Here is a 57671-nt window from a genome sequence, read left to right as displayed (position 1 = left end):
TTTTCCGCAGTTTCTAGACTCAATTCTTTCTCAGGAGTTCCCGCCGCAAAAACGTGATAAAAATTCGGACTAACGCTAACTTTTGCGCCAATACTAGCATTACCTGTAGGTTGAGCATTTAACCGTTTAGCAGTTCCCGCACTATGCAAAAAGCTAGTTAAAATGCCCTTTTCTATTAACTTAATTTGCCGGGTAGGAGTACCCTCACCATCAAAACTTTCTGCACCAATATTAGCAGGGTGTAAAGCATCATCATAAACTGAAAGTAAAGGTGAAGCTAGTTCTTTACCAATATCATCAGTTTTCGATAAACTTTGATTATCCAGAATACTTTGGGCGTTAAATAAATTAGAAAAAGCACCTAACAAACTTAAAAAAGCTTCAGGAGAAAAAACTACTTGATACTTACCAGTTTTGATTTTTTCATAATGCAAATGACTGATAGTTTTCTGAGCAGTTTCCTTGATACAACCAGCAATATCTAAATCAGCGACACTTTCCTTAACTCGATAAGCACTACCACTGCGGGGTTTCTTACCTTCTTCTTCAGTTTTGCTGTACAAATAAATAGAAGCTAAGGAATGAGATTCAGTTCTCACAGCACCATCACTATTGAGATAAAATCTGTCAATATCCCTTTGTGCTAACCCATTATAAGGCACACTTGTAATAGCAGGATGGGTTGCTAGTAATTCTTTTTCTGCCACTAATAGCTTTTCTATCAGTTCAGAAACAGGTGCTTGCAGTGCCTTTTCTTGGTGTTTATTAGGGATAGGAATAGTGGCTTCTGGACTAAAATCAGGAACATTTTCTTTCACACCAAAAAAACTCGCTTCATAAGCAGTTTTCAAAGCTAATTCTAATCCTTTAGTATCTACATCTGTAGTGCTGGTAACACCCATTGTATTTTCTTCATTCCAAACCCGAACTGTTACCCCAGAACGATTGGAAGCTTTAACTTGTTTAGGTTCACCTTGGTCAACTTGAACACTGGTATCATCTACAGTTGAGCCGTAAATATCAAACTTTTTAATACCGAGTTTAGCAGCATTTTCTTGAGCGGAGGTGGCGATTTCTTGTATTTTTGTCATGATGAATTAATTTCTGAATTTTGAACGCAGACGAACGCAGATAAACGCAGATAATATAGCTTATCTGTTTTTATCTCAATACAGTTTAGTTAAAAATTTTTTCTTCTCTCTGTGTCCTCTGTGCCTCTGTGGTTCGTTTAAAAAATGACTTTCACAAAGAGTTCTAGATTTAACTAAACCGTATTGGTTTTTATCTGCCGCCGACAGTGATGGAATCAACCTTAATATGGGGTTGTCCAACAGTTGTATAAATACTGCCACTAACAGAACCACAAAAGCCGGGAGCTAATTCTAAATCTTGAGAACATAGGGAGATTTTATTCATGATTTCCTTAGCTTCACCGATGAGAGTAGCGCCTTTTAATGGTTTGGTAATTTTGCCATTTTCTATTAAGTAAGCTTCGTCAACGCTAAAGTTAAATTGACCTGTTGCGCCGACACTTCCGCCACCCATTTTCTTACAGTAAATGCCTTTATCAACGGAGGCAAATAGGTCTTCTGTTGTGTGTTCACCACAATCAATATATGTATTTCGCATCCGACTAGCGGCAGCAAATGTATAATTTTGACGGCGGCCACTACCTGTTCTGGGGTGTCCAGTCCGCACTGAACCGGTTCTATCAGCTAGGAAGTTTTTGAGAATGCCTTTTTCAATTAATAATGTTCTTTGAGCGGGCATTCCTTCATCGTCCATATCAATAGTCCCAAAGGCGTTATCAGTGCGTCCTTCATCCCAAGCAGTCAGGCTTTCATGGGCGATTTTCTCACCTTTTTTATCGGCAAATGGTGTGGTTTTGTGTTCAATTTGAGTGGTTTCTAAAAGGTGTCCACAGGCTTCATGGAAAATTACACCGCCAAAGTGATTGGCCATGATAATCGGGTAAGTTCCTGATTCTACGTAATCTGCGTAAAGCATTTTACCAGCAGATTCGGCGATTTGTTCGGAGGCTTGTTGATAATCCCAGGTTCTCAGGAAGTTAGCGTCACTGGTGTTACCTGCCCGTTCACCAATGGAGGAGCGGTTAGCACCGTCAGCACAAAGCAGGTTGAATCCGACAGACTGAGTGAGGCGGATATCACGGGCAAATGTTCCGTCACTACCAGCAACTAATACTTCTTGCCAATCACGGAAGTAGGAAGCGCGGCGGGATTGGACGTGGGTAGCTTTTTTATTAAGTTGGGCTGTACCATCAAGGAGGACTTCTCCCATTTCGCTGATAGAACTACATAAGGGTAGCCAACCATCTTTACCGCGTTTGCTGGCGTAGTCTCTGAGTAGTTCTAGGTTGATTTCGGGAATGAAGGCACTCGGTCCTGGTAGTTGTAAGCCTAAGATGGAAAGAGCTTTTTCTAAAGCAGCTTTTAAACCGGCAAATGTGAGGTTATTGGTGCTAACGTAGCAGTCAGCTTTGCCACGAAATACTCGCACTCCTGCACCGGTAGCTAAACTGGGGGAAATGCTGGTAATGGTATCTTCTTCGGCTAAACAACTGATGTAGTTGCGACGTTCTAAGAAGTATTCCACAAAATCAGCACCGGCAGCGCGTCCTAGTCCCAAAAGGGTTGCCAGGGGGGCTTCCCAAGTGTCATCGAAGCGTTCTGTGGTGGATGAATATTGTAAACTGGGAAGTTGATTTGAGAGAAGTAGGGTGTTTGTAAGCATGAAGTGCCTCGTCTGCTGGCGTTATCTACAGATGTGACTGAAAAAAAATCCTGGTGTGTTCAGTCTAACAAATCTATGAAAGTCGTTGTTGGCAGTTAGGCTGTAGGGTTTTCCGCCATATTGTCTTTTAAGATGTGATCAGTGGACATTCTAAGCCAGATAATGATGTGATCTAATTCCGATTTTATGTTAACGTTGGGTTGGAGTATTACTATAAAACTATAGTTAATTCTCACTTTCTGTGACTTTTTATTTAAAATAATTGCGTAGTCACTAGACTGACTAATATACTGGAGATATTTATGACTCTTAAACTCATATCCGCAAAAATTAAAAATTTTAAAAGCTTAGGAGATGTGGATTTAAATTTCAGGGATCTAACAATTTTGGTAGGAGCTAATGCTAGTGGTAAATCCAATTCTTTAGAAGCATTACGCTTTCTCAGTAAACTTTTAAAAGACCAGGAACTTCCTTCTCTAAAATATATGGATAGTATCTTAAGGGTGGGGGAAAAACAAACATTTTATCAAATTATTATAGAAGATGATGAAGATAATAAAGCTAAAGTAGAATATAGTTTGGTACTTAGTATCAGTGAAAATAATACTTTAATTGATAGAGAGTATCTCTTAGTTAATGAAATTGAAGTAATTAATATTATTGATGGTAAAGGAACAGTGAATGATGAAAATGGCGAAAATTCTCAACCATACGAATTTTCTGAGGGTGATGGACTCACATTAGCGGATGTAGGTAAATATGGTCATAAACCAATTACAAAAAAGTTGGCAAGCTATATAAAAGATTGGAAATTCTATGATGTAGATCCTGATAGCGTCAGAATACATTCTAGAATTACTAAATTAAATATGATCTATAAATCTTTACAACATGATGAAAGAATACCTAGCCTTGATACTGACGCTAGTGAAGTTGAAGAAGTTTTACAATACTGGGGTAGACATGATAAAAATAAGTTTGATGAAGTGAGCCAAGAACTGTATGACTGTCTGAAAATTAAGTTACAGTTAGATGATGTTGCAGAACCACTTATTAAAGTTATTGAAGAAGATGGTAAAAAAATAGCTTTATCTAATATGTCAGATGGGACTCTGAGGTTGATAGCTTATTTTATCATGCTTTATGAATCTGATGTTCCAACTCTCATTAGTATTGAAGAACCTGAGAGAAATTTTCATCCTGGTATTTTACAAGATATTGCTGATATGATCAAAAGGTTATCCAAGAGAACACAGGTGATTTTTACAACCCATAGTTCTCAATTATTAGATTGTTTTTCTACTGAAGAAATATCATCTGACATTTCGGTAATCCTTTTAAATCAGAAAGGAGAAATAGGAACTAAAGCTTGTCTACTTGATAAATTAGCAGAAAACCGAGATGATTTTTCCGATTGGATGAATGATTTTGGAATAGGTAGCGCGATTTATCATAGTCACTTACTAGAAGGAATTTTTGCTGATTAATATGCCTAGTGTTCGTCTTTGGGTGCCGGAATCTGATCATGATAGTAAAGCAGTTGGCTGTATTGCTAACAAAATAGTCGCGCTTTATGGTGGTAATATAACTATCCAACTTGCCACTAAACAGGGTTTTAATACAGCTATACATCCAAAAATCCAAGATGGTTTAAAGAAGGCAGTTGATACTTATTTAAAAAATGATGATTTAGTTATCTTTCTGCTAGATTCTGATGGGACACAATCGCAAAACCAAAGACGGAGGGAAAAAAATTCTCTGGTTAATCGAATTGAAGAAGTTGTTAAATTGTTTGAAGGTGAAGGAAGAGTAAAATATTTTCCGATGATTCAAGAATTGGAGGCTTGGTTATTAGTTGATTATTTGGGTATATGCTGCTTTTTTACAAAAAATGCTGATCATCGAAATCATCCAGAATGGATCAAATTTGCCAATAGTAAACAACGTGGACAAACAGATTTAATAGCAGAAGCTGAGTCAGGAGGAAGGGGTGTCAAGGAATGTTTAGTAAAGTTATCACGCGAAATCCTAATTAAGCATAATCCGAATCTCCAAGATAAACCCAAAAATTTGAAAGAACGGGAATATGAAGAAAGTCAATCATCTAATATAGCAGCATATATTGAAATTAATAACCAAACTCTCAGAAAAAATAATTCATTGGTAGAGTTTGCGAAATGTTTGCAAAAATTAGTAGATGAAAATAAACAAGTATTTCTAGATGATATTAATTAGTAGGATTTAGATAAAGAATAAATGTTTTTAGTTCTAACTGAATTATCTAGTTTCAGCTATTCTATCTTTTATCCAACTATCAACACCCTCCTTCCCCTCAATGATTATTTTATCGAGGGTGGATAATTGCCGACTTGACTGTATTTTATTTCTAAATATTGCGAAAATTGATTTAAAACCAATTTTTATTCAGCAGTTTGTTACTGACAATGACCACAAACATCAACATACCAAACTGAATTTGCCAAGGTGATAACACTAAACTTACAATAAAAATGACGGCTGTGAAGACACCTGCAATATTGGTGATTTCATCATCATTTCTTTGGAAGAGATAGCCAGTCATTACACCTGTAACTAATGTTATTAAGAAAAATAAAGGCATTTTCACTAATCTCCAAACTACGAGCTACTGTTTAATACCAGTAGATTTTAACCTTCTTCAAGAACGTTATTAACATTATACTTAAGTAAGACAAAATGGCAACAAATTTATTCTCAAGTGATGAAATTAGCTATTCTCAAATGATGCCATTATTTGCTAAATTAAGTTAACACTATCTATTCGTGCTGGAATCAACTTAACACTTTCAATTTAAATATCCAATGTTGAACATTTCCCAACTCCTCGCAACTGAACTAAAACTTAAACCCCACCAAGTACAAAATGCGCTAGAACTCTTAGCAGAAGGGGCAACAATTCCCTTTATTGCGCGTTACCGTAAAGAACGCACTGATGAAATGGATGAAGTGCAATTACGGGATTTACAAGATAGGCATAATTACTTAACGGAGTTAGAAGAAAGAAAAAAAGTAATTGTGAGTGCGATCGCTCAACAAGATAAACTTACCCCAGAACTACAAGCAAAAATAGCATCCTGTTTACAAAAAACTGAACTGGAAGATTTATATTTACCCTATCGTCCTAAACGTCGGACTCGTGCTACCATTGCTAGGGAAAAAGGGTTAGAAGCACTGGCTACATTTATTAAATCCCTAAATGTTAAAAATGGTATTTCCGCATCTTTAGAGGCAGAATCAGCAAAGTATATTTCGGAAACCTTGGGAGTAAAAAGCGCAGATGAAGCTTTAAAAGGTGCGTCTGATATTTTAGCTGAAGAAGTAGCAGAAAAATCAGAATCACGCGCTTATATCCGCGATTATCTGTTAGAAAATGGGGTATTTATTTCTCGGATTAAAGACGAACATCCTGAAGGGACAACTAAATTTGAAATGTACCGCAATTATCAGATTAGAGTCAAAAATATCGCCCCTCATAATCTGTTGGCATTATGTCGAGGAGAAGATGAAAAAATTCTCAGTTTTGAAGTTGCGTTTGATGAAGATTTTGTGCTGGGTTATTTAGAATCTCAAGAAATAAAAACTCAAGTTCGCAATATTCGAGATTTTTATCAAGTCATGTTAAAAGATAGTTTTAACCGCTTGATGAAAACTTCCTTAATTAGCGAAGTAACAAACGAGAAAAAAACCTACGCTGACATAGAATCAATCAAAACTTTTGAAACCAATTTACGAGAATTGCTATTATCCGCACCAGCAGGAATGAAACCGACAATGGCTATAGATCCAGGTTTTAGAACCGGGTGTAAAGTCGCTATATTAGATGAAACTGGGCAATTTTTAGAATATCAAGCTGTCTTTCCCCACCAAGCAGCAGAACAACGACAAAAAGCCGCCCAAACTATTAAAAAATTACTTGAAAAATACCAAATTCAATTAATCGCTATTGGTAACGGTACAGCGTCACGAGAAACAGAAGAATTTGTGGCCGAAATATTACCAAATATAGCCCATAAACCAGTTAAAGTTGTGGTAAATGAATCTGGTGCATCTATATATTCTGCCAGCGACGTAGCTAGAGAAGAATTTCCCGATTTAGATATTACCGTGCGGGGTGCAATCAGTATTGGGAGAAGATTACAAGATCCTTTAGCAGAACTAGTTAAAATAGATCCTAAATCAATTGGTGTCGGACAATATCAACATGACGTTGATCAAAAATTACTGAAAAAGAAATTAGATGAAACCGTCGAAAGTTGCGTTAACTATGTGGGTGTAGACTTAAATACTGCTTCCAAAGAACTTCTCACCTTTGTTTCGGGAATTACCCCCACCATAGCTAATAATATTATTGCCTATCGTAACCAAAATGGCGCATTTAAAAACCGTCGTCAACTTTTGAAAGTAGCGAAATTAGGACCTAAAGCCTTTGAACAAGCAGCAGGGTTTTTAAGAATTCGTGGTGGTGAAAACCCCTTAGATAATACCGCAGTTCATCCAGAAAGTTACTCTTTGGTACAATCTATCGCGGCTGATTTAGGAGTATCCTTAAATCAAGTGACACAAGTTGCAGAAAACCTCAAAAAAGCCAACATCAAAAAATACGTTACCGAAACCATTGGAGAACCAACCCTGCGCGACATTCTCAGCGAATTAGAAAAACCAGGCAGAGATCCTCGTGCGGAATTTAAATATGCTACCTTTAAAGAAGGAATCAAAGAAATTAAAGATCTAACCGTAGGAATGCAACTAGAAGGAATTATTACCAACGTTGCTAACTTCGGTGCTTTCGTTGATATTGGAGTCCATCAAGATGGTTTAGTGCATATTTCCCAACTTGCTGATAGATTTGTAGATGATCCGAAAAAAATTGTAAAAGTTGGACAAGTCGTTAAAGTGCAAGTTTTAGAAATCAACGAAAAACTCAAACGCATAGGTTTATCAATGAAAGGAATCAAACAATAATTACCTCTCCCTGACTTGTTATACTCAAAACGGCTAGAAGCTGGACTTTTTTATCATACAAAGAACAAGGTTTAAAGCCTCTCCCCGCACCTCTCCCTATAGGAGAGGGAAAAGGAATAACATTTAATACTGGAGAGGTTTACCAGAGGGGTTTCATATTTGGTTAAACTATGAACCGTTTGCAGTATAGTTAGGTAAATTGTCAGAAGTGGCTAACACCTCCCGTAAGAGGGTGTTTGAAAAGTTATGGTTGATGTATCAAATATTTTTTACCCCTCCCTAACCCTCCCCTTGTAAAGGGCAGGGAACTGGATTTTTATTGTTTCCCCCCTTTCCCCTTGTAAAGGGGGGTAGCAATATGATGAAAATTACGGAATACCACTTTTAAAACATCCTCTAAGGGATACAGGATATGCAGGATTAAAGGATGAAAATCAGAGATTTGATCACAAATCACCAAATGTTTACCTGTCCTTTGTATTCTGTTGTTGAATAATCTCGCTAATTTCTGCCAAACTTAAGTTTAAAACTTGTGCGATTTGTTCTCCAGTTAAACCCAATCCTATCAATCCAGGAACTGCGTCTAATTTGGCTTTGCGTTCACCTACTTCTATTCCTTCTTCCTTTCCCTCTTCTTTTGCTTCTTGATAAAATCGGGTTTGTTTTAACTCACTTAATCCAAACATAGCTTCTATTTCCTCCCTATTCATTCTTGGAAACTTGTAAATTAAAATTGTCTCGATGATTTGTAATACTTGTTGCTGTTGCTTTGATGAAAACTTATCGCCTAAATTATCCACCCGTTTAAGCGATATTTTTCCAGACTCCCTTCATGTATGGCTTACGCCACGCTTCGCTATCGGGATGTAGGGATGAAAGCAACAATAGACCCGATAGTTTGGAATTATGCAAAAGATAATGATTTGATGATTGTCTCGAAAGATGCTGATATGCACGATCTGAGTTTAGTGTTGGGGAATCCTCCAAAAGTCATCTGGCTTAGACTGGGAAACTGTTCTACCTTACAAGTTGAAAATTTACTGCGTCGGGAGTTCAGCACAATCAAATTATTTTATGAAGATGAAAATTCATCATTGCTTGCTCTATCATAATCGCACTGAAAATTTAGAACTGCATTCAAACCAGTAATAAGGTGCGTTAATGAAATGTAACGCACCCTACAGGATTGGCTGTATTTTGGTTAGGTAAGAAAACTCCATCTATTCTCAAGGCTGTTTGTTTGACTTCAACTGATGAAAATTGATAAAGTTCTGCTAATTGGGGAGAGTTACCAATAAGTTCAAAAAATATGCTGGGTATTTCTTGAAACAATCGGTAAAATATGCTGTCTGTTTTCATTTTAAAAAGTTGTTCAAAGGATTTTAAACCCACTTGTGTGGGTTTTGTTTGTAGCGAGAATTATCGGTTAATAGGTGATGGTTTCCAATTATCAAGCACTTCTTGAATCAATATCAATTCATTGAGATATTCACTTACTTCTGATTTTTGGCTTTTAAGAGTAGAAACAATCTCATTCACTTCTGATTCTCTCTTTACCCTTTGTGTCAGCAAATTATCGAAAATATCCAGAAATCTATTGATATAATCATTGATTTGCTGTTCACCTTTCTGAAAATTCTCTTCTACTTGTTCGTCAATAATACCCTTGAGTAAACCTATGTTTCTCTTTACTTGCTCATCTATCTTGTCTTTAATTCCTTGAGCAGTCAGCCGTAAATCAATTTCATAGTAGGATACTTCTGTTTTCATAACAACATCTTGTTCATAGACATGAGGACTTGCACAACAACGTTCCTCTTGCATAGTTATTTTCTTAGTTCTTTCAAAAACTTCTCGTTGTTCTTGAATTTTAGTATCAATGCCAGAAAATTCAAACTTAGGAAACTGAATTGCATTAGTACCAATCTCTATTTGCAAAGTCTCACCAATATACTGAGATAATTCATCAGAAATAGCTTGTATTTCTTGTTGAATTTGCTTAACTAAGTCCTCGTGAATCTTTGCACCTTCTCTCACAAGTCTGTCTTGTGTATCCAGCCAAAAGTTATGAACTATAGGAGCGCAGTAATCATTAATAATTTTACCTATTTCTTTAGCATCTTTTTTGTCTTTTACCTTGATTTTATATGGTTCTGAAGTTGAATCCTCTTTTAACAATGAAGTAACTTTATTCCAAATAAACGAGACAAGATTTTGGTTTTCTTTACTAGATACAGAACCCGAATTTTTAGCTTGTTCTTCTACTACTTTATCAATTTCCAAATCTATACGATTTTTAGCAGTTTCAGCAAACTTATAAATTTCTTGCCTAAAAGTTTTGAATAATCTTTTCTTTTGTGACTGTACAGACTTTTTTACACTTGCTAACTTATTTTCAATCAACTCAAAACGTTGTTTATATTCCTCTATTTTTTGTTGTAGTTCCTCAAATTCTAACTCCCAACCGCGAATTTCCGTAGTAAGTGTATCAGCTACAGATTGAGCAGCTTTATTCAAAACAGCCAAGACATCACTCAATAAATTCCATCCTGAAGTTTGCACAATATTTTTAATTACTGTCTCTTCAATTTTGAGAATACCGCTATCTTCTAAAGATTGAGATGCAATTTCTTCTGGTAAGGGAATAAGCATCCTACCTTTTTCATCTCTTTCTGCATATTTAATGATATAAAACTTTTCAAAATCCTTAATATGACTATCAGTTGCTTTTCCTTCTTGAATCAGCTTAGACAATAAAGCCTGTCTAGCAATGACTGGAGAAATATTTGGTTCAGGAATACCAAAGCTAACCAAACTCATTCTTAAAGATTCTATCACATCTTCAATCTTTCTATCACTTTCTCCTTTCATGTCTACCTTGTTAAGTACAAAGTACATTTTTCCTGTATTTTGTGCCAAAAAGTCCTGGCGGTTTTCAATTAAATCTTGCAGCAATTCTAAATTAATATTGTCTTTAAAAGATAGGTAATCCAGAATAAATAAGATAGCATCACAAGTGCGAAGTGCTTGTAGACTCGTCTGTTTTAAAGCTACTGTATTAAAACTCTCTGAGTTCCACTCATTTGGTCCAGGAGTATCAACTAAGGTAAATCCAGCTAGAGAAGGCAATTTACTAATAGCTTCAATAGGATGTTCTAATTCAAAACTTATAGTATGATCTAAATTTTTATTATCTCTTATTTGATATGTCCGTTCTGAAAACTTCCGCTTAATTTCTTCTGCATCACCAGTTGCTATAATTTCAGGAAATTCTTGATTTTCTCGATGTTCTAAAAGTCTGGGTGTTTGTTCTGCGTTAATTGGACGAATATCTGTACGAAAAACTGTACAAGCCTCTACATTAGTAGCTAAAACATCTGCACCAATCAAAGCATTGAGGAATGTACTTTTACCTGCATTCATAGCTGCAATTACAGCTACTTGATATTTTTGTTTAACTAAGGCTTGTAAAGCTTGTACAATACTATTTTCAACATTTTCTAATCCTTGGGTATTATCTCCTTCTTGGAGTCGTCCTGCGCGAAGTTCTTTTAGATAAGTTAAGAGTCTATTTCCTATATCATTAACTCTGTTATAGGTATCTTGAAATTCTTGTGAATAGGATTTCATTATTTTTATTCCTGGGGTAGTTGTGTTATTTGTAGGTGGTTCTGAAACTATATTGGCAGTGGTATCTCCACTATGAAAAGCTGTAAATTCTTCTGTTTGTGTTAAAAGATTATTTTTCACAGCTTGAGTGAAATTACGTTCATAGTAATCACTAGGAACATTAACTAACTCTTCATTAATTCGGCAGAGAACATTATTTGTAAGATCCACTGCTTTTACAAATTGCTTTAAGACATCTATTGTCGGTTCTTTATCAATAGACCACATTATAGAAATCAAACTCTGTTGCAATCTCACAGCTAAACGCAAACAATCTTTCTCTATTTCACTTAATGCAATCTGTCGAGTTAAGTCGTCAATTTGCTTTTTACTTTCATCAGCAAGTTCATAGTATTGTTTTTGTAGATTCGTATATTTCTCAACTAATTCATTGGCAACTTTCCTGTGATGTTTAGCGGCTTGTCTATCATTTTCTCCAGCAGCATGAGAAGTAAAAGCACCTGCAACAGCACCAACGGCCAAGCCTACAGCACCGATTACAAAAGGCAATATAAAAATCATATAATTTTTTATCAATCCTCTATTGATTAGTGTTGTTAATACCTGCAAAAATTAATTACTTGAGTTAATTTTAGTCTTAGTTTTAGCTGGATAATGATTTTTTTGATATTGAAATATTTTAGCTTTCAATTGTTCAAATTCTAGATCCCATCCTCTAAGGTCTACATTACATAAATAAGCTGTATCTTGAGCAGATTTGTTAATTTTATCCAAAATATCTGTTAATCTCGAAATTAAGCCCGCCTGATTTTTGCATTGCGATAAGTCATACAAAGCTTTTGTGATATTATCCTCAAAAAATTGAAGCTTTTTAATAATATCACCTTCTTTAATACGTCTATTACGAATCTCATTTAGATACTGTAAGAGTCTATTACCACTATTGTAAATTCTATTATATAGATCCTCCAATTCTGGATTATTAATAAAACTAAATCTTTGTGGTAATCTTCGTTCTGGTTTTTGAACAACTGACGAAATACTACGTTGATAGTAATCACTAGGAACAATAATTAATTCCTCATTTAATTGATAGAGAATATAATTAGTTTGTTCTACTGCTAGTTTAAACTGATTTAAAATTTCTGCTGTTGGTTCTTTATCAATTTCCCACATCAAATAAATCAAACTCTGTTGCAATCTCAGTGCTAAACGCAAACAGTCTTTTTCTATTTCACCTAATGCAATCTGTCGAGTTAAATCGTGAATTTGTTTCTGACTTTCATCAGCAAGTTCATAGTATTGTTTTTGTAGATTCGTGTATTTCTCAACTAATTCATTTGCAACTTTCCTGTGATATTTTGCAGCTTGTCTATCATTTTCTCCAGCAGCATGAGAAGTAAAAGCACCTGCAACAGCACCAACAGCTAGACCTACAGCACCAAATACAAAAGGTAGTATGAAAATCATAGAATTCTTGATTTATTATTTAATGACTAGAAGGAAGGTAAACAGGTTGAGAATTAGGCAATAATTTACTATCTGCTGATGTAAGTCCTAAAGATTGAGCAATAGCCACTGATTCACGTAACCGTTGCATAGCCCCTTCTATTCCTGGTGCAATTGGACGATTTGTAATTTCTTGATTAATTGCTTTTGCTTCTGCCAAAAATTCTAGATTTTTCTGATGTTCATAAATCAGATCATTTTCAATTTCTTGTAATCTTCTTAATTCTTGCTGAGTTAAAGATTCATAATAGGTTTTTACAGCCTGTTTATGATCATCTAAGATTCTGAAAAACTCAACAGCCATACCTCCAGTACCAACAACAGCTAATAAAGGTGCTACTGTAGTTAATGCGATCGCTATTGGTGGACAAGCTGCTGCTAATGTTGCTGTTGTAAATGCTGTTACACCCCCAACTGCACCACCCATAGCAGTATCTTTTAATGTTTCTGTAGCCGCTTCCTGTGCAGAAATTTCACCTCGAACTACACGCAGCCCATGAGTTAGAAGTGAAAAAGGTACAGTTGTAACTGCACCCACAGCCGCCCCTATTGGTGCAGCTTGCAAACCTGCTTTTACAGCACCAGTTAAGTTATCAAAGTGGTATTTAGCATTTAATCTCATTTGCTCCCGACTAGTCATGGTTTTATCACCACGAGCCATATTATCCTTACCATTCTCCCATCTGATATTACTCGGATCATTAGAACCTCCCTTACTGTGGGGTTTAACGTGACTAGCGTGCTTATCAGATAGGTACTGTTCTACATTCTTGGCCGCAGTTTGACTATCTATACTCGCACGTTGAGATGGGGGAATCTTATCTAGCATTTCTTGGGCTTTTATTGTCGTTCGGATAGGTTCGCCAGAACGAACACCGCCTTTACTTAATCTATCTACCATGCTTTTAGATAGATCCTGTAAATTGACGTGGTGAATGTTGGTTGTCGCAGCCGCATTGACAGCAGAATTACGCTGGGAATCGTCAGACATGGATAATTACCTTTTTATATTTGACAGAAGCGTTTAATAAAATAAATTATACTCAATACAGCAATAATTGACTACTGATAAGAATAAATATACAGTTGGTGTAAATAAAATGACTGCACTAGAGAAATACACGATGCAATTTAGTCAATGCGAGATCATGTAGAAACACAGTCATCGCATTGAGACAACTTTACATATCGTTAGATACCTTTAAATTTTTCTGTTCACCTACTTACTTAATACTGTACAATTACTTAATACTGTAATTTTAGGTTTTTTGGTTATACAATAATTTCTTAGAGGGTGTTTGAAAACTATTAGATGAAACCGATAATCTCCAGAAATCTAACCCCCTTTCCCCTTGTAAAGGGGGGAAACAATAAAAATCCAGTTCCCTCCCCTTTACAAGGGGAGGGTTAGGGAGGGGTAAAAAATATTTGATACATCAACCATAACTTTTCAAACACCCTCTTAGAGAAGTCGGGTATCTTACTGAAAATTTATTATTTAATCTAACCTAAGATAGATCAAGATTATATCTAAGAAAAGATGTGAAATATTAGTCTATCTTTGAAAATAGTAATTAGCACAGATAATGCTGTTACTGAGGTAAAAAATGTTGTCATATTTTTTCATTGCACTCGCTACAGCTTTAAGTTTGCTGATTGTTGATTTAGTTGTTCCCGGTGTAGATATTGCTAATTTTCCGGCAGCTTTAATTGCCGCTGTTGTGATTGGTTTAATTAATAGTGGAGTTAAACCAACCATTAATATCTTGTCTTTACCTTTGACATATCTCACATTAGGTGGATTTTCCCTAATTGTTAACGGAATTTGCTTTTGGTTAGCATCAGTTTTAGTTCCAGGTTTTCAAGTTCAAGGATTAATTGCTTTTATTCTCGGTCCTGTAGTTCTTTCTTTAGCTAATACCTTTCTCAGTAAATACTTCGCAGAAAAAGGTTTTGAATTACAAGATAGTCAATAGGTAAACCCAACTTTAAAACTAGGAAATATCCATGAACTTACTGCGTATACTTATCGGTTTATTTCTACCTCCCTTGGGGGTTTTTCTCACCGTTGGCTTTGGTCCAACTTTGTTAATTAACATTTTGCTGACCCTGCTTGGTTGGCTTCCTGGTAGCATTCATGCAGTTTGGGTAATTGTCAAGCATGAAGAAAATATTAATAGAGAGGAAGGTACTTATTAAGTATAACAAGCAACAAGAATTTAGATCCCCGACTTCTCTAAGAAGTCGGGGATCTAAAGGATAGTTAGTCTTTAAGCACGAATATCTTTATCTTTGAATAAATCAGCCGTTGCTAAAAGTAACTCGCGTAAAGTTTGTTTTAATTGACGTTCTTTCTTTGCTATAACTGCACCTGCATCTGTCAATTTTTTTTCCAGAACTGAGTAACTTTCTTTTACTTGTGCTGTGATAGATTCGGCTTTGGGATGGGATTTATCACACCATTGTTTGGCTTCATTTAAATAATCCTGTACTTCTTGATCACTTCCGCTATAACGTGCCGATAAATTGGCTCGAATAATTGCTGACTGTGCTTGTAATTGTGCATAGCGTTTCTTTAATAATCCAATTTCTTCACTATCTTTTATAGAATCAATGGCTGAATCAATCGCAATTTTTGTGTCTGCTGATTTATCTTGACTTGTTTCGATTATCTTCGTTAAAATTCCTTCAATTTCTGCTTGTAGTTCTTCTTCTTCTCTATCTAATTGAGCTTGTAATTGCTTAATTTCAGCTTGAGTTTTGACAATATCTGAGTGTTTTTTCAGATTTATTGCTTCCATCGCTCCTTCAATTGAAGCTACCACTCCTTCTTTAACTTCACTACCTTTTTCTTGTAAATTATCAATGACAGTAGACACAGCATCATTAACTAAATTACGCAGTTCATGAGAACCTTCTTGAAACTCAGAACCTACTTGAGAAACAGCAGATTTGACAATTTCCCGAATGCGTTCAGCTTTTAATTGTCCTGTTTCTTTAGCTTGGTATAAATCTATTTGAATTTGTTCTTTAATGTTCTTATTTGTGGTCATACTAAATACAAATCTCATTACAACACTTACACTCATTATGGCGAAATCTTTTAGCTATGAACACCCTCTAAAGAGATAAAATCATATCTATCTTTAGGTACTTCAAAGTATTTGGCGATTAGAAAGATGCTTCCACCACGCTACACAAGCAAAGTCTACCTTCGTAGATTCAGCAATTAGAAGTTTTTAACCCACGCAGGTGGGTTTTGTCTGTATAGCCGCGACTTCTAGTCGCCAGGAATTTTTTAGTTAAATGTTGCCAATTTATGAAATAATCAATATTGGTCAATAACTAAATTTTAATTATGTGGCAGGTAAATATCACTTGCGATGGTGAAGCGTGGAAAGTGTACGGTGCTGAATTTAAGAAAATGGTAGAAAATTACCAAGCTGAATTGATTGGTTCTAAAAAAATGCCAGATGGAAAACGGATCATGTCCTATAAAATTGAAGATGTCAGTGAAGCAGAAGCTTTTCAGGAACAATGTACAAACTTTATCGGCTTCATATCTGATTTTGAAGCCTTATGAAAAAACTAATAGTATTGATATTATGCACATTTTGCTTGTGGACTATCAATTTCACCTCACCCGCTAACGCTTTAGATACAGCCAAAGGGGCAGAAATTTTTAGTTTTCATTGTGCTGGTTGTCATATTAATGGGGAAAATATCATTAGACGCGGTAAAAACTTAAAAAAGAATGCACTTAAAAAATATGGCATGGATTCTTTAGAAGCGATTACAGCCATTGTCACTAATGGTAAGAATAATATGTCAGCTTATAAAAAAAGATTGACAACTGAGGAAATTCAACAAGTTGCAGCTTATGTTTTGGAACAAGCAGAAAAAGACTGGAAATAACAAGATAAAAAATATGATGTTACCTCAAGAAAGCTATTTACAATTTACTCCCGACTTGAAAATTTGCCGAATTTTAAATGGAATGTGGCAAGTTTCCGGTGGACATGGACGCATTAACCCCAAAACTGCCATTGAGTCTATGTTTCAATATGTTGATGCTGGTTTTACAACATGGGATTTAGCAGACCATTATGGACCAGCAGAAGATTTTATTGGTGAGTTTCGTCGTCAACTGATAGCGACTCGTGGAGAAGAAGCTGTAAATAATATTCAAGCTTTTACCAAGTGGGTTCCTCGTGCGGGGAAGATGACAAAAAAACTGGTTGAGGAAAATATTGATATTTCTTTGAGAAGAATGGACGTTAAATCATTGGATTTAATGCAGTTTCACTGGTGGGAATATCGAGATGCTAATTATTTAGATGCTCTCAAATATATGGTAGAATTGCAAACAGAAGGTAAAATCAAACATTTAGCTTTAACTAATTTTGATACCGAACATTTGCAAATTATCACCGAAGCAGGAATCAAGATTGTTTCTAATCAAGTGCAGTTTTCTTTAGTTGACAGAAGACCACAGGTAAACATGGTTAAATTTTGTCAAGAACATGATATTAAGTTGTTTACCTATGGTAGTATTTGCGGTGGTTTGTTATCAGAAAAGTATTTGAATAAACCAGAACTTAAAGGCTTAGAAATAAATACCACCAGTTTGAGAAAATACAAACAAATGATTGATAATTGGGGTGGTTGGGGACTATTTCAACAGTTACTAAATACCTTAAAAACCATTGCTAATAAACATCAAGTAAGTATTGCTAATGTGGCTGTAAATTACGTTTTAAATCAGCCAGCAGTTGGGGGTGTAATTGTGGGTGCAAGGTTAGGAATTGCAGAACATTTGTCAGATAATGCTAGGGTGTTTAGTTTCAATTTAGATGCTGAGGATATCGGGAAAATAGATGCAGTTTCTGAACAGTCAAAAGATTTATATAAGTTAATTGGTGATTGTGGAGATGAATATAGACGTTAATTGAACATTTTACTCCCCATTTTCCTTGACCGACCAGCATTGTATTAGATCATTGGGGTCAATTTTAGCGATCGCCTAGCCTGAATTTTCCTAGCCTAGCCTAAATTTTTCTGAATTTTCATGAATTTTATCTGATAATAAAACTAGCCTCTTTAAGCAAAACCTATGGAAACCCTCACCTTAAACATACCTCCCGCAGTAAATTTAACAGATGAGCAGTTTTATCAACTTTGCATTGCCAACGAACCTTGGCAATTAGAACTTACCCAAACGGGAGAATTAATTATTATGCCTCCCACAGGTGGAGAAAGCGGAATTAGAAACTCAGATATAACTACAGATTTAAGTATTTGGAATCGTCAAACTAAATTAGGTAAAGTATTTGATTCTTCTACAGAGTTTAAATTACCCAGTGGTGCTTATCGCTGTCCTGATGCAGCTTGGGTAAAACTAGCACGTTGGGAGGCTTTAAGTAAAGAAGAAAAAAAACGGTTTCCCCCCCTTTGTCCTGATTTTGTGATTGAATTGCGATCAGAAACGGATAGTTTAGAAAAATTACGCGCTAAAATGCGAGAATATCAAAATAATGGGGCGCTTTTAGGTTGGTTAATTGATCCACAAACACCCTTAGTAGAAATTTATCGTTACGGAAAAGATGTAGAAGTTTTAAACTTTGATGTTGACAACCCACCAAAACTTTCTGGTGAAGATATTTTACCGGGCTTTATTCTCGATTTGCAGATAATTTTAAATCCATAGATTCTAAATTTCGGGATGATGATTTCTCAAAAAAATATTCCCACTGGCTACCTCCGCAAGGTTCATCATATCGCTTTTAACGTCCAAAATATGGCAGCATCTCGCCATTTTTATGGTCATATTTTAGGCTTACACGAACTTACAGGGGATGAAATACCAGAAACATTAATAGAACTTGTCAACACCGGAAAAGTCGCCAACTTTGCCACTCCTGACGGTACAATTATTGACTTATTTGGAGAACCAGAATTATTACCACCAGATCCAGATCCCAGTAAGTCTTTCACTAGAGCGTATCATTTAGCCTTTGATATTGATCCAGAACTATTTGACCAAGCATTAGCAGTAATTCAAGAAAATAATTTGGTCATTGCTTATGGACCAGTTTCCCGTCCTACTGGTAGAGGAGTGTATTTTTATGATCCCGATGGGTTTATGATTGAAATTCGTTGTGATCCTGATTAAATGAGACAGTGGGAAAATTTCGATAATTAAAGGCAATATAAAAGCAATATACAGCACTTCCCGGTGTTATGAGGTACAAGAACCCCACCCCCAACCCCCTCCCCAACCCCCTCCCCGCAAGCGATGAGGGGGCTAAGATGTAACTCATATCATTGGAAACTACTGTAAGTAGGTGAACACAATAAGAGAATAAGAGAACTCCACAAAAAAGATGATCCAATCTTGTGGGATGGGCATCTTGCCCGTCCTTTTATTATTAGCGGGCAAGATGCCCGCACCACAAGAAATTTTGGGATATTTTTTTAATTGGAAGTCTATAAAACCAAGGTGTGTAAAGAAAAAAGAAAAGTAAAATCGTCCAAAGCTTCTTCACTCTTGCCTTTTGCCTCTTGCCTCTTGCCTCTTGCCCTCCCATAAAGACAATTTTCAATGCTAACCTACTGTAATTGAGGGTGGGGAAACCCTACGGATTTTGGGATATTTGAAATAAGGCTAGAAATGTACATTCCCAAACCAAACGAGGTTGGGCGTAACAAAGTAAATGTTTCCGGGTTTTTTCTAATTGTTGAATAATTTTTGGTTCATGTATTTGTTGCCAATAGTATTGTTGTAAATAGTCAATTAACCATAATTGGGCTTCTGTATCTAATTCTTTATCAATTTTTTTACCTAATTCTAAAGCATGACGGTAAGATGTTGGCGTTTTTTTCACCTGGGCGATAAATTCGCTAGGAATGGTTTGCAATTGTTGGTAGGAGGAAATGGCATTTCCTGGACTACCTGCGGCTATGTTTAAAACTTCTGGATGTTGCAAAATTTCGGCATTTCCTGTTTGTGTCAATACCTCAGTCATAGCCGCAGTATTTAACCGATAAAAAGGGACTTTTTGACAACGGGATACTAAAGTTGGTAGCACAGATTCGGGGGAGGGGGCAATTAAAATTAATGTTGCTTTTCCTGGTTCTTCTAAAGTTTTTAACAACGCATTTGCCGCAGATTCCGCCATTGTTTCTGCTTGTTCTAATACTATGATATTCCGCGCTGCTTCCAATGGTGAACGAGAAAGAAATTGCGTAATTTCTCGAATTTGTTCTAAACGAATAATCGGTGGTGCTTTGCGTTTAACTCCCTTTTCGGCTGCTTCTGCTGGGGTGAGTCTTTGTCCTTGATATTGATAAGTTGGTTCTACCCACAATAAAGCTGGATGATTTCTTTGCTGAATGCGATTGTGTAAAATGGGAATTTGATCGGGTTTTATAGAACTAGAAAAAAGTAATTCAATAAAACATTTTGCTGCTAAACTTCTGCCTACACCATCAGCACCCACAAACATATAAGCTGGTGCAACTCGATGTTGTTTAACGGATTGAGTTAATAATTCTACCGCTTGCTGTTGTCCGATTAATGACGAGAACATAGTTATGAAAACAGGCGTTGCTGTAAAATTTCCTGGATACTTTTTTGAACGATATCTTGACTGTCATTGCCATCTATTCGCACAATCCGGGATGGATTGGATGCAGCTAATTCTGTATATCCTTGCTGTACCCGGCGATGAAAAGTAATAGTTTCCTGTTCAATTCTATCTAGTTTAGCTTGTCCCCGTTTGCGGGATAGTCCTACCTCGACATCTACATCTAACCAAATAGTTAAATCACTTTCTAAGCCACCAGTAGCAATCTGATTAAGTTGATGAATGAGATTCATATTTAAACCTCTACCATAACCTTGATAGGCGATAGTAGAATCAGTATAGCGATCGCACAAAATAAATTTCCCTATGGCTAAATTAGGTTTTAACTCTTCTTCAATATGTTGTGACCTGTCCGCTGCATATAATAATAGTTCCGTGACTTCCCCCACCGGCTTACTTGGTGACTTTTCCAATAATAACGCCCGTAAATCCTTTCCTAACTCCGTTCCCCCTGGTTCACGAGTCAGTATTACTGATATATTTAAGCTTTCTAACCACTGAAAACACCGTTGCATCTGAGTAGTTTTACCACAACCCTCCACACCTTCAAATACAATGAACTTACCACTCATGTTGTTAAATTTTGTAAATACTGATTTTTTAGACATCCCTATTTATATAAACTCTACACCAAAAGCAAACCTTATAAACCTTATATGATTGCCCCAAATATCGCAGTAGACACGAAGACGTGGTGGTACATTAACTCCAAGAGTCAGATCCCCGACTTCTCTAAGAAGTCGGGGATCTGGGTATGAGTGCAAAATAAATTGAACATTATAAAAATCCCTAAACTAATCAATTTTGTAGGGGTCAAATTTTCACACAATATGATGAAAAATAATTTTCAGTAAATCCCCTTGAGAAAAAGGCTTTTCTAAATAGCCATTAGCCCTCACAAATTTGGCTTTAGCTTTATCTCTTAATCCGATTCTTTCGGTCATCAAAATCACAGGAGTATTTTTATAATGCGAGTGTTTCCGCAATAAAGAACAGATTTCATAGCCATCTAAATTAGGCATTTCTACATTTAATAAAATCATATCGGGCTGTACTCGCAAAATTTCCATTAAAGCTTGGGAAGAATCCATGAATTTCAGCACAGAAAATATTTGCTCATCTAAAAAATTTTCCACAGTATTTAATATGCTATAATCATTGTCCACACCCAAAATACTATATTTCTTCCTCTCCCTAACTGGGGAGTTTATCGGCTGATGTATATGTAGTTGAGAATCAACTTGCTCAGAATTGCTTTTAGGTAACTGTTCGTGATATGTAGTATGTGACGGGGATTGATGATGATTTTCAAAATTCAAATTTTCCTGAACATCAACCTTAACCCCTGATTGACATTGTTCTACTAAAGTTCTTAAATTTAAATGACAAAATTTAGGAAGATTATCTAAAAAAGTATGTCGAACAAATTCATAACTGCCATATTCTAAATCTAGTAATGATTCTAAAACCTCCAATGCTAATTGTTCAATCAACAAAGCAGTCTGAAAGTGACTAATATATTTTTGATTAACTAACCAACAAATTGCTAAATAATCTGGATTTGGTATTGACTGATTTTCAAGATCCTTTTCAAAAATCATCCGTACCTGTTCATTAATACCCATAGGAAGAGTCGAAATTTGCTGACTCAATCTCTGTAAATTACGATAAAGAGGTTCAAACATTTCCTCAGAATAACCAGCGTAAATTAGTTTACCCTGATCCATATATATTGACCAAGCACCCGACTCACTAAATACCTGCAAACAACCAGTAAAAGAATTATTAGTAATCTTTTTTAATAAGCTAATTGGTTGGATATTTTGAAAAAATCTATATCTACTAATCGGAATTGTGTTAATATGCTGGGATTGATCATTAAAATTTTCTCTCATGATCATTTAATTAGTGAATTTTACAAGGGTTTTGAATTATAAGTATTCAAGTATTACTTTTAGGTTACTATAGATTTTTTAGAGAAATAAAAAACTATCTTAAACATAAGATGAAAAAATGAAGTACAGCGGTTCTCCCAGAACATTTTGAACCTCAATGTTTCTTAAAACACCCCATACCTAATCGTGTCTGCAATTAATAGCATCCAAGTTACCGAAAATAGCGATCGCCTAGATCGCTACTTATCTCAAGAGTTATCAGATTTATCCCGTTCTCGCATCCAGCAGTTAATAGAACAGGGTCATGTTCAAATTAATGACAAGATTTGCACATCTAAAAAGATTAACCTGAAAACAGGCGATCGCATTACCCTGGAACTTCCCACCATTCAACCTTTAGAAGTAATCGCAGAAGATATTCCCCTAGACATCCTCTACGAAGACGACGAACTCATCATTCTCAATAAACCCGCAGGTTTAGTAGTCCACCCCGCACCCGGACATCCTGACGGGACTCTAGTTAATGCCATATTGGCACACTGTCCCAACTTACCAGGAATCGGTGGCGTGCAACGTCCGGGAATTGTCCATCGTTTAGATAAAGATACAACAGGAGCAATTGCGATCGCCAAAACAGACCTAGCTTACCAACACCTACAAGCGCAACTACAAGCAAAAACCGCCAGAAGAGAATATTTAGGACTAATTTACGGTGTTCCCAAAACAGAAACCGGAATTATAGATTTACCCATTGGACGCAATCCCCAAGACCGTAAAAAAATGGCTATTGTTTCTATAGAAGATGGTGGACGCAACGCCATTACTCATTGGCGTGTAAAAGAACGGTTTGGCAACTACACCTTAATTCACTTCCAACTAGAAACAGGACGCACCCATCAAATTCGCGTTCACAGCGCCAAAATGGGTCATCCCATCGTCGGCGACCCCATTTATAGTTCAGGTCATTCCCTGGGTGTAAATTTGCCGGGACAAGCATTACACGCTTGGAAACTTCAGTTACAACATCCCATTTCTGGCGATTTAGTCGCAGTCACAGCACCCCTTCCCCGCAGCTTGACAACTTTACTGGAAGTCCTGCGCCGTCGTAGTGGTATTTATTAAGAATTCCTGAAAAAATAGCCATTTAGTCTCATTTTGTGAGTTTTACCTTTGGAAAAATTTATATCCCCCCAGGGGGGAAAAAAAAGAAAATTTCCCAAATATTTAGAAATGTAAATTTAACATTCCTTAACAAAAATTATAAAACTCACATAGAAGCTAAAAAAAGCTTTGGTGTAGTTATATCAAGAGTTTACAGCAAAATTAAAACAGTCTTTAACCGCCGAGTATTGCGATTTTTTGCAAAAAATATAAAGTTATGTAACGTAAATATAAGAATTTTCTCAGCTATACCCCTTATATAGGAAGGATTTGAGCCTTATCTTAGGCTATGATCTCATTTATTCATAATTTGTAACGAATAAAGACTCTATAGCATTGTATAAACATAAACTGTAGGGGTTAAACAACAGAGGAAAGTTGAAAAAAGCAGGCAATTCATCAAGTTTGCCACTTTCTCATAAAATTTTCCTTGACTCTCATAATTTTTGGTTTGTAAACTGTAAACTAGTAAATGAGAGAGCGAATTGAGAAACGCTTTGATTTGACTCCGTTGCGAACAAATCCAAATTAGTTTTAATTTAGACATCTCTCAACTAAGTAATTTAGGAGATTAGAGTCCATGACATTAGATGTATTTTCCAAGGTTGTTTCCCAAGCCGACGCTAGAGGCGAATTCCTCAGCACCGAACAACTAGATGCTTTAAGTGCAGTTGTAGCTTCCGGCAACAAGCGTTTAGACGCTGTTAACCGCATTACAAGCAACGCTTCCGCTATCGTTACCAACGCAGCTCGTTCTTTATTTGAAGAACAGCCTCAATTGATCGCTCCCGGTGGTAATGCTTACACCAACCGTCGGAACGCTGCTTGTCTACGCGACATGGAAATCATTTTACGCTATGTTACCTACGCCGCTATCGCTGGTGACGCTAGTGTTCTTGATGACCGTTGCTTGAACGGCTTGCGCGAAACATACCAAGCTTTGGGTACTCCTGGTAGCTCTGTAGCAGTTGGTGTTGGTAAAATGAAAGAAGCAGCGATCGCTATCGTTAACGATCCTAACGGTATCACCAAAGGTGATTGCAGTTCTTTGGTTTCTGAATTGGCAAGCTACTTCGACCGCGCTGCGGCTGCTGTTGCTTAATAATTCACTACAAATTGGCTCGAACCTGAATTGAGCTTTTCCCATAGTCTGCATGGCCTAGCCATACAAAAAAAGCAAGAAACTATCTAGGAGATTTTCACCAATGAAAACACCAATTACCGAAGCAATCGCATCTGCTGATACCCAAGGACGCTTTTTAAGCAACACCGAATTACAAGCAGTTAACGGTCGTCTAGTTCGTGCCGCTGCCAGCATGGAAGCTGCTCGTGGTTTAACAGCTAACGCTCAAAAATTGATTGACGGTGCTACCAGCGCTGTATACAGCAAATTCCCTTACACCACCTCTACACAAGGCAATCAATTTGCATCTGATGCTCGTGGTAAATCCAAGTGCGCTCGTGACGTTGGTCACTACCTCCGCATCATCACTTATAGCTTAGTTGCTGGTGGTACAGGTCCTTTGGATGAGTTCTTAATTGCCGGTTTAGCTGAAGTTAACGCCGCATTTGACTTGTCTCCTAGCTGGTATGTAGAAGCATTGAAATCCATCAAAGCTAGTCATGGTCTAAGTGGTCAAGCTGCTAACGAAGCTAATACCTACATTGACTACGCAATCAACGCTCTTAGCTAGATAGCGTCATGCCCGGAGAGGGATACAATTGTTAGATGGATTTACCCCTAAAGGGGTTCACCAGTCGTTCATGGGGAGTCACTGCGTAAGTTAGAAAACATTCTGACTGGGAATTGAGTGGCGTTAAGACCATACATGATCACTCTGGTTCACCTAGCAATTGGATCTAGCTCCGGGCATAGTTTTATGTACAGATAAAACAGGTCAAGAGGCAAAAGGCAAGAGGCAAGAGGCAAGAGGCAAAAGGCAAGAGGCAAAAGGCAAGAGGCAAGAGGCAAGAGGCAAGAGGCAAGAGGCAAGAGGTAAGAGGTAAATCCTACTGACCACTGACCACTGACAACTGACAACTGACCAAGCTTTATTCAGCCAAAATTCGGCACAATAAAGGGGAAAAATATGGCAATTACAACAGCAGCATCCAGACTGGGGACAGAGCCTTTTAGCGACGCACGCAGAGTTGAACTGCGCCCCAACGCCAGCCGTGAAGAAGTCGAATTAGTAATTCGTGCCGTTTATCGGCAAGTCTTAGGAAATGACTATATATTGGCATCAGATCGCTTAATCAGCGCAGAATCACTGCTACGCGATGGCAACTTGAGCGTCCGTGAGTTTGTTCGCAGCATCGCTAAATCAGAACTCTACAAAGCTAAATTCTTCTACAACAGTTTTCAAACCCGGTTAATTGAACTCAACTATAAACATTTGTTGGGTCGCGCACCATACAATGAGTCCGAAGTAACTTACCACTTAGACTTATATATTAACCAAGGTTACGACGCAGAAATTGACTCCTACATTGATTCTGAAGAATATCAAAATAGCTTTGGGGAAAGTGTTGTTCCCTACTATCGCGGTTTTGATTTTCAAATAGGACAAAGTGCAGCCGGATTTACTCGGATGTTCCGTTTATACCGGGGTTATGCAAACAGCGATACTGCTCAAGTCGAAGGTTCTAAATCTCGTTTAGCGCGGGAATTAGCTAGTAATCAGACCTCATCAGTTGTTGGACCATCTGGCAGTAATGAAAACTGGGGTTTCCGTGTATCTGCGGGTAACGCTCCTAAGCAAAACTTGGGTAATGCTGTAGGAGAATCAAATCGTACCTACCGAGTTGAAGTTACAGGCATCCGCAATCCAGGATACCCCAGCGTGCGCCGCAGCAGCACAGTATTTATTGTACCTTACGAGCGCCTTTTAGACAAAATGCAGCAAATTCATCGAGTTGGCGGCAAAATTGTCAGCGTAATTTCAACCTAAGATCCGGTGCTGTTCACCGACAAAACTCATCATAGGAGATATAGAAGTAATGTTCGGTCAAACCACACTTGGCGCTAGTAGCGTTTCCTCATCTGCAAGCCGCGTATTTCGTTACGAAGTTGTCGGCTTAAAGCAAAACGAAGAAAGCGACAAAAATAAATTTGACATTCGCCGCAGTGGTAGCGTGTTTATTACCGTACCCTACAGCCGGATGAATGAGGAAATGCAACGAATTAGCCGTTTAGGTGGCAGAATAGTCAAAATTGAAACTTTGACAGTAGCAGAATAAACATAACGCCCTGGCAATGATAGAAACCAGTGGAGAAGCATATTCTGTAGAGAATGCCCCAAATCTCACACCAGAGATAGCGATCGCTAACCTGCAATCATCAGATTTAAGTCTCCGCTATTATGCTGCTTGGTGGTTGGGTAAGTTCCGGGTCAGTCAGCCAGAAGCCATAGACGCACTGATCAAGGCGTTAGAGGATGAATCTGACAGAACCGAACTGGGTGGTTATCCCTTACGGCGTAATGCCGCGAGGGCGCTTGGTAAATTGGGCAACCTAAAAGCCGTACCAGGTTTGATTAAGTGTTTAGAATGTAGTGATTTTTATGTCCGCGAAGCAGCAGCCCAATCTTTAGCTATGCTTCAGGATAAAACCGCATTACCAGCACTGATCAAACTGCTCGATGGGGGAGTTGACCAAGCTGTACAAGTACCTGGTTTTCCCCACCTTGCCCAACCCTATACAGCAGTATTAGAAGCCTTAGGAGCTATGGGTGCAACTGAGGCTATTTCCCTTGTGCAGCCTTTTCTCAAGCATTCTGTTCCTCGATTACAATGCTCCGCCGCGAGAGCCATGTACCAACTGACACAAGACTCTATTTATGGTGAGTTATTAGTGAAAACTTTGGCAACAGGTGATTTGAAAATGCGTCGCGTTGTGTTGGGGGATTTAGGGGCGATTGGGTATTTGGCAGCAGCAGAGGCGATCGCCCAAGCGCAAGTGGAAAGTAGCTTTAAACTTATTGCTTTAAAAGGACTATTAGAGTATCAACTGCCAGAACAGTCTGATACTTTTGATATATCCGAACCAGCTATCCGAATCATGAATCTCATAGATTCACTCTTATAGTCAGTAGTCAGTTGTTAATTGTCAGTTGCAAAACTACTGACCGTTCGGCTGACGCTCACGGCGAAGCCACTGACCACTGACCACTGACCACTGACGACTAATCAAATGGATGAACTAATTCGGGCTGTCACCGTAGCAGAAACACCTGAGCAAATGGTGACAGCAGTTAAAAATTTGGCAGCAGCCAAAGATCCATTGGCAATTCCTACCTTAATTGCCGTCTTTGGTTATAACAATCCAGCAGCGGCCATAGTGGCGGCAGCCGGGTTGACGGAGTTGGGAGAAATAGCAGTGCCACAATTGCTAGACCAAATTGATGATTATAACTATGGCGCACGGGCTTATTCGATTCGTACAATAGCTGCGATCGCAGATCCCCGTGCTTTGGATATTCTCATCTCCACTGCATTGACTGACTTTGCCCCTAGTGTCCGCCGTGCTGCTGCGAAGGGATTAGGAAACATACATTGGCAGAAATTAGCACCTACTGAAGCTGAAATAGCCATTAACCGCGCCCTAGAGACACTTCTGTTGATTTGCGAAGATCCAGATTGGTCAATTCGTTATGCTGCTATTGTTGGGTTACAAGCTCTAGCAAAAGTAGATAGAGTGCAATTACTTATTTCGGCTAAATTTCAATTAATGCTGACTAAGGATATTGAAAAAGCCGTCCGCGCTCGCGTTCAGTTAGCCTTGGCTCAGTAAACTCATTAAAGTACCATATAACAAGGTAAAAGTAAAGATGTCAATACCACTACTAGAATATGCGCCCAAGTCGCAAAACCAGCGAGTAGAAGGTTATGAAGTTGCCAACGAAGACACCCCAACTACTTATCGCTTAGATAGAGCTACCTCAGACCAAGATATTGATAGCATCATCTGGGCTGCATATCGCCAAATTTTCAGCGAACATTTGATTTTAGCCAGCTACAAGCAAACCGCTTTAGAATCACAACTGCGAAATCGGGCGATTACCCTCCGTGATTTTATTCGAGGTTTAGGTAAATCAGACGTTTACCATACCCAAGTAGCGGATACAAATTCTAACTATCGCTTAGTTGACATCACCTTAAAACGTTTCTTAGGTCGGGCTGCTTACAACAAAGACGAAGAAATTGCTTGGTCAATTGTGATTGCTACCAAAGGTTTACACGGTTTTATAGATGCTCTATTAGAATCAGACGAGTATTTAGACAACTTTGGTGATGATGTTGTCCCCTACCAACGTCGTCGCTTTGGCTCACGCCCCTTTAACCTAGCTAACCCCCGTTATGGTGCTGACTGGCGCGATACTCAAAACCTGCGTGGTTTGGCTGGTCGTTCCTACTACAGTATCCGCACATCAGGACAACTGACCACAGCAGATATCCGTCGGGCGATTCCCGCCAACTTCTTCATTATGGCGGGAACAATTATTACCAACGAATGCAACTACCAACGCAGTTTGGCGACAGCCCAATCTTTCGTTAGTAACACCGCAATACCTGACACTAGCAGAGATAACCAAGAACAACCCAGCATTAAACCTGTGGCAGTTTCCTTACCCTATCGTTACATCCCTGCTAATGCTAAAAATTAGTCATTGGTAATTGGTAATTGGTAATTGGTAATTGGAAAATACGGCGTTGCTGATTAAGAGTATGATTTTATTATGCCTACGGCACGCTGCGCGAACACGCAGAGGCGCTCCAGTCGCAGAGAGTAAGAGTTTCATTTTTTTGATTTTTCAATTTCATACCTCAATTCAGCAACGCCGAAAATACTTATTCCCTGTTCCCTGTTCCCTGTTCCCTGTTCCCTGTTCCCTGTTCCCTGTTCCCTGTTCCCTAACAACTGACAAACATGACAATACCTTTACTAGAATACAAACCCAGTTCTCAAAACCAGCGTGTTTCTGGTTATGAAGTTCCCAACGAAGATACACCCAAAATTTACCGCATCGAAGACTACGGCTTTGGTGGAGAAGTAGAAGAACTAATTTGGGCGGCTTATCGGCAACTTTTTAGCGAACACGTAATTCTCAAATTTTACCGCCAAGTTCACTTAGAATCCCAAGTTAAAAACAAAGCCATTACCGTCCGCGATTTTATCCGGGGATTAGCAAAATCTGAAGCTTTCCAAAATTTGGTAATTCAGAGTAACTCCAACTACAGATTAGTAGAAATTGGACTAAAACGGTTATTGGGTCGCGCACCTTATAACAAAGAAGAAGAAATCGCTTGGTCAATTGTGATTGCTACCAAAGGTTGGGGCGGTTTTGTGGATGCTTTACTAGATTCTGAAGAATATCAAAACAACTTTGGGGAAAATATCGTTCCCTACCAAAGACGACGTTATAAAGATAGACCCTTTAATTTAGTAACACCACGATACAGCGACTACTGGCGCGACCAAATCGAGGATGCTCGTTACAAATGGGGCGACATCAAAAACTTTTTGGATATGGCAAATTCCATTAAGATTAAAACAGTGCCTCACACACCAGTTAGCACTGCCAACATCCAAATTCCTAACACTACCAGAGAAACCAAATCAACAGGTATTCCTGTTTCTATTAGTCCTAGTGCTAGTTTTCCCCTGCGCTAAATAGTTTTTTAACTAGCTGGGAAATTTCGGTGATAAAAGTGACAAAGTTTGCATTTTTTTCAGGATTTTAATTTTAGTTATTTCGCTAAGTATTACGACATTTTAAGATGCCAACTTTACCAAAAGGCAGGTTCTTTAAAATGGCAATTCCTTTACTTAAATACAAACCTACAACTCAAAACCAAAGAGTGAACAGCTTCGGTACGGCAGATATTAACGAAGACAATCCTTATATCTACCGAATTGAAAATGCTAATTCTTCCGGCGAACTTGAACAACTAATTTGGGCTGCTTATCGCCAAATCTTCAACGAACAGGAGATTCTCAAATTTAACCGTCAAATTACCCTAGAAACCCAACTCAAAAATAGGTCAATTACGGTTAAAGACTTCATTCGTGGTTTGGTGAAATCAGAGCGATTTTATCAGCTAGTTGTAACACCTAATAACAACTATCGGTTGGTAGAAATGGTTCTGAAAAGAATTTTGGGTCGTTCTCCCTATAATGAGCAAGAAAAAATTGCTTGGTCAATTCAAATTGCTACTTTAGGTTGGGGAAAATTTGTAGATATTCTGATTGATAGTAGCGAGTATGAACAAGCCTTTGGTGAGTATACCGTACCCTATCAACGCAAACGAATGACCACAGACCGACCAATCAGCTTTACTCCCCGCTATGGTGCTGATTATCGTGACCGGGCAGGTATTGTCCAAAAATGGCCGTATATTCGTCAATGGCGTGGAGGTTTCTACCCAGGCTCTGGGCAAAATGTTGATTTGGGGGCATTGTCTGCTGTATTACTGGTAATAACCGCAGGCATCACTTTCTTGTTGATTCTCAATTGGTTAGGAATTAGTGATATCTACTAACCTTTTGAGGGGAAAATAAGTAAGTAATCCCGCCTCAGAATGAATTCTGAGTCTAATAGCAAAAGTCGTCTCAAGACGACTGAAAAAAAAGTTTATAGTCCGTTTTAACGGACTTTAGTTATTAGCCCTAAACTTCAGTTCTGGGCGGGGTATTTCTAGAACGAAATCTTTCTTTGTTTAATTTGATCATAAAAGGAGAAAATTAATATGGCATTGCCATTACTTCAATACAATCCAAGTAGTCAAAATCACCGGGTGGCCAGCTTTGGCGTTGCTGACCAAAATGAAGATACACCTTATATCTATCGCATTGAAGATGTTAGTTCTTACACTGACATGACAAACATCATTTGGGCTGCTTATCGCCAAGTTTTCAGTGAACATGAAATTCTCAAGTTTAACCGTCAAGGGACTTTAGAATCTCAACTCAAAAACGGTTCTTTGTCAGTTCGTGATTTTATTCGCGGTTTAGCTAAATCTGAAGCTTTCTATCGTTTGGTTGTTTCTGTTAACAACAACTACCGTTTAGTAGACATCACCCTCAAACGCTTATTGGGTCGTTGTGCTTACAATAAAAAGGAAGAAATTGCTTGGTCAATTGTTATTTGTAACAAGGGCTTTGGCGGTTTCGTTGATGCTTTATTAGATAGCGAAGAGTATACCCAAAACTTTGGTGATAATACCGTACCTTACCAACGCAAGCGGTTTGTAGATCGTCCTTTTAACTTGGTAACTCCTCGTTACGGTGCTGACTTCCAAGAAACAGCCGGTACAGTCAAAACCGACTGGCGCTTTACTTTGGAGAATTTCTATACTGCTAAAGCTAAAGCCAAGCGTCTGAAAGCAGGTGATCCCGGCAACTTTGAAGCTATGGCGGCTTCTGTATCTGGTAAAGGTAACTATGCTCAAAAGCTATCTTCTTTTGATATTGATTACCTGAATGCTGTTCCTTACCGTGGCAAACGCTAGTACCGCTAGGCGGAATTAAAAATTAATAATTAAAAATTAAAAGTTAACTTCCGCTGTTGTGTACTAAGTTTACCCAAAAATTTTTAATTTATAGGGTGCGTTAGGAAGATAATTCTTGACGCACTCTTAATTTTTTGTGCTGTTGCTCATGGTTTTTGTAAATAGGAGTTTTTTGCCTATTCTATGAAGATGTACCTTAAGTGAAATCTTCTATAACTCAATTAACTTAAAGCCCCAAATTTTCAAAACTGCGATCGCTATTTCTGGATCTATACCATCATAGGCTTCCCATTCAGACTGTGGATCTTTAGGATGCCCTTCACCTACGTAACCTGCAATTTTAATGATGGGAATATTCACTAAGTAATCACGTTCCATACCTTTAGGGAGAGCTAATTTAATTCTGCGACCCACAAACTTAGATGCACTAGATTCAGCTACAGATTCCCGAACTAAACAAATATCACCAGCAGTTCCCCAAGTAGTTTGGTAAATGTGGAGAAACGATATATAACTTTCTGGTTTGATGGATCTTTTGAGAACTTGCATTATCTAATCCTTATCCTTGTTTTCGACAATTTTATCTAAACTCTACCTGCTATATTCCAATTTCCTGCTTTTGACAGAATAAAACAAGGGGTTTGCACCCCTTGAGAGAGTTTAAAAAGTGAACCGTATTAGTGATCTACGCAGGTGTAAACTGTAAAGATACACCGTTCATACAGTAACGGAGACCAGTTGGTTTGGGTCCATCATTAAAAACATGGCCTAAATGTCCACCACAATTACTACAATGGACTTCAGTTCGGGTCATGAAAAATGTTCTATCTGTAGTAGTAGCGATCGCCCCCTCTATGGGTTTAAAAAAGCTTGGCCAGCCAGTACCACTATTAAACTTAGTATCAGCAGTAAACAAAGCCTGTCCACACCCAGCGCAGACATAAGTACCAGGTTCATATTGCTTATCGAGGGGACTGGTATGGGAGGGTTCTGTACCATGTTTCCGCAACACCCGAAACTGTTCTGGTGTGAGGATACTCTTCCACTCTTCCTCTGTTTTTGTCACTGCAAACTCTGTGTTAGAAAGTGCCATAGATTCTGAACTCCAATTGATATAATGGGAAAAAAAGGCTGTACCGACTAATAGGGTACTGATTTGTAAAAAATTGCGTTTGTCCATAATCTATTATTTGCTATTTTTCTCTTCCTTAGCCAAACAACTCCACAAGATTGATAAATTCTCTGACGAGAAATTGATGAAAATCACCTCAAAACATCTTGCCCCCTTGAGAAGAATATGTGATGATTCTATAATCAATTCAAATATACGGTATCTCTATCGGATTATCGGCGTTTATGCAGGAGGTGTATTCATATATGGCGTTGCTGAGTAAAAGTATGATTTTATTATGCCTACGGCACGCTGCGCGAACACGCAGAGACGCTCCAGGCGCAGAGAGTAAGAGTTTGAGAGATGGAATTTTCGACTTTCATACCCCAATTCACCAACGCCTCATATATTTGCTAATTAAATGTACAAATTGCACCTATCCCATCACAATTAATCAGTTACCCTGAAGTTGATCTTTACAACGACAAAACTAATGTGCCAACTGTTAGGAATGAACTGCAACGTACCCACAGACATTTGCTTTTCCTTTGAAGGTTTTTCTGCCAGAGGAGGAAAAACAGATGAACATAGTGATGGTTGGGGAATTGCTTTTTTTGAAGATAAAGGCTGTCGAATTTTTTTAGACGCTGAAGCTTCTATAGCGTCACCAATTGCCGATTTTATCCGTCAGTATCCCATTCATTCTACTCATGTGATAGCTCATATCCGCAAAGCCACTCAAGGTAAAATAGCCTTAGAAAACTGTCATCCTTTCCGTCGGGAACTTTGGGGTAGATATTGGGTATTTGCTCATAATGGTAATTTACCAGATTTTAACCCAGAAAATCATGGGGCTTTTCAACCTGTGGGTGCTACCGATAGCGAAAAAGCATTTTGCTTAATTCTTAATACTTTGCGATCGCATTTTCCCCAAGGACAACCATCATTAAAGGAACTCTACCAGACACTACATAAAATCACCAAAGAGATAGCAATTCTTGGATCTTTCAACTATATGTTATCAAATGGTCAGCATTTTTTCACCTATTGCTCAACCAAACTTTGCTACATTATTAGACAAGCACCCTTTGCTGCGGCGCATTTAATTGATGAAGAAATGACTGTAGATTTTAGCGAATTGACTACACCAAGCGATCGCGTTGCTGTCATTGTTACCACACCCCTAACCGATAACGAAGTTTGGACACAAATCCCACCGGGAGAGTTATTAATATTTCAGGATGGATTACCCCTAAAATTTGCCTGATTTTTGACAACTATTTTATTAATAAGAAAGAGCAAAATTCATCATTAAATCCAAAAAAAATCAAAGCTGGTTTTAATTCAGCGAAGGCATTGACTTATGATACATTAAAGTCACGGTCTATAAAATCCTGCATCCCTAAAAAATTTTATCTTCACCGCGACTTACAGCACTTCCCGATGTTATGAGGCACAAAAACCCCACCCCCAACCCCCTCCCGTATCAAAAGCTTATCCTTTTCTTCCCCCCGCTGCGGGGGGATTTAGGGGGGTGCGATGAGGGGGCTAATATGTACCTCATAAGAGGGAAAAACCGCTGTCAGAATAATTAGACTTAATCAAGAATTGCTATATTTATCGTCTTCCACCTTGGATTTTGTCAAAAATCGCACCATCAGCAAAGAACTTCTTCTGTACAGTACCCCAGCCTCCAATATCAGCTACAGTATAGAGTCGGGCAATATAAGGGAATTTATTTTTTACTTCTTTGGACACAGTAGGATCAACTGGACGAAAACCGACTTTAGCAAACTCACGTTGTGCTGCTGGAGTGAAAAGGAACTTGACAAAAGCTTCAGATACTTCACGATTTCCATGCTTATCAACATTTTTATCCACAACTGCGACAGGTCCTTCTATAGAAATATTAACTGGAGGAACTATGTAAGAAATATCTGTTTTTCCCTGTTGTGCAGCTAAAATGACTTCGTTTTCATAGTTTAGTAATACATCACCCTGACCTTTTTTGTAAAAAGCATCACTAGACTCCCGTGCATCTTTGGGTAATACAACCACATTCTTAAACACATTAGTAACGAATTTCAAAGCCTGGGTATCATTTCCACCATTTTTAACTATAGCACCCCACAAAGCTAGAAAATTCCATTTAGCTCCACCAGATGTCTTGGGGTTTGCGGTAACAATCTTAACGTCAGGTTTCGTTAAATCACTCCAATTCTTGATATTTTTGGGATTACCAGCCCGAGTTTCCAGCGCAACTACTGAACGGGTAACAATTGCGTTATTCGGAGATTCTTTTTCCCAACCTGGTTGAATCAAGCCGGCTTGTTCAATTTTTTTAATGTCTCCAGCCAATGCCAAAGCTACCACATCTGCGGGTAAACCATCAATAACAGCGCGGGTTTGCGAGCCAGAACCACCATAGCTTTCCCGAATTACAACATCTTGACCTTTTTCTCTTTTCCATTTCGCCACAAAATCGGGAATGATTTTAGAGTAAGCCGCTTTGGTAACTGCGTAAGTAACTAAGGTAAGTTCAACTTTTTTACCACTTTGACTAATGAGTTGTGTTTTCTGGGCTGTACCTGCAAATACAGGTAGAATAGTGCTTATACTTAAACTTGTGGCTAAGAACAGCGTAGGAAAGAATGGCTTTGTTGTTGGTACTAATTTTTTAGTATTGGAAGAATTATCTGTCATGGGATGTCCTTAAATTGGCTTAAAAATAATCTACGGCATCTTTGTCAGGATACAGTATTTAACCTATCGAAAAGAGCTTACCAGATGTAATAAATAAAATCAATAGTTTTTGTACTTAAAAACAACTATTTTTCTATCGAGTATTGTATGTATTTAATATTGCAAATATTTTTTTGGTAATTTATTACTTGTAAAGCTTATATATTAAGTCTTTTGATAAACTAAATCTATTTTTGCTGCAAGTATTTTATTTAATTTATGTATTATAAATAACTATTTAAGTAAGTATTTATATTTTGCAACCTCTATAAAGACAATTGAAAATTGATACTTCTTTATTAGAGGCGTTGTAATTTGTCCTGAAACTGGTAAAATCACCATATTCCCTATCGTCAATATGCTGTTTTAAATGGCAATACCTTGTCCAAATCGAAAAAAGTCTTGATTTGTAGGTTGGATTGAGGTACGTTCACGTATCCCTGACGGGAGGCGTTAGCCATAGTGTGGCGATAGCTTGCGTGGCGACGTAGGAGCCATAGCCATAACCCAACAAATGTGTCGGGTTGCGCTGTCGCTTAACCCGACCTACAAAAAATGGACAAGGTATTGAAATGGCATTGACAATTATGTACTTGTGCGCTGAAGCATAATTGCAAGCTAAGAAATTAATTATCCGTAGTTTTACAGGAGGAAAAATAATGAATTTGTGGCAACAATTACGGAAAATATTACAACTGAGGTTTAGCCCCAATTCTCTCAAAGGCTTTGTCTCACTTGTTTTAGTAGGAACGGTATTGAGTGTATCTCTTGCTGCTTGTTCTGGGACAAACACCAGTAATGATACGGGTAAAAGCCAGAATGTAGAACTAACCCTTGTATCTTTTGCTGTCACTAAAGCTGCTCACGCTGCCATTATTCCCAAATTTGTGGAAAAATGGCAAAAGGAACATAAGCAAACTGTAGTTTTCAAACAAAGCTATGGCGGGTCTGGTTCACAAACTCGTGCTGTAGTTGATGGTTTAGAAGCGGATGTTGTTCACCTAGCACTAGCTTTAGATACGCAAAAAATTGAGAAGGCGGGATTAATTCAAGCTGGGTGGGAGAAAAAATTTCCTAATAATGGGATTGTTTCCAAATCTGTCGCTGCTTTAGTAACTCGTGAAGGCAACCCTAAAGGTATTAAGAATTGGGCTGATTTAGCGAAAGATAATGTTAAGCTAATTACCGCAGATCCTAAAACTTCTGGGGTAGCGCGGTGGAATTTTCTCGCACTTTGGAATTCGGTCATTAAAACTGGTGGAGATGAAACAAAAGCCATTGAGTTTGTGACTAAGGTTTATAAAAATGTCCCTGTATTAACTAAAGATGCTCGTGAAGCTACAGACGCATTTTTTAAACAAGGACAAGGTGATGCTTTGATCAATTATGAAAATGAAATTGTTTTGGCCAAAGACAAGGGTGAAAAAACCAATTATATTCTTCCTGATGTGAATATCTCAATTGATAATCCTATTGCTGTTGTTGATAAAAATGTTGATAAACATGGTAATCGGGAGGTGGCGGAAGCTTTTGTTAAATACTTATTCACTCCAGAAGCGCAACAGGAATTTGCGAAAGTAGGATTTCGCCCTGTTGATGAAACAGTAGCTAAGAGTAAAGAGTTTGCTGACAAATATCCCCAAATCAAAACTTTAGGTACAGTTCAAGAATTAGGCGGTTGGGATGCTGTTCAGAAAAAGTTCTTTGCTGAAGGGGCAATTTTTGACCAAATTCAAGCTAAAAATAAGCGGTAATTGACAAGCCCCGGCGATTATAAATCACGGCTATACAAACAAAGTCCGCCTGCGCGGACTAAGGAAATTTAAAACCTATGCAGGTGGGTTTTACTTGTGTAACAAGCCCCGGCGATTATAAATCACGGCTATACAAACAAAGTCCGCCTGCGCGGACTAGGGAAATTTAAAACCCATGCAGGTGGGTTTTGCTTGTGTAGCTGTGACTTCCAGTCCCCTGAATTTTCTAAAAAACAACTAACAACTGATTAAATTATGGCTGTATCTTCTCCTGTACAAACTAATATTAAACCTTCGATTTGGAAGGTGTTTCTAGATAATTTGCTTCATCTTCCTTGGACTTGGCGAATTACTTTGGGATATCTAACTGTGATGTTATTTATTCCGATTATGGCCATGTTTCTCAAGGCTAGTACGGAATCTCCAGAGAAGTTTTGGGAAATTGCGACTAATGATTTAGCATTGGCGACTTATAACGTTACCTTTGTTACGTCTTTATTTGCAGCTTTGCTGAATGGTGTGTTTGGAACTTTGATTGCTTGGGTATTGGTGCGTTACGATTTTCCTTTGAAACGGATTATTGATGCGACTGTAGATTTACCATTTGCTTTGCCAACATCAGTAGCAGGTTTAACACTGGCAACAGTTTATAGTGATAATGGTTGGCTGGGTTCATTGTTAGCACCAATGGGGATTAAGGTATCCTTTACTCGGTTGGGAGTTGGGGTAGCAATGATATTTATATCTTTACCTTTTGTGGTGAGAACTGTCCAACCGGTACTGCAAGAAATGGAATCGGAAATTGAAGAGGCTGCTTGGAGTTTGGGTGCTTCCGAATGGCAAACTTTTTGGAAAGTGATTTTACCGCCTTTATTTCCGACAATTTTAACTGGTGTGGCTTTGGGTTTTTCCCGCGCTGTGGGAGAGTATGGTTCAACAGTAATTATTTCTTCTAATACACCATATAAAGATTTGATTGCACCTGTGTTAATTTTCCAACGGTTGGAACAATATGACTATTCCGGTGCAACTGTAATTGGTGTGGTTTTATTAGGAATTTCTTTGGTGATGTTGTTAGCAATTAATTTCTTACAAGCTTGGGCGAGAAGATATGACAATAGATAAAGTTAAAAGACAAAAAAAACAAAGTTGGGTGCCGGCGGTTTTAATTGGGATTGCGATCGCCTACCTATTTCTGGTTCAATATATTCCAGCTATTAATGTTTTTTTTGAAGCTTTCAAAAAGGGAACTGGACCATTTTTATCCAACCTGGCAAAACCGGAATTTCTCCATGCAGCTTGGTTAACTCTATTACTGGCTGCGATTTCCATCCCTGTAAATGCAGTATTTGGATTATGCGCGGCTTGGGCGATCGCTCGACATAAATTCCCTGGACGCGCTATAGTTCTCAGTATCATTGATTTACCCTTTTCCATCTCCCCAGTCGTCGCCGGGTTAATGATAGTCCTACTATACGGCAGACAGGGCTGGTTTGGTCCTTGGCTACAAGCACATAATATCCAAATTATCTTTGCTTTTCCAGGAATGGTAATGGCTACCGCCTTTGTGAGTATGCCTTTTGTCGCCAGAGAAGTAATTCCTATCTTAGAAGAATTTGGCAAAGATCAAGAAGAAGCCGCCAGAACATTAGGTGCAAACGATTGGCAAACTTTCTGGCGAGTAACTTTACCGAGTATTCGCTGGGGGTTACTCTACGGTTTAATCTTAACAAATGCCAGAGCAATGGGTGAATTTGGCGCAGTTTCTGTCGTATCTGGTAACATTGCTAATACAACCCAGAGTTTACCCTTATTCGTGGAAGATGCTTACAAACAATATGAAACTGAAGCTGCTTTTTCTGCGGCTGTATTGTTAGCATTTCTAGCCGTAATCACCTTGATACTCAAGGAAATTCTAGAACGCAAAACCCAGATTAAAGAAGTTGAATAATGGGTAATAGGTAATGGGTAATTTTTAGACAGATATAAAATTACATCTTAGGAGTTGTTATGAGCAGTGAAAATACCCTGATAAACAAGCGAATTCGCATCAGAATCACTCAAGATCATCATCAAGAACCTGTTATTTCTCGCCTAGTTTCCGAATACGGCTTAACAGTAAATATCAAAGCTGCAATTCTCGGACAAAATGCTGTAGGTGATGGTTGGTTTGACTTAGATTTACAAGGAACAGAAACACAAATTCAAAATGGGTTAAATTATTTGCAAGAATTGAAATTGCAGGTTTGGGATGAGAATAGTATTAGTGATTGGTAAAAAAAATTGCCGGCCAGATTCAGCAATAGATCCAAGCAATCAGGGCTATTTCATTCTTATTTAGCAGTTTATAGTCCGTTTTGACGGAATTTATTTATTAGCCCTGTTCGCGTAGCGTTTCCGTAGGCTACTTCAGTTCAGGGCGAATTATGTTTAGAATGAAATAACCCTGGTTTAATAATTACTCATCTGTAAAATAATCGGAATCTATTTTTTTAATCTCATAAATAGAAACTGTGGAAACACCCACATGATTATCAATCATTAATTGGGCTAATTCTTGTCCATCTATTAACACTATTTTACTATCTATAATAGATACATATTCTCTAGCTTCTTGGGAAAATCTAGAAGTAGTGATAAAAACACCTTTTCTTGCTCTTTGTCCATGTAAAGCCCCGACAAACTTTTGAATTTCTGGTCTACCAACAACAGTATTATCCCATCTTTTCGCTTGAATATAAACAATATCTAAACCTAATTTATCTTCTTTAATTATCCCATCAATTCCCCCATCACCACTTTTACCAATTGCTCTCCCAGCATCACGTCTTGAACCACCATAACCCATTTTTACAAGTAAATCTACCACTAATCTTTCAAAAAAATCAGGTGAACAACTTTTCACACGGTTAAGTAACTCTAACTCTAATTCCTTTCTAATTTTTTGATATCCAAATTCTATAGATTCTTGGGGTGTAGTTTCCGATATTTCTATAATTTCTGGTTCTGATTTATCATTATCTTTTTTAGAATTTAGAAAGTCTATATGCTCTGGAAATTGATTAAGGAACTTGATATTGATTTTAGTGGGATTTTGAATTAATAAATCCTTACCTCTATCAGTAATTTGAAAAAATCCTCTTTTGGGATATTCCAATAAAACAGCTTTTTTTAAATGAGTTCTAGCCCAACCTACACGATTATCAAAAACAGTTTGTTGTCCACTAGGTAATAAACCCTTTTTTTCTTCATCACTTAAATTAAAAACATCAGCTAAATATGTAATAGCCTCTCTTAAAGAATGTTCCTTACCATCACTTGCATATTGCAATAAAGGCAGCATAATAGCTTGAAAATCAGGAATAGTCATTTTCTACAAATAAAAAACCAAGATATTAACTTTTATACCATACTAATAAAAATTATAGTTAAAAATCTTACTCAAGACCAATAAATGTAAGAATTGTATTGAGTTCATGAATACAGTAACTTTGAAAAAATCTGACATTTTTCCATACGAATTCACCTTATTTCTGATTTAATATGTCATTTTGACGCAACAAATTTACTCTGATTAGACAAGAGACAATATTATTGGATGCAGAAAGATTAAAACTAGTTAAATGGGAAAATAAAGGTGGAAAAATTTAATCATAAGGATGAGCTAATTCCTTCTAAACCAGAGAAGCCTATGGATAGAAGTTCCCATGGGCAGGTGACAAATGATTTACTGCTTGCAAGCGTTTTTTCGCCGAGCGAAAGAATAAATGGATTTGAACAGAATGATTTAGGAGACATCTGGTGGCAAACATTCTTTGGTATTCCTGCCGACAAAAATCCTAGTCAGTTTGACGACAATACCGATCCAAATGGGGCGGCAGGTTCTAGTGAAAAAGCCAGTTTAACTCGGATTGGTTCCATCCAATTTCTGGCAGGTGCAGTTGCAGAGACGGATGAACTGCCATTCACGGCAACTGCCGAGCGGACAATTAAGGTAGCGGGTGGATCTGTCTTCTTTTTGCCGATTTTGAATGCGGTAAGTCCTGATGTGCTTCGTGATGCGAAGGGAGACCCGATTCGTAATTCGGATGGAACTTTAGTGGGAGGTATTGGTACAGGTGGACCAACAGAAGGTGAGGTTAAAATAGAACTCGATACTCTTCTTGCTGGCATTGTGGATCTCAGTGCCTCTATAGATGGCGTTAAGATTCCTAACCTATTTGAATACAGACAGCAATCTGATCAGCCTTTTTCCTACACTTTACCTGAAGATAACATTTCAGACATCCCTGGAGGAGGAACTTTTGGTGGCGTGCTTGCTGACGGGTATTGGGTGGGGATAGGCAACCTTTCTCCTGAAGATCATGTGATTAAATTCGGGGGGTCTCTTGAGTTTGATGCCGACAACCCAGGACCTGACTTTGTGTTGGATATCACTTACAACATTTCTTTCGATCTTAATGAGATAAAGGGTACAAATCGCAAAGATACTCTTTTCGGCACTAATGAATGGGACGAAATCAAAGGACTCAACGGCAACGATTACATTGTTGGCAGAGAAGGCAATGACGCTCTTTATGGTGGGAATGGTCGTGATACTCTGATTGGAGTTAATCCTTATGCTTGCAATCCAGGATTAGGAGAAATTGACATCTTTTACGGCGGAAAAGATCAAGACACTTTTGTACTAGGAAATTCTAAACAAGCATACTATCAAGGAAAAGGTTTACAAGACTACGCTCTGATTAAAGATTTCAATACTCAAGATACCATTCAACTTCATGGAAATCGTCGCTCCTATGAGTTAAGCGAAACCTATTCCCTTGGAGGCAAGAGTGGTACTAGCATTTTTCTGAAAGATACTTCTGAACTCATTGGATTTGTTGAGGGAGTAACTGGCTTGTATTTAGCAAGTAATGACTTTAGCTTTGTATGTTATTGATAACCACCGATACAGATAGCAACGAAAACGGAAATAGGGGTTGAAAGTGCGCTTTTGCCTGAGAACTTAACCAAAATTAACCCCTCTGCAAAAAAAGCAGAGGGAATAATCAAACCTTAAACCTTCGGTTTAAAAGTTGAAGCAACGTGCAACTCCTTTAATTGTTTTGCGTCCACATTTGCAGGAGCATCTGTTAACAAACAACGAGCTTGTTGAGTCTTGGGGAACGCAATCACATCACGAATTGATTCTTCTCCAGATAACAACATTACCAAACGATCTACACCGTAAGCAATCCCACCATGAGGAGGAGTTCCATATTCAAAAGCTTCCAACAAAAAGCCAAATTTACTTTGTGCTTCTTCCGTTGATAAACCAATAGCTGAAAACACCTGTTCTTGAACTTCTCGCTGATAAATTCGCAAACTTCCACCACCAACTTCAAACCCATTGAAGACTAAATCATAGGCTTGAGCGCGGGCGGTTTTTAAATCGCTGATATCATCAGGATGAGGGGCTGTAAATGGGTGGTGTAATGCTTCCAGACGTTTTTCATCTGCATTCCATTCAAACATGGGGAATTCTGTCACCCAGAGGAAGTTAATTTTGTCTTTTTCAATTAACTTAAATTCCTTAGCCACAAATTGACGAATTCTGTCTAAAGTTTTATTAACGGTGTTTGTATCAGCAGCCGCAAATAATAACAAATGTCCAGCTTTTGCACCTGTTCTGGTGAGAATTTCCTGCTTTTGTTCTGGTGTCAAATTATCTTTAATTGCGCCAATGGTGTCAAGTTCGCCATTTTCCCGGACGCGAATATATGCTAATCCTTTCGCACCTGCTTCTGCGGCTTCTCGGAAAATATCGCCACCTGGTTTAATACGAACATTAGAAATGGCATCGTTACCGTTAGGAATGGGGAGAATTTTAACAATCCCACCGTTAGAAATTGCTTCTCGAAAAACTTTAAAACCGGAATCTTTTAAAACGTCAGAAACATCAACTAATTCTAAACCGTAACGGGTATCTGGTTTATCGCTTCCGTAACGGTTCATAGCTTCCGCGTAGGGAAGCCGAGGAAAAGGACGAGGTAAATCAATTCCTTTAACTGTTTTGAAAATATGACAAACTAACTTTTCGTTGAGTTCAATAATTTCATCTTCAGACATGAAACTCATTTCCATGTCTAATTGGGTAAACTCTGGTTGTCTGTCAGCGCGTAAATCTTCATCCCGGAAACATCGCGCTACTTGATAGTATCTATCCATTCCCGATACCATCAATAATTGTTTGAATAGTTGCGGTGATTGCGGTAAAGCAAACCATTCACCTTCATTCACACGACTGGGAAGAATGTAATCTCGCGCCCCTTCGGGAGTAGAACGGGTAAGAATGGGGGTTTCAATTTCGATAAACCCTTCTAAGTCTTCCAGGTAGCGCCGCATGGCTTTGATGACTTGGTGACGCAATTGCATATTTTGCGCCATGCGTTCCCGTCGTAAGTCCAAATAACGATATTTTAACCGCAAATCTTCCCTGACTGTTTCCGTGTCTGCGGTGGAAACTTGGAAAGGTAACTGTTTACGGACGGCGTTGAGGAGTTCTATTTTATCAGCATAGATTTCGACTTCGCCTGTGGGTAGCCGGGGATTTAGGGATTCTGGAGGACGTTGGCTAACTGTACCGGTGATTGCGACAACGTATTCGTTTCGTAATTTTTCAAATTGTTGATAAGCCAGTACACGCATCTCTTTGAGTACGGATTGTCCTTTGTCCCAGTCCTCTTTCCTATTTTGTTCGTCCTGGTTTTGCGGACTACCTTTCTTTTTCCAAAAATGTTCAGCGTATGACTTAGTTTCTTCGTTGGTTGGGGTGCGCTGGGGGTCGCTGACGATTTGGACAATACCAGAGCGATCGCGCAAATCTAAGAATATCACACCACCGTGATCGCGGCGACGGTCTACCCATCCGTAAAAGGTAACAGTTTCACCAATATGTTCTTTTCGGAGTTCGCCGCAATAGTGAGTTCGCATAATTGTTAGTTCTTTGGTTCCGGGCTAGGTTGGGTAAATGTCAAGGCTTTCCCATTATCTAGCATCAATTGTCATTGTAGTAGTTTTAGTTCTGGAAAAATCAGTTATTTTAGCTTTGGCTTCAGGACGTTGGGTTACTCTACCGGTGATTGCTACAACGTATTTATTTCGGAACTTGTGTGTAACCGTAGATCAGAGACGGGGGAAGTGATCAGGGCGATTTCCTTTCTACAGGTTAAAAAATTTATTGACACCCGCTAATTAAATATGTATATTCAAAGTATATACATTGACCTAAGTTGTGAAGAGTGTTTGACTGGAGAAAACCTCAAGTTTAGTCCTGTAGATTTCTAACAAAATATTGGGAGATAACTATGACAACAGTTGTGGCAAAATGGGGAAACAGTTTAGCGATTCGGATTCCCAGATCCGTAGCTGAACAAGCGCAAGTAACGGAAGGGATAGCAATAAATTTTAGTGTGGAAGGTAACAGGATTGTGATTACACCACAAAAAAGAAAAAAATATACCCTGGATGAGTTGCTTGAAGGTATGACTCCTGATAAATTTCATCCTGAATTTGAAACTGGAAACGCTGTGGGGAATGAAGATTGGTAGTTAATTCTTATTTTCCCAATCGAGGAGATATTGTTAAATTAGAATTTGGGAACACACAAAGATTTACTGCTGATTCGATTAAGCGTGCATTTTCCCTGCAAGCGTCAGGAATGTCTTTTGATGATATTGCTAAGACATTAAATAACGAATTACAACAACTTGGGCGTGAACAAATCGGCTATCGTCCTGTTCTTGTTATATCTCCAATTAAATATAATCGAATGGCTTCTTTAGTTCTAGTGTGTCCTATAACTAGCAATCCAAAAGGGCTGAGTTTTGAAGTTCCACTTGTTGAGGGAATGAAAACAAAAGGAGTTGTGTTAGCTGACCAAATTAAAACACTAGATTGGAGAGCTATAAAGGTAAAATTTGTTGAAAGTGTTACCCAAGATTTAATAGAAGAAGTACAAGCGAAACTTGAAACATTAATTTTATAAATCGCGCCTACGCGGACTCACGGAATTTAACCCACGAAGGTGGGTTTCGTCTGTGTAGCTGCGGTTTCTAACCGCCATTTTAACAGATATAATGGAAAGTATTATTCAAGATTAGTCAAGAGGTATGAATCATGACTGCTGTAACTTTACAAATACCACAATCATTAAAATTCACAGATGATGAATTTGTGGAAATAGTCGCTGCTAATAAAGATTTGCGTTTAGAATTATCACATCAAGGGGAATTAACTATTATGTCACCAACTGGAGGAGAAACAGGAAATCGTAATTTTGAAATGTGTTTTGATTTAGGGTATTGGAATCGCCAAAATAATTTAGGAAAAGCTTTCGATTCTTCCACAGGTTTTAAATTACCTAATGGTGCTACCCGTTCCCCAGATGTGTCTTGGATTAAAATAGAAAGATGGAATGTACTCACACCAGAACAAAGAAAAAAGTTTTTGCCTTTATGTCCCGATTTTGTGATTGAGTTAGTTTCTGAAAGTGATGATTTAGCAGATACTCAAGCAAAAATGCAGGAATTTATAGCCAATGGTTTACGTTTAGGGTGGTTAATTAATCCTAAAACCAAACAAGTAGAAATTTATCGTCAAAATCAAGAAATAGAAGTTTTACAATCTCCTATAAGTTTATCTGGAGAAGATGTATTACCAGGTTTTATTTTAGATTTACAGCCAATTTTTCTTTAAGTCTATATTTCAAGTTCCAGTTACTACACAGGCAAAACTCATCATTAAGATTTTTTGTTGAAACTCTTCTTGTGACATTTTATTTATATCCTTAGTTAATCAAAATTTTAGAACAACTATAACTGCTGCTCTTTTTGGGCGAAAGAATGAAAGATAACACATCTTATTTTTTATACACCAGTTGTTGCTGAAATATCAATTAACCAGCGAACAGTTTGCGGGAAAGCAATCACAATTAATAACACAATAAACTGTAAAACTATAAAAGGAATCGCACTTTTATGAATATCTAATGTACTCACTTCTTTAGGGGCAACACTTTGTAAATAAAACAAAGAAAATCCCACAGGTGGAGAAATAAATGCGGTTTGTAAATTCACTGCCATAACCACACCAAACCACACCATATCAATATGTAAAGCTTGGGCTGCTGGCACAAATAAAGGCATAGCAATAAAGCAAATTTCAATAAATTCTAAAAAAGCTCCTAAAATAAAAATCACGATATTACTAACAATTAAAAAACCCCAATATCCTCCAGGTAAACCTACTAATAAATTAGTAATCAGAGTTTTGCCACCCAAAGCATCAAACACCAAACTAAACATCGAAGAACAGAATAAAATCATCACCACCAAAGCTGTAATTACTGCGGTAGAATGGGCAGCATCACGAATTAATTGTGGTGTCAGACGTTTATTAAAAGCAGCCAGAATAGAAGCCCCAACAGCACCTACAGCCCCGGCTTCTGTGGGAGTTGCCACACCAAAGAATATACTTCCTAACACCGCAAAAATTAAAATAATCGGGGGTACAACAGCTTTAAAAACTTGTTTAATTAATTGATTACCTTGAGGAATTACCACATCATCAGGGATAAGTGGCACTTTTTCCGGTTGAAAAAAAGCTAGTCCTAAAATATAGAGAATATAGGAAGTAGATAACATTAATCCGGGAATTAATGCCCCTAAAAATAAATCTCCCACAGAAACACCAATTTGATCACTGAGAATCACTAAAACTAAACTGGGAGGAATTAATTGGGCTAAAGTCCCGGAAGCAATAATTACTCCTGAAGCTAATTTTTTATCATAGCCATAGCGTAACATCAACGGTAATGATAACATCCCCATCACAATTACTGTGGCGGCTACAACTCCAGTTGTGGCTGCTAAAACAGTTCCTACTAAGACAACTGCTAAAGCTAATCCTCCCCGAACACGACTTAAAATAATGCCGATAGTTTCTAATAATTCTTCAGCTAATCCTGACTTTTCTAGAACTGCGCCCAAAAACACAAAGAAGGGAATAGCAAGTAAGGTAAAATTCGACATTGTGCCAAACCAACTATTAGGTAATAGGAGAAGACGCGCCGGATTAAAAGCCCCAACTGCTGTACCCATAAGTCCAAAAACAATGGCTGTGCCGGCAAAAGAAAAAGCGACAGGAAAGCCACTCATAAGAATAAAGAAAAAGCCGACAAACATTAAAATTGCTAACCATTCAAAACCCATATTGTCTCCCTATTCAATATTGATATTTTCTGAAGTTTCTAAACGAATTTGTTCCGCTGCTTGTTGATAGCCTAATAATACTGCTAAATACTTAATTGCTTGAGAAATACTTTGCAAAAGCAGTAGTAATAAGGCTATAGGAACCATAGTTTTGATTGGGGCGCGGGGTAAACCATTAGCGTCAGAGGATATTTCCCAAGTTCCCCAACTACCGTCACTTAATCTGCCCCAAGATTGTAAAACCGGATTGATTGTCACCCAAATACCGATTAAACAAAAGGGAATTAAAAATAAAACTGTTCCCATAAAATCAACCAAGGCGCGGTTTTTTTCACTCATATTAGTATAGAGAAAATCAACCCGGACATTTTCTCCATGACGTAAAATATAAACAAAGCCGAATAAGAATGTGAGAGAAAATAAATACCATTGCAGTTCTAATAAGGCATTAGAAGACAATTGTACGCCAATGAAACGACCCATATAACGGGCGACAACATTGAAAAAACCGACTCCAATTGTCAGCAAAACCAGCCAATTCGATAACCATCCCAATTTATCAGCACCATTGTCAATAAACTGAGAAAATCTTAATAGCTTACTGATTAAAGCAAATCTTTTTGAGTTACGCATACAACATAATAAATTAAAGGCAAGACCTGATAATACAGTCAGCCAGTCAGCCAGGGAATAAATTCCCTGTCTAATAGCTCAAGTCTGTTAAAACAGACTCAGAAATTTCCCCAGTGTTTTTATCTCGTTATCTCGTTCCCAGTCTCTGACTGGGAATGCCCTGACGGAGGCTCTGCCTCTGCTGTTATTGAAGGCAGAGCCTTCTGGAATTCATTCCCATACAGAGTATGGGAACGAGAAAAACTTTAGTGAATTTTTACTATTAATTCATCAATTGTTCCACCTCCAAAATATCCAAATTTGTCAATTGTGCCACTTGTTCTATGGACATTCCATTCTGTAACAACTTAATAGCAACTTGTCTTAATTGCAATTCAGCTTGTTCTGCACGTTGTTTTTCTTGTTCTGCAATTTGTTCTATTTCATCTGCTCTTTGTTGTGTAATTATTACCATTTCCTGAGAAGTGGGAAACAACTCACCATCCAAAGTTGCCCAGCGTAACCAAGTGGCATCAACGCCTCTATAATTACCTTCCCAACGCACTAAAGCTAAATTTAAAACTTTGCTTACCAATTGATTTTTCTCATTTAGAGCAATCTGTTGATATGCACCACTATTCAGATCAAAACCTGCAAAATCATTGGGGTTAAACGGGTCATACCAAAAATATTCAGAAACCCGCATTTGATTTTGATAAATCAGTTTTTTCTGATTTTTATCATTGTTAGCTGTGGTTTCTGAAAGTAATTCAATTACCACATCTGGGGGTTTTCCTTCTTCCCAAACTACCCAAGACAATCGTTCTGTTTTTGGTACACCTAAAACAGCAAAAAAATCTGGACCGCGAAAATCTTGATTTTTTAATTGTGCTAAACTGTAGTAAACAAACATATTGCCACCTACATATCCATCAGTCCTTTGATCTAACCAAGGCTGAATGGTATCAATTAAAATATCCATTTGTAATTTATGTCTTTGTGTCTCCATGGGGATACCATCATCACAAGGAAGTTCTGCCTGGGTGGGTGGCAGTTTAATGCTAGGTTCAGCCAAAACAGTTTCTAACATAGCCGTTAAATTTAGTTAGAAATTACTTAATATTTTTATACTAATCTGAAATGATCAGCAATTGGCAAAATTATAAGAAATAATAAGTTTTAAGTGTATCAGCACCATAGAATCAAACTGTACAAGGAAAAGTAAACAAGTCTAAAACCTTTTTTCCCCGTGCCTAATCTCCACGAAAAATTTTAACATCAACCTACCCTGTAGTGGCTAAAATTTTACAGGATTATGATATTGTAGGTAAATCTTACTAATATTCATTTTTATGAAACGTCGAGCTATTGTTAACAGATTATCTCAAAGTGCGATCGCAGCTACAGGAGTAGCAATTGTTGGTGGTTGTCAAAAGGCGCAAAATCAAGCAGCCACAGGTCAAACAGACACCAGTAATCTGCCGATAGTTAAATGGCAAATGGCTACAAGTTGGCCATTGTCTTTAGAAACTATTTTTGGCGGGGCGCAGGTTTTAGCAGAGCGCGTCAAAGTTCTCACTAACGGCAAATTTATCATCGAACCCCGTGCGGCTGGAGAAATAGCCCCCGGTTTAGAAGTTCTCAATGTGGTTTCCCAAGGTGCAGTCCAAGCTGGACATACAGCCGCTTATTACTATATCGGTAAAAGTCCCGCTTTAGGATTTGGTACATCAGTACCATTTGGACTCAATGCCCAACAACAAAACGCTTGGTTATATGAAGGTGGAGGTTTAACCAAACTGCGGGAAATTTACGCCAGCAAATTTAATGTGATTCAATTTCCTGCGGGAAATACGGGGACACAAATGGGGGGATGGTTTCGCAACGAAGTCAAAACACTTAATGATCTCAAGGGCTTAAAAATGCGGATTCCCGGTTTAGGCGGGCAAGTTATGGCTAAATTGGGAGTAACTGTACAGACTCTTCCTGGTGGGGAAATTTTCCAAGCGCTACAAACAGGTGCTATTGACGCGGCTGAGTGGGTGGGACCCTACGATGATGAAAAATTAGGTTTAAATAAAGTCGCTAAATTTTATTATTATCCAGGTTGGTGGGAACCAGGTCCAACTTTAGAAGTACAAGTTAATTTGGACGAATGGGAAAAGTTACCACCCCAATACCAAGCAGCATTAGAAACGGCTGCATATCAGTCGAATACAACAATGTTAGCTCGTTATGATGCTCGTAATGGTGAAGCATTGGAAAGACTATTAAAAACAGGTACTCAAGTGCGTGCTTATAGTCAAGAAATTTTGGAAGCAGCGGAAAAAGCTTCTTTTGCTTTATATGATGAATTTGCGGCTAAAGACCCTGATTTTAAAGCTGTTTATGAACAATGGAAACCTTTTAGAGATCGGATGTATGCGTGGAATAATCTCAATGAGGGTAGTTTAACTCGTTATGCCTATGGGAAGTTGAAAGTAGGGAGTTAAGAGTGATTTGAAATCTCCGTAGAGACGTTCCATAGAACGTCTCTACAAAGGTTATGGGAAATGCACTACTTTTAAATCTAAAAATTACCACCTTTTTTCACAGTAAAGTGGAGAATTGCACTGTATAGTTTAGTATTAAAAATATAATTAAGACTCTGGGGGTGAATATGACGGATAATCGCACAATTCAATTTACTTTTGCTATTGATGACCCAGAATTAGATGATGAGAGACGGCTAAAAATAGCAAGTAAGCTACTGCGGGAATTGCGGGATTCGGATGAAGTAGAAAAAGTAGACCGTGCTGAAGATTTTAACCCAGAAGCAGGAAGTAAGCCAGGTTTTGCAACTTTGATCGGAGTGCTGACAGCACAAGTCAGTATGAAAAATATTAAAACATTTTTGAGCTTTTTAGGCGATCGCCTGAAAGATCAATCCCTGGAAATCACTGTCAAAGTTGGTGATAAAGAAGTCAGTATCAAAGCCAAAAGCCGCCAAGAACTGCTAGAAAGCGAAAAAATAGCCAAAGACCTATTAGCCGCAATGGGTGGTGACAATGGCTAAAAAAATAGCGCTGCTGATTGGAGTAAGTGAGTATGGTGCAGGTATCCCACCCCTATTATCTGCACTCAATGATGTCCAGGCTATGGAACGAGTTTTGCAAAATCCCAACTTGGGAAATTTCGCACAGGTAGAACGGCTGCTGAATCCTGATTCAGTAGCTATGAGAATAGGAATTCAAAAGCTGTTTAAGAACGCAGGTAAAGAAGATTTATTATTATTCTATTTTTCTGGACATGGAATTACTAATGATGATAATCATCTCTATTTAGCAACTCGCAACACAGCAAAAGATGACTTTGAAGCCACTGCTGTAGATGCAAATTTTATTCAAACACAATCAAAAAGTTGTTATTCCAAACGGCAAATTTTAATTTTAGATGCTTGTTATAGTGGTGCTTTTGCTAATGGTTGGCACACAAAAAGTATTGGAGTAGATATCAAAAAGCAATTAGGTGCAGAAGGACGAGTTGTGCTTACATCTTCTGGTGCAACTCAAACTTCCTTTGCACAAGAAGGTGCAACACTTTCCCTCTATACTCAATATTTAGTTGAGGGAATTGAGACAGGTGCAGCAGATACAGATAACGATGGCAATATTCATGTCCAAGAACTACACACTTACGCTAAATCAAAAGTCCAAGCGGTGAAGCCTAACATGACACCGGATATCATTCTGGACAAGGAAGGATACAATATTTTATTGGCCTATGCTCCCAAAAATCCAGAAGCAGAGTATCGCAAATTGGTTGAACAATATGCTCCAAATGGTGAACTAAATGAATTGGCTTTTTTAGTCTTAAAGCCAAAACGGAAAATTCTGGGAATCACAGATACAAAAGCCGAAGAAATAGAAACAGAATTTCTCGAACCTTTTTGTAGACGGTTAGCAAATTTGCAAAGTTACAAACAAGCTTTTGCTAAAGCTGTTGAGCAAAAATATCCTCTGGATGAACATATTTTAAATATACTTAAAGATTATCAGCAAGATGTTTTAGGTTTGAGAGATGAGGATGTAGTATCAATTGAGTTAGAAATTACATCTGTTAAAGAAGCAGAATATCAAAAACAGCTTCAGATACAAAAGCAGCGAGAAGCGGAAGCATTGCAACTTCAGCAACGAGCAAAAGAATTATCACAATTACGATTCCAGCAAGAAGCAGACAGATTGCAACGCCAACGAGAGGCAGAAGCAGCCGAACAACTAAGATTGCAGCAAGAAGCAGAAAGATTGCAACGTCAGCGAGAAGCAGAAGCAGAAAAAAATAAATCTGGTTATCAGTTAAAGACTTTCCAGTTTGAAACTGCTCAGATAAATAAGAATGGTACAGGAATTAAACGTATTACCAAAAGTGCCGAGTATTTTACCCAAGATTTAGGAAATGGTGTATTTCTGGAAATGGTACATATTCCTGGAGGAACTTTTTTAATGGGTTCTCCAGAAAGTGACGAAAGCCCAATTTCTTCAGAAAGTCCACAGCATCAAGTTACCGTTCCCTCGTTTTTCATGGGTAAATATCCAGTCACTCAAAAACAATGGCGACTTGTAGCTGCTTTACCCAAGGTTAAGATTGATTTAGAATCTGATCCATCGAGGTTTAAAGGTGATAATCTGCCAGTTGAGCGTGTATCGTGGAATCATACTCAAGAATTTTGCGCCAGACTCTCCCTCAAGACAAATCAAACCTATCGCTTACCTAGTGAAGCCGAATGGGAATATGCTTGTCGTGGAGGAACTACTACACCCTTTTATTTTGGGGAAATAATTTCCACAGAGTTAGCAAATTATGATGGTAACTACACCTATGGTGGTGGTGCAAAAGGAGAATATCGAGGAAAAACCACAGAAGTAGGAAAATTTCCTGCTAACCCTTGCGGTTTATACGATATGTGTGGTAATGTATGGGAATGGTGCGAAGATGAGTGGCACAAAAATTATATAAATGCTCCCGCTGATGGTAGCGCCTGGCTAGATAAAAACAGTGAGTCTAGACTGCTGCGCGGTGGTTCGTGGTACAACGATCCTGAACTTTGCCGTTCTGCTTTTCGCTACTACTACAATCTCGACTTCAACTTCCTCAATGTTGGTTTTCGGGTTGTGTGTAGTGGTGCGGCGAGGACTTAGTAGCCCTTTGCACTCTTGCTCTTTTGCGCTTTGCGCTCTTTATTTTTCCCTTCCCTAGCGTAACGGAGTGGAGCGATAAAAAATATTTTTTTAGATTTTCGGATGCTTGATGAGTGCTTCGTCCATAATACAGAAAACTTTAGATTTAGTCAAGTAGATAATAGCATAGAATAGATCCCCGACTTCTTAAAGAAGTCGGGGATCTGGCAGCATCTAAGATATCTTTAAAGTAATTGATGATTGGTGATAAAATCTCTGGTTTTCATCCTGTTCATCCTTTAATCCTGGATATCCTGATTCTGACAATTTACCCAACAAAATCCTTACACACCGCAATTGTTGTCATTCATCAATTACCCCAAACTCCAGAAACACTATGGTTAAGACTTTTAGGTAGAGGTACAGTCCAAAAACGAGCCATTGATGAATTAGCTGCGTTACCATTAAATCAACCTTACGTCAAAATCACCTTAGAACTACTCTATAACCTCCAGAAAAACTTAAAAATCAATCAAAGTTCACAAACAGAAGATCAGGAGTTGATTATGCGATTAGCACCACTTTACCAACAAGACAGAGAACTTGCTAAACAAGAGGGAGAACAACGTCTAATTATCCGTCTCTTAAATCGCCGAGTTGGGGAAATTGATTCATTATTAATTCAAAAAGTCCAGCAATTATCTGTGGAGAAACTTGAAGAATTAGGAGAGGCTTTATTAGACTTTACTTCAGTTACAGATTTAGAAACTTGGCTGAAAAATTACCAATAAGTAGCCATAATAGCAGCGATCGCTCCTGTAGTATCCACTAATTTAAACAGCGATCGCTAGATAACCCAAATCTGCCATAATATTTGGATAATATTTTCCCCGATTACATGATATTAATGGGATCTACATCAATTGTTAGACTAACAGAAGAGTGGATGAGCGATCGCACTTCTGGCCAATCTGGTAAATTAGGTAAAGCATCAGGAGCAAACTTGAGTAATATTTGCCAGCGATAACGGTTAGCTACTCGTAAAATACTAGCAGGTGCGGGTCCTAATATCTCAAACCCTTCCTTATCGTTTAAAAATGTAGCAATGATTTGGGCTGTATTTTGGACTTGAATCGGATCTAAACTACTTAACCGCAATAAAATTAATCTCCCATAGGGAGGATAATTCAGAGCTTGTCTTTGTGCTAACTCTGCATCACAAAAAGATTGATAATCATGTTTTTGTACCGCTTCAATAATCGGATGTTCTGGGGTATAGGTTTGGACAATTACCCTACCTGGATCATCCCCTCTTCCCGCCCTTCCTGCAACTTGAGTCAGAGTTTGAAATGTGCGTTCATTGGCGCGATAATCAGATAAATGCAATAATCCATCCGCAGCGACGACACCCACAAGGGTAACTTGGGGTAAATCTAACCCTTTAGTTAGCATTTGTGTTCCCACTAATAAATGCGCTTCACCGTTAGCAAATCTAGTTAGGAGTTCACGGTGCGAACCTTTCTTTGTAGTTGTATCGCTATCAAAGCGAATTATTTTCAAATTGGGAAATTGTTTAGTTAATTCCTGTGCTACCCGTTGAGTACCGCTACCGAAAAATTTCAAATAAGGGGAACTACATTCAGGACAATGGGGAGGATGTAAACGCCCATAATTACAATAATGACAGCGCAATAATTCTGGCGCTCCCGCTTCCACATGATGATAAGCTAGAGAAACATCACAATGGGGACATTCCAACACATAACCACAACTGCGACAAGAGACAAAGGTACTATGTCCCCGTCGGTGAATAAATAATATTCCCTGTTGTTGTCTTTCTTCCAATTGTTGCAGTGCATTTTGCAACTTTCTACTAAAAATAGACCGATTTCCCTCTTTTAACTCTTGACGCATATCCACAATTTCCACAGGTGGTAATGGACGGGAGTTAATCCGTTCTGGTAACGATAAATATTGATGATTTCTACTCACCCAACTTTCTAAAGAAGGAGTTGCTGAACCTAAAATAAGGGGACAATGTTCTAATTCGGCTCGCCATTGAGCGACAGTGCGGGCGTGGTAAGTAGGAATGGGGGAATCTTGTTTAAAGCTGCTATCGTGTTCTTCGTCCAGGATAATTAAGCCTAAATTGGGCAAAGGGGCGAAAATGGCACTGCGAGTCCCAATGATGATTTGTGGCTCTCCTGTGAGCATTTGTCGCCAAGTGTCGTAACGTTCACCGTCGGAAAGGGCGCTGTGATAAACGTGGACTTTGTTTCCAAATCTGGCGCGGAATCTGTCCGTGAGTTGGGGGGTGAGTCCGATTTCGGGAACTAAAACAAGGGCGGATTTTCCTTGTGCGAGTAAAGGTGATATGGCTTGTAAATATACTTCTGTTTTTCCTGAACCTGTCACCCCATGTAACAATACTTGAGTAAATCCAGTTAAAGAATTAATCGTTTCTAGGGCGTTATTTTGGGCTGGTGTTAAGGATTTAGCCCAATCTCCGGCTACTGTTGGTCCTTGTTCTTGGCGTAATATTTCTCTGTCTTCAATGACTATATAGCCTTTATCTACTAAGGCTTTCAGCGTAGACGTGCTAGTAGCGCAAAGTTGCAATAATTCACTTTGCCACATTTCCCCGCCTTGTCGGCGTAAAACTTCCACAATTTCTTTTTGACGGGTTGTTAAATCGTCATCATGATTATCCAAAAGTGTGACAGCTTTTTGTAATTTAGGTTGGGTTAGTCGTGGCGGTTCTAAATAGTTTTCTGCTAATCCCAAACGAATTAATTCCCGAATACCTCGATATGCAGCTTTAACTTTTTGTTGAATGTAGTGATAACTGTAGTCTGCTGTCGGCGTTTTTTGTAAAAGTGTGATTACTTGCTGGGCTGTAGGGCTAATGTAAATAGAAAGATTTTCTCTACCCAAGGGAGTTAACCGCAGACGACGTTGTGATCTTCCTAATAATCCTGGTGGTAATGCGACGCGAATAACTTGAATTAGAGGTGTATAGTAATAAGCTGCAACTCGGTTAAGTAATATCCAATAGCCAGCAGGAAAAAACCCTTCACTAACCACATCTTCAACTTCTCGAATTTTTTCTAAGGGAATATCTAGATTAGGTTGAGTTAATAAGCGAATAGCGATCGCACCTACCTGTGTTGCACCAAAAGGAACACTTAAAATATCCCCTGGTTTGATTTCTAACTGTTCCGGTATTTTATAGGTAAATAAATCTGAACATCCTGGACAATCTACAAGCACTTCAACCCATTGGGACAACTTTGTTTGAGATTGATATAATCCTCCTGGTTCAGATACGGCTATAACCGATGAATTTACACTAATACTATACATAACTTCTCAATTTATAAACAAATATTCTATTTACAGACTTGGTTAATTCTATTCAAGCTTACTTAACTATATCCTTTGGTTTTACCTGATGTAAATAGTATTTTACAATACTTCAATTACACATAATACTTGATAATCTGGAATTTATGTAATCTACCAGACAAATTATCTTCTAGTATCCGAGTAATAAATAGTTGAAAATTGATTTACATACTTGTGTCCTCAATCTACCAACCCTATCTTGAGAAATACATTCAGAGAATGAGTAATTATGACTCCCGGTTCGCCCATTTTTTAGGGAGTTAGGAAAAATGTGCAGATAAAAGTATAATCAGAGACAGGTTATACAAAATAAGCTAAGTAAGTATATGTTCGACGTTATGGCAACTGAATCCATAATTACAAACGAACGAGTAGATGACATACCCGTACTACTCACACAGATAGAACGGATGGGTGTACAAAAGCTAATAGATAAAAACTTCCCCACCCATGGAAATTGGCGAGGACAAAGCTTGGGGAATGTAGCAGTGATCTGGTTAACACATATCTTATCGCAAGCAGACCACCGTT

The 57671-nt window shown here is 38.1% G+C and carries 53 protein-coding genes and 4 pseudogenes (1 of these 57 running past the window's edge); 36 read left to right on the top strand and 21 right to left on the bottom strand.

Annotated features, from left to right (window positions below; genetic code table 11):
- Window positions 1-1091, bottom strand: partial view of a TldD/PmbA family protein gene (locus AN486_RS00935; RefSeq protein ID WP_168466530.1) — the 5' portion only. It extends 250 nt beyond the left edge of the window; the window shows 1091 of its 1341 coding nt (coding positions 1-1091); the start codon lies at window positions 1089-1091; its stop codon lies off the left edge, out of view.
- 190 nt (window positions 1092-1281) lie between these two features.
- On the bottom strand, window positions 1282-2754 hold the full coding sequence (locus AN486_RS00930; protein ID WP_290598682.1) for a TldD/PmbA family protein: 1473 nt from the start codon (window positions 2752-2754) through the stop codon (window positions 1282-1284).
- A gap of 302 nt (window positions 2755-3056) precedes the next feature.
- Here AN486_RS00930 and AN486_RS00925 point away from each other — a divergent pair, with 302 nt between their 5' ends.
- Together AN486_RS00925 and AN486_RS00920 are read left to right on the top strand one after the other, a co-directional pair.
- Entirely contained in the window at window positions 3057-4241 is a 1185-nt protein-coding gene (locus tag AN486_RS00925) for an AAA family ATPase (protein WP_053538508.1), read from the top strand.
- A gap of 1 nt (window position 4242) precedes the next feature.
- Window positions 4243-4989 (top strand): DUF4276 family protein, encoded by a 747-nt coding sequence (locus AN486_RS00920; RefSeq protein ID WP_053538509.1) that lies wholly within the window; start codon window positions 4243-4245, stop codon window positions 4987-4989.
- Window positions 4990-5161: 172 nt separating this feature from the next.
- Here AN486_RS00920 and AN486_RS00915 read toward each other — a convergent pair whose 3' ends face one another.
- Complete coding sequence (locus AN486_RS00915; RefSeq protein ID WP_039202163.1) at window positions 5162-5374, bottom strand: hypothetical protein; 213 nt, start codon at window positions 5372-5374, stop codon at window positions 5162-5164.
- A 221-nt stretch (window positions 5375-5595) separates the two neighbouring features.
- On the opposite strand from AN486_RS00915, the gene AN486_RS00910 reads away from it, so the two are divergent.
- Window positions 5596-7755 carry a Tex family protein gene (locus AN486_RS00910; protein ID WP_053538510.1) on the top strand — a complete coding sequence of 720 codons (2160 nt, stop codon included), beginning with the start codon at window positions 5596-5598 and terminating at the stop codon, window positions 7753-7755.
- Between the two features lie 464 nt (window positions 7756-8219).
- Here the strand turns inward: AN486_RS00910 and AN486_RS00905 are convergent.
- Window positions 8220-8522, bottom strand: a pseudogene (locus AN486_RS00905) (Rpn family recombination-promoting nuclease/putative transposase); the annotation flags it as partial.
- 69 nt (window positions 8523-8591) lie between these two features.
- Between AN486_RS00905 and AN486_RS00900 the strand changes: the two are divergent.
- Entirely contained in the window at window positions 8592-8867 is a 276-nt protein-coding gene (locus AN486_RS00900) for a DUF5615 family PIN-like protein (protein WP_234413330.1), read from the top strand.
- Between the two features lie 82 nt (window positions 8868-8949).
- Here AN486_RS00900 and AN486_RS00895 read toward each other — a convergent pair.
- From AN486_RS00895 to AN486_RS00880, 4 genes and pseudogenes are all read right to left on the bottom strand, one after another.
- A pseudogene (locus tag AN486_RS00895) lies at window positions 8950-9114 on the bottom strand (DUF2887 domain-containing protein); the annotation flags it as partial.
- A 60-nt stretch (window positions 9115-9174) separates the two neighbouring features.
- Window positions 9175-11946, bottom strand: a complete 2772-nt coding sequence (locus tag AN486_RS00890; RefSeq protein WP_053538512.1) for a dynamin family protein — start codon at window positions 11944-11946, stop codon at window positions 9175-9177.
- Between the two features lie 51 nt (window positions 11947-11997).
- Complete coding sequence (locus AN486_RS00885; protein WP_053538513.1) at window positions 11998-12855, bottom strand: hypothetical protein; 858 nt, start codon at window positions 12853-12855, stop codon at window positions 11998-12000.
- Between the two features lie 19 nt (window positions 12856-12874).
- Window positions 12875-13885, bottom strand: coding sequence for a hypothetical protein (locus AN486_RS00880; protein WP_053538514.1), 1011 nt, complete (start codon window positions 13883-13885; stop codon window positions 12875-12877).
- 616 nt (window positions 13886-14501) lie between these two features.
- Here AN486_RS00880 and AN486_RS00875 point away from each other — a divergent pair.
- On the top strand, window positions 14502-14870 hold the full coding sequence (locus AN486_RS00875) for a phage holin family protein (RefSeq protein WP_213711705.1): 369 nt from the start codon (window positions 14502-14504) through the stop codon (window positions 14868-14870).
- Between the two features lie 31 nt (window positions 14871-14901).
- On the top strand, window positions 14902-15093 hold the full coding sequence (locus AN486_RS00870) for a YqaE/Pmp3 family membrane protein (protein ID WP_027402184.1): 192 nt from the start codon (window positions 14902-14904) through the stop codon (window positions 15091-15093).
- Window positions 15094-15164: 71 nt separating this feature from the next.
- Here the strand turns inward: AN486_RS00870 and AN486_RS00865 are convergent, their stop codons facing one another.
- On the bottom strand, window positions 15165-15947 hold the full coding sequence (locus AN486_RS00865) for a histidine kinase (protein ID WP_168635009.1): 783 nt from the start codon (window positions 15945-15947) through the stop codon (window positions 15165-15167).
- A 305-nt stretch (window positions 15948-16252) separates the two neighbouring features.
- On the opposite strand from AN486_RS00865, the gene AN486_RS00860 reads away from it, so the two are divergent.
- The 5 genes from AN486_RS00860 (at window position 16253) to AN486_RS00840 (ending at window position 19066) form a co-directional block, all read left to right on the top strand.
- Window positions 16253-16477, top strand: a complete 225-nt coding sequence (locus tag AN486_RS00860; RefSeq protein ID WP_053538516.1) for a hypothetical protein — start codon at window positions 16253-16255, stop codon at window positions 16475-16477.
- Window positions 16474-16809, top strand: coding sequence for a cytochrome c6 PetJ (gene petJ, locus AN486_RS00855; protein WP_027402187.1), 336 nt, complete (start codon window positions 16474-16476; stop codon window positions 16807-16809). Before AN486_RS00860 ends, petJ begins: the two co-directional genes overlap by 4 nt.
- A gap of 13 nt (window positions 16810-16822) precedes the next feature.
- Entirely contained in the window at window positions 16823-17842 is a 1020-nt protein-coding gene (locus tag AN486_RS00850; protein WP_053538517.1) for an aldo/keto reductase, read from the top strand.
- Between the two features lie 165 nt (window positions 17843-18007).
- Window positions 18008-18601 carry a Uma2 family endonuclease gene (locus AN486_RS00845; protein ID WP_039200917.1) on the top strand — a complete coding sequence of 198 codons (594 nt, stop codon included), beginning with the start codon at window positions 18008-18010 and terminating at the stop codon, window positions 18599-18601.
- A 15-nt stretch (window positions 18602-18616) separates the two neighbouring features.
- Window positions 18617-19066, top strand: a complete 450-nt coding sequence (locus AN486_RS00840; protein WP_217355192.1) for a VOC family protein — start codon at window positions 18617-18619, stop codon at window positions 19064-19066.
- Window positions 19067-19529: 463 nt separating this feature from the next.
- Here AN486_RS00840 and AN486_RS00835 read toward each other — a convergent pair whose 3' ends face one another.
- The 3 genes from AN486_RS00835 to AN486_RS00825 all read right to left on the bottom strand — a co-directional run bounded on the left by AN486_RS00835 (window position 19530) and on the right by AN486_RS00825 (window position 22402).
- Window positions 19530-20483, bottom strand: coding sequence for a DNA polymerase III subunit delta' (locus tag AN486_RS00835; RefSeq protein ID WP_168634880.1), 954 nt, complete (start codon window positions 20481-20483; stop codon window positions 19530-19532).
- 2 nt (window positions 20484-20485) lie between these two features.
- Window positions 20486-21112, bottom strand: coding sequence for a dTMP kinase (gene tmk / locus AN486_RS00830; protein ID WP_039200915.1), 627 nt, complete (start codon window positions 21110-21112; stop codon window positions 20486-20488).
- A 249-nt stretch (window positions 21113-21361) separates the two neighbouring features.
- Window positions 21362-22402 (bottom strand): response regulator, encoded by a 1041-nt coding sequence (locus tag AN486_RS00825; RefSeq protein ID WP_053541213.1) that lies wholly within the window; start codon window positions 22400-22402, stop codon window positions 21362-21364.
- Between the two features lie 219 nt (window positions 22403-22621).
- On the opposite strand from AN486_RS00825, the gene AN486_RS00820 reads away from it, so the two are divergent.
- From AN486_RS00820 to AN486_RS00770, 11 genes are all read left to right on the top strand, one after another.
- The gene (locus AN486_RS00820; protein ID WP_168634879.1) at window positions 22622-23557 is read left to right on the top strand and encodes an RluA family pseudouridine synthase; all 936 of its coding nucleotides are present in this window, start codon (window positions 22622-22624) and stop codon (window positions 23555-23557) included.
- Between the two features lie 619 nt (window positions 23558-24176).
- Window positions 24177-24698: a phycocyanin subunit beta gene (locus AN486_RS00815; RefSeq protein ID WP_096671108.1), complete on the top strand. Its 522-nt coding sequence runs from the start codon at window positions 24177-24179 to the stop codon at window positions 24696-24698.
- Window positions 24699-24801: 103 nt separating this feature from the next.
- The gene (gene cpcA / locus AN486_RS00810) at window positions 24802-25290 is read left to right on the top strand and encodes a phycocyanin subunit alpha (RefSeq protein WP_168634878.1); all 489 of its coding nucleotides are present in this window, start codon (window positions 24802-24804) and stop codon (window positions 25288-25290) included.
- 396 nt (window positions 25291-25686) lie between these two features.
- Window positions 25687-26547, top strand: coding sequence for a phycobilisome linker polypeptide (locus AN486_RS00805; protein WP_053538521.1), 861 nt, complete (start codon window positions 25687-25689; stop codon window positions 26545-26547).
- A gap of 49 nt (window positions 26548-26596) precedes the next feature.
- Window positions 26597-26836, top strand: coding sequence for a phycobilisome linker polypeptide (locus AN486_RS00800; protein WP_053538522.1), 240 nt, complete (start codon window positions 26597-26599; stop codon window positions 26834-26836).
- 16 nt (window positions 26837-26852) lie between these two features.
- Window positions 26853-27683, top strand: a complete 831-nt coding sequence (locus AN486_RS00795; RefSeq protein ID WP_053538523.1) for a HEAT repeat domain-containing protein — start codon at window positions 26853-26855, stop codon at window positions 27681-27683.
- A 105-nt stretch (window positions 27684-27788) separates the two neighbouring features.
- Complete coding sequence (locus AN486_RS00790) at window positions 27789-28388, top strand: HEAT repeat domain-containing protein (protein ID WP_168634876.1); 600 nt, start codon at window positions 27789-27791, stop codon at window positions 28386-28388.
- A 37-nt stretch (window positions 28389-28425) separates the two neighbouring features.
- Complete coding sequence (locus tag AN486_RS00785; protein WP_039200908.1) at window positions 28426-29262, top strand: phycobilisome rod-core linker polypeptide; 837 nt, start codon at window positions 28426-28428, stop codon at window positions 29260-29262.
- 263 nt (window positions 29263-29525) lie between these two features.
- On the top strand, window positions 29526-30269 hold the full coding sequence (locus tag AN486_RS00780) for a phycobilisome rod-core linker polypeptide (protein WP_168634875.1): 744 nt from the start codon (window positions 29526-29528) through the stop codon (window positions 30267-30269).
- Between the two features lie 140 nt (window positions 30270-30409).
- Window positions 30410-31138 carry a phycobilisome rod-core linker polypeptide gene (locus AN486_RS00775; protein WP_027402205.1) on the top strand — a complete coding sequence of 243 codons (729 nt, stop codon included), beginning with the start codon at window positions 30410-30412 and terminating at the stop codon, window positions 31136-31138.
- A 207-nt stretch (window positions 31139-31345) separates the two neighbouring features.
- Window positions 31346-32107, top strand: a complete 762-nt coding sequence (locus AN486_RS00770) for a phycobilisome rod-core linker polypeptide (RefSeq protein ID WP_027402206.1) — start codon at window positions 31346-31348, stop codon at window positions 32105-32107.
- Between the two features lie 210 nt (window positions 32108-32317).
- Here AN486_RS00770 and AN486_RS00765 read toward each other — a convergent pair whose 3' ends face one another.
- The gene (locus AN486_RS00765) at window positions 32318-32656 is read right to left on the bottom strand and encodes a hypothetical protein (protein ID WP_039200904.1); all 339 of its coding nucleotides are present in this window, start codon (window positions 32654-32656) and stop codon (window positions 32318-32320) included.
- A 136-nt stretch (window positions 32657-32792) separates the two neighbouring features.
- On the bottom strand, window positions 32793-33287 hold the full coding sequence (gene msrB, locus AN486_RS00760) for a peptide-methionine (R)-S-oxide reductase MsrB (RefSeq protein ID WP_053538526.1): 495 nt from the start codon (window positions 33285-33287) through the stop codon (window positions 32793-32795).
- 424 nt (window positions 33288-33711) lie between these two features.
- Between msrB and AN486_RS00755 the strand changes: the two genes are divergently transcribed.
- On the top strand, window positions 33712-34485 hold the full coding sequence (locus AN486_RS00755; RefSeq protein WP_290598652.1) for a class II glutamine amidotransferase: 774 nt from the start codon (window positions 33712-33714) through the stop codon (window positions 34483-34485).
- Window positions 34486-34835: 350 nt separating this feature from the next.
- Here AN486_RS00755 and AN486_RS00750 read toward each other — a convergent pair whose 3' ends face one another.
- Entirely contained in the window at window positions 34836-35921 is a 1086-nt protein-coding gene (locus tag AN486_RS00750; protein WP_290598650.1) for a sulfate ABC transporter substrate-binding protein, read from the bottom strand.
- A gap of 698 nt (window positions 35922-36619) precedes the next feature.
- On the opposite strand from AN486_RS00750, the gene AN486_RS00745 reads away from it, so the two are divergent.
- The 4 genes from AN486_RS00745 (at window position 36620) to AN486_RS00730 (ending at window position 39991) form a co-directional block, all read left to right on the top strand.
- Window positions 36620-37714 carry a sulfate ABC transporter substrate-binding protein gene (locus AN486_RS00745; protein WP_290598648.1) on the top strand — a complete coding sequence of 365 codons (1095 nt, stop codon included), beginning with the start codon at window positions 36620-36622 and terminating at the stop codon, window positions 37712-37714.
- 255 nt (window positions 37715-37969) lie between these two features.
- Entirely contained in the window at window positions 37970-38839 is an 870-nt protein-coding gene (gene cysT / locus AN486_RS00740; protein WP_053538528.1) for a sulfate ABC transporter permease subunit CysT, read from the top strand.
- On the top strand, window positions 38826-39665 hold the full coding sequence (gene cysW / locus AN486_RS00735) for a sulfate ABC transporter permease subunit CysW (RefSeq protein ID WP_039199228.1): 840 nt from the start codon (window positions 38826-38828) through the stop codon (window positions 39663-39665). Before cysT ends, cysW begins: the two co-directional genes overlap by 14 nt.
- A gap of 59 nt (window positions 39666-39724) precedes the next feature.
- The gene (locus tag AN486_RS00730) at window positions 39725-39991 is read left to right on the top strand and encodes an NIL domain-containing protein (RefSeq protein ID WP_039199230.1); all 267 of its coding nucleotides are present in this window, start codon (window positions 39725-39727) and stop codon (window positions 39989-39991) included.
- Window positions 39992-40172: 181 nt separating this feature from the next.
- On the opposite strand, the gene AN486_RS00725 is transcribed toward AN486_RS00730, so the two are convergent.
- Window positions 40173-41084 (bottom strand): restriction endonuclease, encoded by a 912-nt coding sequence (locus AN486_RS00725; RefSeq protein WP_168634872.1) that lies wholly within the window; start codon window positions 41082-41084, stop codon window positions 40173-40175.
- Between the two features lie 267 nt (window positions 41085-41351).
- On the opposite strand from AN486_RS00725, the gene AN486_RS00720 reads away from it, so the two are divergent.
- Window positions 41352-42656, top strand: coding sequence for a calcium-binding protein (locus tag AN486_RS00720; protein WP_168634871.1), 1305 nt, complete (start codon window positions 41352-41354; stop codon window positions 42654-42656).
- A 116-nt stretch (window positions 42657-42772) separates the two neighbouring features.
- On the opposite strand, the gene aspS is transcribed toward AN486_RS00720, so the two are convergent.
- The gene (gene aspS, locus AN486_RS00715) at window positions 42773-44689 is read right to left on the bottom strand and encodes an aspartate--tRNA ligase (protein WP_290598642.1); all 1917 of its coding nucleotides are present in this window, start codon (window positions 44687-44689) and stop codon (window positions 42773-42775) included.
- Between the two features lie 374 nt (window positions 44690-45063).
- On the opposite strand from aspS, the gene AN486_RS00710 reads away from it, so the two are divergent.
- The 3 genes from AN486_RS00710 to AN486_RS00700 all read left to right on the top strand — a co-directional run bounded on the left by AN486_RS00710 (window position 45064) and on the right by AN486_RS00700 (window position 46453).
- Window positions 45064-45306 (top strand): AbrB/MazE/SpoVT family DNA-binding domain-containing protein, encoded by a 243-nt coding sequence (locus AN486_RS00710; protein ID WP_027402219.1) that lies wholly within the window; start codon window positions 45064-45066, stop codon window positions 45304-45306.
- Complete coding sequence (locus tag AN486_RS00705) at window positions 45300-45743, top strand: type II toxin-antitoxin system PemK/MazF family toxin (RefSeq protein ID WP_284081990.1); 444 nt, start codon at window positions 45300-45302, stop codon at window positions 45741-45743. The genes AN486_RS00710 and AN486_RS00705 overlap by 7 nt, the downstream gene beginning before the upstream one ends.
- 131 nt (window positions 45744-45874) lie before the next feature.
- Window positions 45875-46453 (top strand): Uma2 family endonuclease, encoded by a 579-nt coding sequence (locus tag AN486_RS00700; RefSeq protein ID WP_053538533.1) that lies wholly within the window; start codon window positions 45875-45877, stop codon window positions 46451-46453.
- A gap of 170 nt (window positions 46454-46623) precedes the next feature.
- Here AN486_RS00700 and AN486_RS00695 read toward each other — a convergent pair whose 3' ends face one another.
- The 3 genes from AN486_RS00695 to AN486_RS00685 form a co-directional block, all read right to left on the bottom strand.
- The gene (locus AN486_RS00695; RefSeq protein ID WP_290598636.1) at window positions 46624-47967 is read right to left on the bottom strand and encodes a TRAP transporter large permease subunit; all 1344 of its coding nucleotides are present in this window, start codon (window positions 47965-47967) and stop codon (window positions 46624-46626) included.
- Window positions 47968-47976: 9 nt separating this feature from the next.
- Complete coding sequence (locus AN486_RS00690; protein WP_290598634.1) at window positions 47977-48600, bottom strand: TRAP transporter small permease subunit; 624 nt, start codon at window positions 48598-48600, stop codon at window positions 47977-47979.
- 262 nt (window positions 48601-48862) lie between these two features.
- Window positions 48863-49669 (bottom strand): Uma2 family endonuclease, encoded by an 807-nt coding sequence (locus tag AN486_RS00685; RefSeq protein ID WP_053538536.1) that lies wholly within the window; start codon window positions 49667-49669, stop codon window positions 48863-48865.
- Window positions 49670-49931: 262 nt separating this feature from the next.
- On the opposite strand from AN486_RS00685, the gene AN486_RS00680 reads away from it, so the two are divergent.
- The 4 genes and pseudogenes from AN486_RS00680 to AN486_RS00665 form a co-directional block, all read left to right on the top strand.
- Window positions 49932-51071 carry a TRAP transporter substrate-binding protein gene (locus tag AN486_RS00680; RefSeq protein ID WP_290598632.1) on the top strand — a complete coding sequence of 380 codons (1140 nt, stop codon included), beginning with the start codon at window positions 49932-49934 and terminating at the stop codon, window positions 51069-51071.
- A gap of 167 nt (window positions 51072-51238) precedes the next feature.
- The gene (locus AN486_RS00675; protein WP_053538538.1) at window positions 51239-51634 is read left to right on the top strand and encodes a hypothetical protein; all 396 of its coding nucleotides are present in this window, start codon (window positions 51239-51241) and stop codon (window positions 51632-51634) included.
- Complete coding sequence (locus tag AN486_RS00670; RefSeq protein ID WP_290598628.1) at window positions 51627-53756, top strand: SUMF1/EgtB/PvdO family nonheme iron enzyme; 2130 nt, start codon at window positions 51627-51629, stop codon at window positions 53754-53756. Before AN486_RS00675 ends, AN486_RS00670 begins: the two co-directional genes overlap by 8 nt.
- Before the next feature lie 320 nt (window positions 53757-54076).
- Window positions 54077-54526, top strand: a pseudogene (locus tag AN486_RS00665) (DUF4351 domain-containing protein); the annotation flags it as partial.
- A 103-nt stretch (window positions 54527-54629) separates the two neighbouring features.
- Here the strand turns inward: AN486_RS00665 and priA are convergent.
- Window positions 54630-57098, bottom strand: coding sequence for a primosomal protein N' (priA, locus tag AN486_RS00660; RefSeq protein ID WP_290598627.1), 2469 nt, complete (start codon window positions 57096-57098; stop codon window positions 54630-54632).
- A gap of 368 nt (window positions 57099-57466) precedes the next feature.
- Between priA and AN486_RS00655 the strand changes: the two are divergent.
- Window positions 57467-57671 (top strand): annotated as a pseudogene (locus tag AN486_RS00655) (hypothetical protein); the annotation flags it as partial.

This window comes from Anabaena sp. AL93 (assembly GCF_001672085.1).
Taxonomy (GTDB): domain Bacteria; phylum Cyanobacteriota; class Cyanobacteriia; order Cyanobacteriales; family Nostocaceae; genus Dolichospermum; species Dolichospermum heterosporum.
The sequence above is the reverse complement of the archived record's forward strand: the minus strand, read 5'-3'. Positions and strand labels throughout refer to the sequence as shown.

Bases quoted from the DNA above. Each gene is read 5' to 3' on its own strand.
- AN486_RS00750 (WP_290598650.1), bottom strand. From the start codon at position 35,921: ATGACAGATAATTCTTCCAATACTAAAAAATTAGTACCAACAACAAAG.
- AN486_RS00680 (WP_290598632.1), top strand. From the start codon at position 49,932: ATGAAACGTCGAGCTATTGTTAACAGATTATCTCAAAGTGCGATCGCA.
- AN486_RS00915 (WP_039202163.1), bottom strand. From the start codon at position 5,374: ATGCCTTTATTTTTCTTAATAACATTAGTTACAGGTGTAATGACTGGC.
- AN486_RS00885 (WP_053538513.1), bottom strand. From the start codon at position 12,855: ATGATTTTCATACTACCTTTTGTATTTGGTGCTGTAGGTCTAGCTGTT.
- AN486_RS00670 (WP_290598628.1), top strand. From the start codon at position 51,627: ATGGCTAAAAAAATAGCGCTGCTGATTGGAGTAAGTGAGTATGGTGCA.
- AN486_RS00765 (WP_039200904.1), bottom strand. From the start codon at position 32,656: ATGCAAGTTCTCAAAAGATCCATCAAACCAGAAAGTTATATATCGTTT.
- AN486_RS00675 (WP_053538538.1), top strand. From the start codon at position 51,239: ATGACGGATAATCGCACAATTCAATTTACTTTTGCTATTGATGACCCA.
- AN486_RS00870 (WP_027402184.1), top strand. From the start codon at position 14,902: ATGAACTTACTGCGTATACTTATCGGTTTATTTCTACCTCCCTTGGGG.
- AN486_RS00890 (WP_053538512.1), bottom strand. From the start codon at position 11,946: ATGATTTTTATATTGCCTTTTGTAATCGGTGCTGTAGGCTTGGCCGTT.
- AN486_RS00875 (WP_213711705.1), top strand. From the start codon at position 14,502: ATGTTGTCATATTTTTTCATTGCACTCGCTACAGCTTTAAGTTTGCTG.
- AN486_RS00690 (WP_290598634.1), bottom strand. From the start codon at position 48,600: ATGCGTAACTCAAAAAGATTTGCTTTAATCAGTAAGCTATTAAGATTT.
- cysT (WP_053538528.1), top strand. From the start codon at position 37,970: ATGGCTGTATCTTCTCCTGTACAAACTAATATTAAACCTTCGATTTGG.
- priA (WP_290598627.1), bottom strand. From the start codon at position 57,098: ATGTATAGTATTAGTGTAAATTCATCGGTTATAGCCGTATCTGAACCA.
- tmk (WP_039200915.1), bottom strand. From the start codon at position 21,112: ATGAGTGGTAAGTTCATTGTATTTGAAGGTGTGGAGGGTTGTGGTAAA.
- AN486_RS00880 (WP_053538514.1), bottom strand. From the start codon at position 13,885: ATGTCTGACGATTCCCAGCGTAATTCTGCTGTCAATGCGGCTGCGACA.
- AN486_RS00920 (WP_053538509.1), top strand. From the start codon at position 4,243: ATGCCTAGTGTTCGTCTTTGGGTGCCGGAATCTGATCATGATAGTAAA.
- AN486_RS00845 (WP_039200917.1), top strand. From the start codon at position 18,008: ATGGAAACCCTCACCTTAAACATACCTCCCGCAGTAAATTTAACAGAT.
- cpcA (WP_168634878.1), top strand. From the start codon at position 24,802: ATGAAAACACCAATTACCGAAGCAATCGCATCTGCTGATACCCAAGGA.
- AN486_RS00835 (WP_168634880.1), bottom strand. From the start codon at position 20,483: ATGTTCTCGTCATTAATCGGACAACAGCAAGCGGTAGAATTATTAACT.
- AN486_RS00770 (WP_027402206.1), top strand. From the start codon at position 31,346: ATGGCATTGCCATTACTTCAATACAATCCAAGTAGTCAAAATCACCGG.
- AN486_RS00850 (WP_053538517.1), top strand. From the start codon at position 16,823: ATGATGTTACCTCAAGAAAGCTATTTACAATTTACTCCCGACTTGAAA.
- aspS (WP_290598642.1), bottom strand. From the start codon at position 44,689: ATGCGAACTCACTATTGCGGCGAACTCCGAAAAGAACATATTGGTGAA.
- AN486_RS00710 (WP_027402219.1), top strand. From the start codon at position 45,064: ATGACAACAGTTGTGGCAAAATGGGGAAACAGTTTAGCGATTCGGATT.
- AN486_RS00910 (WP_053538510.1), top strand. From the start codon at position 5,596: ATGTTGAACATTTCCCAACTCCTCGCAACTGAACTAAAACTTAAACCC.
- AN486_RS00775 (WP_027402205.1), top strand. From the start codon at position 30,410: ATGGCAATTCCTTTACTTAAATACAAACCTACAACTCAAAACCAAAGA.
- msrB (WP_053538526.1), bottom strand. From the start codon at position 33,287: ATGGACAAACGCAATTTTTTACAAATCAGTACCCTATTAGTCGGTACA.
- AN486_RS00860 (WP_053538516.1), top strand. From the start codon at position 16,253: ATGTGGCAGGTAAATATCACTTGCGATGGTGAAGCGTGGAAAGTGTAC.
- AN486_RS00790 (WP_168634876.1), top strand. From the start codon at position 27,789: ATGGATGAACTAATTCGGGCTGTCACCGTAGCAGAAACACCTGAGCAA.
- AN486_RS00755 (WP_290598652.1), top strand. From the start codon at position 33,712: ATGTGCCAACTGTTAGGAATGAACTGCAACGTACCCACAGACATTTGC.
- AN486_RS00785 (WP_039200908.1), top strand. From the start codon at position 28,426: ATGTCAATACCACTACTAGAATATGCGCCCAAGTCGCAAAACCAGCGA.
- AN486_RS00685 (WP_053538536.1), bottom strand. From the start codon at position 49,669: ATGTTAGAAACTGTTTTGGCTGAACCTAGCATTAAACTGCCACCCACC.
- petJ (WP_027402187.1), top strand. From the start codon at position 16,474: ATGAAAAAACTAATAGTATTGATATTATGCACATTTTGCTTGTGGACT.
- AN486_RS00730 (WP_039199230.1), top strand. From the start codon at position 39,725: ATGAGCAGTGAAAATACCCTGATAAACAAGCGAATTCGCATCAGAATC.
- AN486_RS00840 (WP_217355192.1), top strand. From the start codon at position 18,617: ATGATGATTTCTCAAAAAAATATTCCCACTGGCTACCTCCGCAAGGTT.
- AN486_RS00805 (WP_053538521.1), top strand. From the start codon at position 25,687: ATGGCAATTACAACAGCAGCATCCAGACTGGGGACAGAGCCTTTTAGC.
- AN486_RS00925 (WP_053538508.1), top strand. From the start codon at position 3,057: ATGACTCTTAAACTCATATCCGCAAAAATTAAAAATTTTAAAAGCTTA.
- AN486_RS00745 (WP_290598648.1), top strand. From the start codon at position 36,620: ATGAATTTGTGGCAACAATTACGGAAAATATTACAACTGAGGTTTAGC.
- AN486_RS00800 (WP_053538522.1), top strand. From the start codon at position 26,597: ATGTTCGGTCAAACCACACTTGGCGCTAGTAGCGTTTCCTCATCTGCA.
- AN486_RS00865 (WP_168635009.1), bottom strand. From the start codon at position 15,947: ATGACCACAAATAAGAACATTAAAGAACAAATTCAAATAGATTTATAC.
- AN486_RS00725 (WP_168634872.1), bottom strand. From the start codon at position 41,084: ATGACTATTCCTGATTTTCAAGCTATTATGCTGCCTTTATTGCAATAT.
- AN486_RS00780 (WP_168634875.1), top strand. From the start codon at position 29,526: ATGACAATACCTTTACTAGAATACAAACCCAGTTCTCAAAACCAGCGT.
- cysW (WP_039199228.1), top strand. From the start codon at position 38,826: ATGACAATAGATAAAGTTAAAAGACAAAAAAAACAAAGTTGGGTGCCG.
- AN486_RS00695 (WP_290598636.1), bottom strand. From the start codon at position 47,967: ATGGGTTTTGAATGGTTAGCAATTTTAATGTTTGTCGGCTTTTTCTTT.
- AN486_RS00930 (WP_290598682.1), bottom strand. From the start codon at position 2,754: ATGCTTACAAACACCCTACTTCTCTCAAATCAACTTCCCAGTTTACAA.
- AN486_RS00795 (WP_053538523.1), top strand. From the start codon at position 26,853: ATGATAGAAACCAGTGGAGAAGCATATTCTGTAGAGAATGCCCCAAAT.
- AN486_RS00700 (WP_053538533.1), top strand. From the start codon at position 45,875: ATGACTGCTGTAACTTTACAAATACCACAATCATTAAAATTCACAGAT.
- AN486_RS00900 (WP_234413330.1), top strand. From the start codon at position 8,592: ATGGCTTACGCCACGCTTCGCTATCGGGATGTAGGGATGAAAGCAACA.
- AN486_RS00815 (WP_096671108.1), top strand. From the start codon at position 24,177: ATGACATTAGATGTATTTTCCAAGGTTGTTTCCCAAGCCGACGCTAGA.